This window comes from Arthrobacter sp. AFG20, assembly GCF_002892795.1.
Taxonomy (GTDB): domain Bacteria; phylum Actinomycetota; class Actinomycetes; order Actinomycetales; family Micrococcaceae; genus Arthrobacter.
On sequence record NZ_PJMC01000002.1, the window covers coordinates 1 to 57,671 of the forward strand.

At 63.7% G+C, this 57,671-nt stretch carries 49 protein-coding genes (1 of these 49 running past the window's edge); 22 read left to right on the forward strand and 27 right to left on the reverse strand.

What is annotated here, in order from left to right; all coding sequences use genetic code 11:
* The 3 genes from CXZ05_RS02000 to CXZ05_RS02010 all read right to left on the reverse strand — a co-directional run.
* Window positions 1-335, reverse strand: a 335-nt coding sequence (locus tag CXZ05_RS02000; protein WP_180987227.1) for a glucose-6-phosphate dehydrogenase assembly protein OpcA, incomplete at its 3' end; no start/stop codon positions are given.
* Complete coding sequence (zwf, locus tag CXZ05_RS02005) at window positions 332-1,891, reverse strand: glucose-6-phosphate dehydrogenase (protein ID WP_102970961.1); 1,560 nt, start codon at window positions 1,889-1,891, stop codon at window positions 332-334. The genes zwf and CXZ05_RS02000, both read right to left, overlap by 4 nt.
* Window positions 1,892-2,107: 216 nt before the next feature.
* Window positions 2,108-2,788 carry a GntR family transcriptional regulator gene (locus CXZ05_RS02010; RefSeq protein WP_102970962.1) on the reverse strand — a complete coding sequence of 227 codons (681 nt, stop codon included), beginning with the start codon at window positions 2,786-2,788 and terminating at the stop codon, window positions 2,108-2,110.
* A gap of 116 nt (window positions 2,789-2,904) precedes the next feature.
* On the opposite strand from CXZ05_RS02010, the gene purU (CXZ05_RS02015) reads away from it, so the two are divergent.
* From purU (CXZ05_RS02015) to CXZ05_RS02050, 8 genes are all read left to right on the forward strand, one after another.
* Window positions 2,905-3,819 (forward strand): formyltetrahydrofolate deformylase, encoded by a 915-nt coding sequence (purU, locus tag CXZ05_RS02015; RefSeq protein ID WP_102970963.1) that lies wholly within the window; start codon window positions 2,905-2,907, stop codon window positions 3,817-3,819.
* Window positions 3,820-3,873: 54 nt separating this feature from the next.
* Window positions 3,874-6,366, forward strand: a complete 2,493-nt coding sequence (locus CXZ05_RS02020) for an FAD-dependent oxidoreductase (RefSeq protein WP_102970964.1) — start codon at window positions 3,874-3,876, stop codon at window positions 6,364-6,366.
* 72 nt (window positions 6,367-6,438) lie between these two features.
* Window positions 6,439-7,065 (forward strand): cyclodeaminase/cyclohydrolase family protein, encoded by a 627-nt coding sequence (locus CXZ05_RS02025; RefSeq protein ID WP_102970965.1) that lies wholly within the window; start codon window positions 6,439-6,441, stop codon window positions 7,063-7,065.
* Window positions 7,062-7,940 carry a bifunctional 5,10-methylenetetrahydrofolate dehydrogenase/5,10-methenyltetrahydrofolate cyclohydrolase gene (locus CXZ05_RS02030; RefSeq protein WP_102970966.1) on the forward strand — a complete coding sequence of 293 codons (879 nt, stop codon included), beginning with the start codon at window positions 7,062-7,064 and terminating at the stop codon, window positions 7,938-7,940. The genes CXZ05_RS02025 and CXZ05_RS02030 overlap by 4 nt, the downstream gene beginning before the upstream one ends.
* Entirely contained in the window at window positions 7,937-8,185 is a 249-nt protein-coding gene (locus tag CXZ05_RS02035) for a hypothetical protein (protein ID WP_102970967.1), read from the forward strand. Before CXZ05_RS02030 ends, CXZ05_RS02035 begins: the two co-directional genes overlap by 4 nt.
* A gap of 45 nt (window positions 8,186-8,230) precedes the next feature.
* On the forward strand, window positions 8,231-10,597 hold the full coding sequence (locus tag CXZ05_RS02040; protein ID WP_102970968.1) for an FdhF/YdeP family oxidoreductase: 2,367 nt from the start codon (window positions 8,231-8,233) through the stop codon (window positions 10,595-10,597).
* 239 nt (window positions 10,598-10,836) lie between these two features.
* Window positions 10,837-12,117 (forward strand): molybdopterin molybdotransferase MoeA, encoded by a 1,281-nt coding sequence (locus CXZ05_RS02045; protein ID WP_102970969.1) that lies wholly within the window; start codon window positions 10,837-10,839, stop codon window positions 12,115-12,117.
* A 121-nt stretch (window positions 12,118-12,238) separates the two neighbouring features.
* Window positions 12,239-13,048 (forward strand): IclR family transcriptional regulator, encoded by an 810-nt coding sequence (locus CXZ05_RS02050; RefSeq protein ID WP_102970970.1) that lies wholly within the window; start codon window positions 12,239-12,241, stop codon window positions 13,046-13,048.
* Window positions 13,049-13,085: 37 nt separating this feature from the next.
* Here the strand turns inward: CXZ05_RS02050 and CXZ05_RS02055 are convergent, their stop codons facing one another.
* Together CXZ05_RS02055 and CXZ05_RS02060 are read right to left on the reverse strand one after the other, a co-directional pair.
* Window positions 13,086-14,315: an aromatic ring-hydroxylating dioxygenase subunit alpha gene (locus CXZ05_RS02055; protein WP_102970971.1), complete on the reverse strand. Its 1,230-nt coding sequence runs from the start codon at window positions 14,313-14,315 to the stop codon at window positions 13,086-13,088.
* A 54-nt stretch (window positions 14,316-14,369) separates the two neighbouring features.
* Entirely contained in the window at window positions 14,370-15,608 is a 1,239-nt protein-coding gene (locus tag CXZ05_RS02060) for an NAD(P)/FAD-dependent oxidoreductase (protein WP_102970972.1), read from the reverse strand.
* A 245-nt stretch (window positions 15,609-15,853) separates the two neighbouring features.
* On the opposite strand from CXZ05_RS02060, the gene CXZ05_RS02065 reads away from it, so the two are divergent.
* The 7 genes from CXZ05_RS02065 (at window position 15,854) to CXZ05_RS02100 (ending at window position 23,848) form a co-directional block, all read left to right on the forward strand.
* Window positions 15,854-16,204 (forward strand): bifunctional 3-phenylpropionate/cinnamic acid dioxygenase ferredoxin subunit, encoded by a 351-nt coding sequence (locus CXZ05_RS02065; RefSeq protein ID WP_102970973.1) that lies wholly within the window; start codon window positions 15,854-15,856, stop codon window positions 16,202-16,204.
* A gap of 37 nt (window positions 16,205-16,241) precedes the next feature.
* Window positions 16,242-17,204, forward strand: a complete 963-nt coding sequence (gene purU, locus CXZ05_RS02070) for a formyltetrahydrofolate deformylase (RefSeq protein WP_102970974.1) — start codon at window positions 16,242-16,244, stop codon at window positions 17,202-17,204.
* Between the two features lie 35 nt (window positions 17,205-17,239).
* Window positions 17,240-19,747, forward strand: coding sequence for an FAD-dependent oxidoreductase (locus CXZ05_RS02075; protein WP_102970975.1), 2,508 nt, complete (start codon window positions 17,240-17,242; stop codon window positions 19,745-19,747).
* Between the two features lie 598 nt (window positions 19,748-20,345).
* Window positions 20,346-21,089 (forward strand): MBL fold metallo-hydrolase, encoded by a 744-nt coding sequence (locus CXZ05_RS02080; protein ID WP_102970976.1) that lies wholly within the window; start codon window positions 20,346-20,348, stop codon window positions 21,087-21,089.
* Between the two features lie 675 nt (window positions 21,090-21,764).
* Window positions 21,765-22,193, forward strand: coding sequence for a hypothetical protein (locus CXZ05_RS02090; RefSeq protein ID WP_146033029.1), 429 nt, complete (start codon window positions 21,765-21,767; stop codon window positions 22,191-22,193).
* Window positions 22,194-22,404: 211 nt separating this feature from the next.
* Window positions 22,405-23,148: a DUF2071 domain-containing protein gene (locus tag CXZ05_RS02095; RefSeq protein ID WP_102970979.1), complete on the forward strand. Its 744-nt coding sequence runs from the start codon at window positions 22,405-22,407 to the stop codon at window positions 23,146-23,148.
* Between the two features lie 370 nt (window positions 23,149-23,518).
* The gene (locus CXZ05_RS02100; RefSeq protein ID WP_102970980.1) at window positions 23,519-23,848 is read left to right on the forward strand and encodes a hypothetical protein; all 330 of its coding nucleotides are present in this window, start codon (window positions 23,519-23,521) and stop codon (window positions 23,846-23,848) included.
* A 192-nt stretch (window positions 23,849-24,040) separates the two neighbouring features.
* Here the strand turns inward: CXZ05_RS02100 and CXZ05_RS22945 are convergent, their stop codons facing one another.
* From CXZ05_RS22945 to CXZ05_RS02120, 5 genes are all read right to left on the reverse strand, one after another.
* Window positions 24,041-24,181 carry a hypothetical protein gene (locus CXZ05_RS22945; protein ID WP_219726519.1) on the reverse strand — a complete coding sequence of 47 codons (141 nt, stop codon included), beginning with the start codon at window positions 24,179-24,181 and terminating at the stop codon, window positions 24,041-24,043.
* A 197-nt stretch (window positions 24,182-24,378) separates the two neighbouring features.
* Window positions 24,379-24,600 carry a hypothetical protein gene (locus CXZ05_RS23250; protein ID WP_146033030.1) on the reverse strand — a complete coding sequence of 74 codons (222 nt, stop codon included), beginning with the start codon at window positions 24,598-24,600 and terminating at the stop codon, window positions 24,379-24,381.
* Window positions 24,601-25,473: 873 nt separating this feature from the next.
* Window positions 25,474-26,526 (reverse strand): helix-turn-helix domain-containing protein, encoded by a 1,053-nt coding sequence (locus tag CXZ05_RS02110; protein WP_102970981.1) that lies wholly within the window; start codon window positions 26,524-26,526, stop codon window positions 25,474-25,476.
* Window positions 26,527-27,002: 476 nt separating this feature from the next.
* The gene (locus CXZ05_RS02115; RefSeq protein WP_374754620.1) at window positions 27,003-28,241 is read right to left on the reverse strand and encodes an IS256 family transposase; all 1,239 of its coding nucleotides are present in this window, start codon (window positions 28,239-28,241) and stop codon (window positions 27,003-27,005) included.
* 113 nt (window positions 28,242-28,354) lie between these two features.
* Window positions 28,355-29,134 (reverse strand): TerC family protein, encoded by a 780-nt coding sequence (locus tag CXZ05_RS02120; RefSeq protein ID WP_258006408.1) that lies wholly within the window; start codon window positions 29,132-29,134, stop codon window positions 28,355-28,357.
* Window positions 29,135-29,187: 53 nt separating this feature from the next.
* Here CXZ05_RS02120 and istA point away from each other — a divergent pair, with 53 nt between their 5' ends.
* From istA to CXZ05_RS02155, 7 genes are all read left to right on the forward strand, one after another.
* Complete coding sequence (istA, locus tag CXZ05_RS02125; RefSeq protein WP_102970983.1) at window positions 29,188-30,744, forward strand: IS21 family transposase; 1,557 nt, start codon at window positions 29,188-29,190, stop codon at window positions 30,742-30,744.
* Window positions 30,741-31,490, forward strand: a complete 750-nt coding sequence (locus CXZ05_RS02130) for an ATP-binding protein (protein ID WP_102970984.1) — start codon at window positions 30,741-30,743, stop codon at window positions 31,488-31,490. Before istA ends, CXZ05_RS02130 begins: the two co-directional genes overlap by 4 nt.
* Before the next feature lie 776 nt (window positions 31,491-32,266).
* Window positions 32,267-33,058 carry a response regulator transcription factor gene (locus CXZ05_RS02135; RefSeq protein WP_102970985.1) on the forward strand — a complete coding sequence of 264 codons (792 nt, stop codon included), beginning with the start codon at window positions 32,267-32,269 and terminating at the stop codon, window positions 33,056-33,058.
* A gap of 247 nt (window positions 33,059-33,305) precedes the next feature.
* Complete coding sequence (locus tag CXZ05_RS02140; protein ID WP_180987230.1) at window positions 33,306-34,304, forward strand: hypothetical protein; 999 nt, start codon at window positions 33,306-33,308, stop codon at window positions 34,302-34,304.
* 412 nt (window positions 34,305-34,716) lie between these two features.
* On the forward strand, window positions 34,717-35,865 hold the full coding sequence (locus tag CXZ05_RS02145; RefSeq protein ID WP_102970986.1) for a glutathione-independent formaldehyde dehydrogenase: 1,149 nt from the start codon (window positions 34,717-34,719) through the stop codon (window positions 35,863-35,865).
* Between the two features lie 59 nt (window positions 35,866-35,924).
* Window positions 35,925-37,073, forward strand: a complete 1,149-nt coding sequence (locus tag CXZ05_RS02150) for a zinc-dependent alcohol dehydrogenase (RefSeq protein WP_102970987.1) — start codon at window positions 35,925-35,927, stop codon at window positions 37,071-37,073.
* A gap of 15 nt (window positions 37,074-37,088) precedes the next feature.
* On the forward strand, window positions 37,089-37,682 hold the full coding sequence (locus tag CXZ05_RS02155) for a hypothetical protein (protein ID WP_102970988.1): 594 nt from the start codon (window positions 37,089-37,091) through the stop codon (window positions 37,680-37,682).
* A 197-nt stretch (window positions 37,683-37,879) separates the two neighbouring features.
* Here the strand turns inward: CXZ05_RS02155 and CXZ05_RS02165 are convergent, their stop codons facing one another.
* The 17 genes from CXZ05_RS02165 to CXZ05_RS02250 form a co-directional block, all read right to left on the reverse strand.
* A complete protein-coding gene (locus CXZ05_RS02165; protein ID WP_102970989.1) occupies window positions 37,880-39,361 on the reverse strand; it encodes an NAD-dependent succinate-semialdehyde dehydrogenase in 1,482 nt (493 codons plus the stop codon).
* A 341-nt stretch (window positions 39,362-39,702) separates the two neighbouring features.
* Entirely contained in the window at window positions 39,703-40,302 is a 600-nt protein-coding gene (locus CXZ05_RS02170; RefSeq protein ID WP_102970990.1) for a cupin domain-containing protein, read from the reverse strand.
* Between the two features lie 112 nt (window positions 40,303-40,414).
* Entirely contained in the window at window positions 40,415-41,410 is a 996-nt protein-coding gene (locus CXZ05_RS02175; protein WP_102970991.1) for an ABC transporter permease, read from the reverse strand.
* Between the two features lie 35 nt (window positions 41,411-41,445).
* The gene (locus tag CXZ05_RS02180; protein WP_102970992.1) at window positions 41,446-42,942 is read right to left on the reverse strand and encodes a sugar ABC transporter ATP-binding protein; all 1,497 of its coding nucleotides are present in this window, start codon (window positions 42,940-42,942) and stop codon (window positions 41,446-41,448) included.
* The gene (locus CXZ05_RS02185; protein WP_102970993.1) at window positions 42,939-44,594 is read right to left on the reverse strand and encodes an amidohydrolase; all 1,656 of its coding nucleotides are present in this window, start codon (window positions 44,592-44,594) and stop codon (window positions 42,939-42,941) included. Before CXZ05_RS02185 ends, CXZ05_RS02180 begins: the two co-directional genes overlap by 4 nt.
* Window positions 44,594-45,742: a TMAO reductase system periplasmic protein TorT gene (gene torT / locus CXZ05_RS02190; RefSeq protein WP_102970994.1), complete on the reverse strand. Its 1,149-nt coding sequence runs from the start codon at window positions 45,740-45,742 to the stop codon at window positions 44,594-44,596. Before torT ends, CXZ05_RS02185 begins: the two co-directional genes overlap by 1 nt.
* Complete coding sequence (locus tag CXZ05_RS02195) at window positions 45,739-46,911, reverse strand: NAD(P)/FAD-dependent oxidoreductase (protein WP_102970995.1); 1,173 nt, start codon at window positions 46,909-46,911, stop codon at window positions 45,739-45,741. The genes torT and CXZ05_RS02195 overlap by 4 nt, the downstream gene beginning before the upstream one ends.
* A gap of 1,460 nt (window positions 46,912-48,371) precedes the next feature.
* Entirely contained in the window at window positions 48,372-49,208 is an 837-nt protein-coding gene (locus CXZ05_RS02205; RefSeq protein ID WP_102970997.1) for an aldo/keto reductase, read from the reverse strand.
* A 33-nt stretch (window positions 49,209-49,241) separates the two neighbouring features.
* On the reverse strand, window positions 49,242-49,676 hold the full coding sequence (locus tag CXZ05_RS02210; protein WP_102970998.1) for a heme-binding protein: 435 nt from the start codon (window positions 49,674-49,676) through the stop codon (window positions 49,242-49,244).
* A 30-nt stretch (window positions 49,677-49,706) separates the two neighbouring features.
* Complete coding sequence (locus tag CXZ05_RS02215) at window positions 49,707-50,537, reverse strand: sugar phosphate isomerase/epimerase (protein ID WP_102970999.1); 831 nt, start codon at window positions 50,535-50,537, stop codon at window positions 49,707-49,709.
* A complete protein-coding gene (locus CXZ05_RS02220) occupies window positions 50,534-52,138 on the reverse strand; it encodes a GMC family oxidoreductase (RefSeq protein ID WP_102971000.1) in 1,605 nt (534 codons plus the stop codon). Before CXZ05_RS02220 ends, CXZ05_RS02215 begins: the two co-directional genes overlap by 4 nt.
* A 32-nt stretch (window positions 52,139-52,170) precedes the next feature.
* A complete protein-coding gene (locus CXZ05_RS02225) occupies window positions 52,171-53,178 on the reverse strand; it encodes a sugar phosphate isomerase/epimerase (RefSeq protein WP_180987231.1) in 1,008 nt (335 codons plus the stop codon).
* Entirely contained in the window at window positions 53,175-54,038 is an 864-nt protein-coding gene (locus CXZ05_RS02230; protein WP_102971001.1) for a sugar phosphate isomerase/epimerase, read from the reverse strand. Before CXZ05_RS02230 ends, CXZ05_RS02225 begins: the two co-directional genes overlap by 4 nt.
* Window positions 54,038-54,877 carry a sugar phosphate isomerase/epimerase family protein gene (locus tag CXZ05_RS02235; protein WP_102971002.1) on the reverse strand — a complete coding sequence of 280 codons (840 nt, stop codon included), beginning with the start codon at window positions 54,875-54,877 and terminating at the stop codon, window positions 54,038-54,040. Before CXZ05_RS02235 ends, CXZ05_RS02230 begins: the two co-directional genes overlap by 1 nt.
* 74 nt (window positions 54,878-54,951) lie before the next feature.
* Window positions 54,952-55,875, reverse strand: a complete 924-nt coding sequence (locus tag CXZ05_RS02240) for a substrate-binding domain-containing protein (protein ID WP_180987232.1) — start codon at window positions 55,873-55,875, stop codon at window positions 54,952-54,954.
* Window positions 55,876-56,148: 273 nt separating this feature from the next.
* The gene (locus tag CXZ05_RS02245; RefSeq protein WP_102971004.1) at window positions 56,149-57,168 is read right to left on the reverse strand and encodes an ABC transporter permease; all 1,020 of its coding nucleotides are present in this window, start codon (window positions 57,166-57,168) and stop codon (window positions 56,149-56,151) included.
* A protein-coding gene (locus CXZ05_RS02250; protein ID WP_102971005.1) for an ABC transporter permease crosses the window boundary here: on the reverse strand, window positions 57,165-57,671 show its end. 507 nt of this gene lie beyond the right edge of the window; 507 of the gene's 1,014 nt are visible here — the last part of the coding sequence; its start codon lies beyond the right edge, outside the window; its stop codon occupies window positions 57,165-57,167. The genes CXZ05_RS02245 and CXZ05_RS02250 overlap by 4 nt, the downstream gene beginning before the upstream one ends.

Genomic DNA, 57,671 nt, shown 5'->3' on the forward strand with positions numbered 1-57,671 from the left:
AGCAGCGCGGCCACGAGGGACTCGGATTCCTCGGCGAGTTCCCCGAAGCCGCGCAGCACGATGACCTCCGAGGCGCCGGCGTCCCCGCCGACCCGGATCTGCGCGTCGAGCCGGTTCGGCGCGGACGAGCCGGCGTCGGCGAGCACGATGATCCGGCAGGGGTGTTCGCGGCTGGCCTCGTTCGCGGCCTCGATCGCTTCTTCTTCGAGCCCGGATTTGGTGACCACCACGAGGGTGAGGACCCGGCCGAGCGCGATCACCCCGCCCTGCTCGCGCAGGGACTGGATCTTCTTGGAAACCTTCGAGGTGGTGGTGTTGGGCAGGTCTACGATCATGGCCTTCTCCAGGTGCGTCCGTCGCGGGCTAGCAGCTCATCGGCCGAGGCCGGGCCCCAGCTGCCGGGCGCGTAGGGCTCGGGCTGTTCACCCAGCCCGGCCCAGTACTCTTCGAAGGGGTCCAGGATCTTCCAGGACAGCTCCACTTCCTCGTGCCGCGGGAACAGCGGCGGCTCGCCCAGGAGTACGTCCAGGATCAGCCGCTCGTAGGCTTCGGGGCTGGACTCGGTGAACGAGTGCCCGTAGCCGAAGTCCATGGTCACATCCCTCACTTCCATCTGGGTGCCGGGAACCTTGGACCCGAACCGGATCGTGGCGCCCTCATCGGGCTGGACCCGGATCACCACCGCGTTCTGGCCGAAATCATCGTCGCCATGGTCACGGAACAGCAGGTTCGGTGCGCGCTTGAACACCACCGCGATCTCCGTGACCCGGCGTCCGAGCCGCTTCCCGGCGCGCAGGTAGAACGGCACCCCGTTCCAGCGCCGCGTGTTGATGTCCACCCGGATCGCGGCATACGTTTCGGTCGTCGAGTCGGCCGGGATGCCCTCCTCCTCCAGATACCCCTGGACCTGCTCGCCGCCCTGCCACCCGCCGGCGAACTGGCCGCGGGCCGAATGGGTGGACAGGTCCTCCGGCAAACGCACCGCGGCGAGGACCTTTTCCTTCTCCGCCCGCAGGTCATCGGCGTTGAAGGAGATCGGCTCCTCCATCGCCGTCAACGCCAGCAGCTGCAGCAGGTGGTTCTGGATCACGTCGCGGGCCGCGCCCACGCCGTCGTAATACCCGGCCCGGCCGCCGGTGCCGATGTCCTCGGCCATGGTGATCTGGACGTGGTCCACGTAGTTCGCGTTCCACAACGGCTCGAACAGCTGGTTCGCGAACCGCAACGCCAGAATGTTCTGGACCGTCTCCTTGCCCAGGTAATGATCGATCCGGAACACCGCGTCGGCCGGGAACACCGATTCCACAATGTCGTTAAGCTGCCGGGCCGATTCGAGGTCGTGCCCGAACGGCTTCTCAATCACCACCCGCCGCCACTTCTCACCCCCGGCCTGCGCGAGGCCGTGCTTGGACAGCTGCCGGCAGACCTGTTCGAAGGCCTTCGGCGGGATGGAGAGGTAGAACGCGTGGTTGCCGCGGGTGCCACGGTTCTCGTCGAGTTCCTTGATCGTCTCGCCGAGCCGCTCAAACGCCGAATCGTCGTCGAACGCGCCCTGCACGAACCGGATGCCCTCCGAGAGCTGGTTCCAGACCGCCTCATCAAACGGGGTCCGTGCGTAGGACTTCACGGCGTCCTTGACCTCCGCGGCAAAGTCCTCGTTGTCCCAGTCCCGCCGGCCGAAACCGACCAGCGCGAAGCTGGGCGGCAACAGGCCCCGGTTGGCGAGGTCATACACGGCGGGCATGAGCTTCTTACGGGCAAGGTCCCCGGTGACTCCGAAGAGCACAAGCGAGGACGGTCCGGCAATCCGGTTCAGCCGCCGGTCCCGCGGATCCCGCAAAGGGTTCCCGGACCGGCCCGCTGACCTTCTGCCGTTCAAGGTATCTGGCATGGTTAATTCAGGGCCTTAGCTCTCAGTGGCGGACCCGCGCTCACTTCCGGATGCGGCAAGGCGCCGTCGGCCACAGGGTATTTGCTCTAAGGCTGTCACCTGCCCGGGTAGCGTTGAACCACCAAACCGGGCGGCGCCACCCACCCTTTAGGATGGGTGCGCTTCACGACGGCGAGGCGACGTCCCGCCGTCGTCGTTGCCGGACAACAACAAGGGCTAGGCTGCGAACAGCGCCGTCCGCACGGCCTTCTCAAAGCCGTCGACGTGAACGCGGGCGAGTTCCGCGGCCTGGGCCTCGTCCCCTTTGATCACCGCTTCAAGCAGGTCGACGTGCTCGTGCACATGCCGGGAAAGGTTTGGCAGGCGGTCCAGCACTAAGCACCAAATGCGCGTCGCGAGATTGTCGTAGCGGATTAGAACGTCTTCCAGGTGCGGGTTCGCTGCTGCGGCATAAATTCCCTGGTGTACCCTGGCGTCCAGCCGCAACGTCTCCACCACTGATGCGCTGTCCACGTCGAAGGACTCGACCTCCTCCACGATGAGGCGGAGACGCTCCCGCGCTGCTGCGGTGGCCACCCGGGCGGCACGGGCGGCAGCAAGGGGCTCCAGTTGGGCCCTGATTTCTGAGATAAATGCGAGGTCCGTGACCTCCACCCGTGTTGCGAAGGTACCGCGCCTTGGATAAGTCACAACGAGCCGGTCCACTTCCAGCCGTTTAAGCGCTTCCCTGACCGGAGTGCGCCCGATGCCGAGTTCCTTGGCAATCCCCTCGTCGTACAGCGGATCGCCAGGCCGGATCTCCAGGGTCAGCAGGCTGTCGCGGATCCGTTCATAGGCCACATCGGCCAGGGACCTCGAACCTCCGGCCTCCGACACCGCCAAAGATTCAAACGCCACCGCTCCGCCTCTCCCAGGGGCCAACATCTATTGACCACATCCGCGCACCAGTATACGCTGACAACCAGCCCTGATATATCAATAAGGTGATCAGCCATATATCTAAAGGATGCGACATGACTGTTGTGGACACCGCCACAAAAACCAGGCCGGCTGCGCAGACAGAAGCCTCTGAAGAAACCAAAACCGGCAGGTTCGTACTCACACTGTCGTGTGTCGAACGTGCCGGCATCGTCCAGGCAGTAACCACTTTCCTGTTCGAGCGCGGATTCAACATCGAAGAGCACCAGCAGTTCGACGACGGCCTGCGCCAGACCCTGCACCTGCGCACGGCTTTCTCGGGAGCCACGGATTACGATCTGCAGAAGCTTGAAGAGGAGTTCCGCCCCATCGCGGAACGCTTTGAGATGAAGTTCAACGTCCATGACGAGACCAAGCAGCGGGTTCTGGTCATGGTGTCCAAGTTCGGGCACTGCCTCAACGACCTGATTTTCCGCTGGCGGGGCGGCAGCCTCGGCGGGGACCTGGCCCTGGTGGTTTCCAACCACGAAACGCACCGGGCCATGGCCGAGGCCGCCGGCCTTCCTTTCATTCACATCCCGGTGACTGCGGACACCAAGCAGGATGCCGAGCGGCGCCTGCTCGAGCTCGTGGATGAGTACAACATCGACCTCGTCGTCCTGGCCCGGTACATGCAGGTGCTTTCCGATGACCTGTGCCGGTCCCTCGAGGGCAGGGCCATCAACATCCACCACTCGTTCCTGCCGGGGTTCAAGGGCGCGCGGCCCTACCACCAGGCCTACGACCGCGGCGTCAAGCTGGTGGGGGCAACTGCCCACTACGTCACCGCCGATCTTGATGAGGGCCCGATCATCGAGCAGGAAGTCATTCGCGTCGACCACAGCTACGGGCCCACCACGCTTTCCACCATCGGGCAGGACGCTGAGGCCCTGGCGTTGTCCCGGGCAGTGCGGTGGCACTGCGAGCACCGCGTGCTGGTCGACCAGGCCAGCACCATCGTCTTCCGCTAAAGCAGCCACCTACAGGCAGCGGAAGCCCACTATCTAAATCAGCAGGAGAACCACATGGCATCGACGCCACGTATTGTCATCATCGGAGCCGGCATCGTCGGCACGAACCTGGCCGACGAACTGGTCGCCCGGGGCTGGAACAACATCACTGTCCTGGACCAGGGGCCGCTGAACATGCCCGGCGGCTCCACGTCCCACGCTCCGGGCCTGGTCTTCCAGACCAACCCGTCCAAGACCATGGCGTCGTTCGCCAAGTACACGGTGGAAAAGCTGCTGTCGCTGACCGAGGACGGCGTGGGCTGCTTCAACCAGGTGGGCGGCCTGGAAGTCGCCACCACCGAAACCCGGCTCGCCGACCTCAAGCGCAAGCTGGGCTACGCAGCCTCCTGGGGAATCGAAGGACGGATCCTCTCTTCGGCCGAATGCAAGGAGCTCTACCCGCTCCTCGACGACGGGAACATCCTGGGCGGCCTCTATGTGCCAAGCGATGGCCTGGCAAACGCTGCGCGTGCCGTCCAGCTGCTGATCAAGCGCACCGAGGCCGCCGGGGTTAAGTACCGCGGCTCCACCACCGTGACGGGAATCGGGCAGTCCGGACGGCGGGTCACCGGCGTCGAGACTTCCGAGGGCATCATTCCGGCCGACATCGTCATCTCGTGTGCCGGGTTCTGGGGCGCGAAGATCGGCGCCATGATCGGCATGGCGGTTCCCCTGCTCCCGCTGGCCCACCAGTACGTGAAGACGACGGCGGTCCCCGCGCTGAGCGGCCGCAATGAACTTCCGAACGGAGCCACCCTGCCGATCCTGCGCCACCAGGACCAGGACCTCTACTACCGCGAACACGGCGACCGCTACGGCATCGGCTCCTATGCCCACCGCCCCATGCCCGTCGACGTCGACACTCTGGGAACCTATGCCCCGGAGAACGTCAGCGAACACAACATGCCGTCCCGCCTGGACTTCACCCTGGAGGACTTCCTGCCGGCGTGGGAGGCCTCAAAGCAGCTTCTTCCCGGACTGGCAGAAAGCGACATCGAGGACGGCTTCAACGGCATCTTCTCCTTCACCCCCGACGGCGGACCCCTCCTTGGCGAGTCCAAGGAACTCGACGGCTTCTATGTCGCAGAGGCCGTCTGGGTCACGCACTCCGCCGGTGTTGCCAAGGCGATGGCAGAACTGCTGACCACAGGCAAGTCCGAAACGGACCTGGGCGAGTGCGACATCACCCGCTTCGAGGACGTGCAGCTCACCCCCGAGTACGTCAGCGAGACCTCGCAGCAGAACTTCGTGGAGATTTACGACGTCCTCCACCCGCTCCAGCCCAAGCTCTCCCCGCGCAACCTGCGCGTCAGCCCCTTCCATGCCCGGCACAAGGAACTCGGGGCCTTCTTCCTGGAGTCCGGCGGCTGGGAACGGCCGTACTGGTTCGAATCCAACGCCGCCCTCCTCAAGGAGATGCCGGCCGAATGGCTGCCGCCGGCCCGGGACGCCTGGTCCAACATGTTCAGCTCCCCCATCGCCGCCGCCGAAGCATGGAAAACCCGCACGGCCGTCGCCATGTACGACATGACACCGCTCAAGCGCCTGGAAGTATCCGGTCCCGGAGCCCTGAAACTGCTTCAGGAACTGACGACGGCGGACCTGGACAAGAAGCCCGGGGCCGTCACCTACACGCTCCTGCTGGACCACGCCGGCGGCGTGCGCAGCGACATCACCGTGGCCCGCCTGAGCGAGGACACCTTCCAGCTCGGAGCCAACGGCAACATCGACACCGCCTACTTCACACGGGCAGCCCGGCACCAGACGCAAAGCGGGTCCGCCTCTGACTGGGTCCAGGTCCGCGACACCACCGGCGGCACCTGCTGCATCGGCCTCTGGGGTCCCCTGGCCCGCGACCTGGTCAGCAAGGTCAGCGACGATGACTTCACCAACGACGGCCTGAAGTACTTCCGGGCAAAGAGCGCCGTCATCGGCGGGGTCCCGGTCACGGCCATGCGGCTGTCCTATGTCGGCGAACTCGGCTGGGAGCTATACACCAGCGCCGACAACGGACAACGGCTCTGGGATGCGCTCTGGCAGGCAGGACAGCCCTTCGGAGTCATCGCGGCCGGACGGGCGGCGTTCAGCTCCCTGCGCCTCGAAAAGGGCTACCGCTCCTGGGGATCGGACATGACCACCGAACACGACCCCTTCGAAGCAGGCCTCGGATTCGCCGTCAAGATGGCCAAGGAGAGCTTCATCGGCAAGGCCGCACTCGACGGCCGGACCGAGGAGGGCTCCGCCCGCCGGCTGCGGTGCCTGGCCGTCGACGACGGCCGGTCCATCGTCCTGGGCAAGGAGCCAGTGTTCTACAAGGAGCAGGCAGTCGGCTACGTGACCAGCGCCGCCTACGCGTACACCGTGGCCAAGCCGATCGCCTACGCCTACCTCCCGGCCACCGTTTCGGTGGGCGATTCCGTCGAGATCGAATACTTCGGACGGCGCATCACGGCCACTGTTTCGGAAGAGCCGCTCTACGACCCGAAAATGACCAGGCTCCGCGGCTAAGCACCGCAGGGCCCTTCGGGGCCACGCAGCCCCCTTTTCCGCTCCAGCCTCTATCAGCCCAGGAATGGACAAATGATCGGTTCAGAAACAATTAATGACTACCTCGGCAGGCTTGCTTCGCGGAAGCCCACCCCTGGTGGCGGCGCGGCCGCGGCGCTGCACGCGGCGCAAGGTGCAGCCCTGGTGGCGATGGTGGCACGGTTCAGCACCGGCGGCAAATATGAGCAGCACGCCGAGACGACATCCAGAATCATTGCCACCGCCGACCGGCTCGTCGGCGAGACGCTGGGGCTGGCCGACGCCGACGAAGCTGCCTTCAAGGCTGTGATCGCCTCTTACAAGCTGCCCGCCGCCAGCGACCCTGAGCGTGCGGCGCGTGTAGCCGCCATCGACGACGCACTTGGCCAGGCTGCCCAACCGCCGGCCCGGCTGATCAAGTTGTCAGGTGCCGTGGTGGAACTCGCGTCCGAGCTTCTGGATATTGCGAACCCGAATGTCATCAGCGACATTGCCGCAGCCGCCGATGCGGCCAGGGCAGCGGCGACCACTGCCCGCGTCAACATCGACATCAACGTCGTCGCCATCAAGGATGCCCAGGCGCGCGCCGTAGTGGCGGAACAAACAGATGGCCTTGAAGAAAAAGTCGTTCTGGCGGCTGACTCGCTCTCACGCCAGGTACGGGAAAGGATCCTCCGATGACGGCATCTGTGCTTTCCGGCAAGCCCCTGGCCAAGCTGATCCAGCAGCAGGCAACTGCCCAGGCCGCGGCGCTGGCCGAAGAAGGCTCACGCCCCACCCTCGCCGTCGTGGTTGCGACCGAGGACAGCTCCACTCACTGGTACGTTCGCTCCATAGAGCGCGCCGCGGAAAACGCCGGCATCGGGTGCAGGATCATCGACGTCGGCCACGACGCGACCGAACAGGTGCTCATAGCCGTGCTGAAGGACCTCAGCGCAGAGCCCTCCGTCAATGGCATCATCCTGCAGACTCCCCTGCCCCCCGGCGTCAAAACCCAGGAACTGGTCAAGTGCATCGCCCCGGAAAAGGACATCGACGGTGCCAACCCGGTGAGCCTCGGACTTCTCGCCGTAGGGGAACGTGCGTTCGCGCCGGCCACGGCACGCGCCGTTGTTGAAATGCTGGACCACTTCGAGATCCCGGTGGCCGGGCGCAACGTGGTGGTGGTGGGCCGTTCCACCGTCGTCGGCAAGCCGCTGTCCCTGCTGCTGCTGCAGAAGGATGCCACCACCACCGTCTGCCACTCGAAGTCCGGGGCCCTCGGCAAGTACACCAAGGATGCCGACGTCGTGGTTGTTGCCGCGGGCCGCACCGGGTTGCTCACCGGGACGGATGTTTCGGAGCATTCAGTGATCATCGATGTGGGAACCAACGTGCTTTCCGATGGCTCGCTCGCCGGCGACGTCGACGAAGCCAGTGTCCGGCCGGTCGCTGCAGCGCTGACGCCGGTCCCCGGCGGTGTCGGCTCAGTCACCACCGCACTGCTGCTCCTCCACACCGCCGAAGCGGCGCGCGAACAGTTCCGTGCAGCCCGGACTCCAGTCCTCACGCGATGACCGAGGCAGTCATCGCGCGCAGCACAGCGCTTCAGCCCACCAGCACCAAGGTCGTGGCGGACTGGAACGCGCTCATGCCAGGCGATTTCGTCACCGTGCTGGAGTCGTACACCGTTCCCCACAGCGGCTGGATCGACGACCTGACCGAGGATGGCCGCATCGTCTGGCTGGTTCTGGCCTTCGGGGGCGGCCGTCGCATGTTCTTCCGCGAGGACGGCGACATCATCACGGTCGAAGTTCCCTAGTCAACGCACGCCCTCATTGCCCGGCAAAGATTTAAGGAAGAGCCAATGGCGTCCAAAGCCCCACGCGAGAACATCGACGAGTCAAGGCTGACCGTCAGCAAACCCAAAACCAAGGCCGTGGGCATCCCCGCGGTGGCCAACGCCCTGAAAATCTCGCTGGAGCAGATGGGTCCCCTGCGCAGCGTCCAGACGCTGATGGCCGTCAACCAGATCGACGGGTTTGACTGCATGGGCTGCGCCTGGCCGGAACATGAGAAGCGGAATGCGGCGGAATTCTGCGAGAACGGTGCGAAGGCGGTGGCGGAGGAAGCCACCCGCCGCCGTGTCGGCCCGGAGTTTTTCGCCACGCATTCCGTCGCCGAACTGCAGACACGCGATGACTACTGGCTGGGGCAGCAGGGAAGGCTGACCCACCCGATGGTCCTGGATGAGGGCGCAACCCACTACAGGCCCATCGACTGGGACGACGCCCTGGAACTCGTCGCCCAAGAACTCAGGGAGATGGACCACCCCGACCAGAGCGTTTTCTACACGTCCGGACGGACTTCCAATGAGGCGGCGTTCATGTACCAGCTGCTCGTCCGCGGAGTGGGCACGAACAACCTCCCGGACTGTTCAAACATGTGCCACGAGTCTTCCGGGTCCGCACTGGTGGAAACCATAGGCATCGGCAAGGGCTCGGTCAGCCTCAAGGACCTGGAAACGGCGTCCCTCATCTTCGTGGCGGGCCAGAACCCGGGAACAAACCATCCGCGCATGCTCAGTGCCCTGGAGAAGGCCAAGAAAAACGGCGCCGCCATCGTATCCGTCAATCCGCTCCCCGAGGCCGGGCTCCTGCACTTCGAGAACCCGCAGACCATCGCGGGAACGCTGGTGGGCACGGAGCTGACAGATGACTTCCTGCAGATCAGGGCCGGCGGCGACCAGGCACTGTTCCAGGGCCTCGGGAAGTACCTGCTGGACGCGGAACGCGCTGGCAGGAACACCCCGGGCCTGTCCACGGTTTTTGACCACGACTTCATCAGCAACCATACGGTGGGCCTCGAGTCCTACCTTTCGCAGCTGGAACAGGTGCAGTGGGACGACATCGTCGAGGCGACCGGACTGACCATGGAGCAGATCAACGCCACCGGTGAACGGCTCCTGGCGTCAGGTTCCACCATCGTCTGCTGGGCGATGGGCCTGACGCAGCACAAGCACTCAGTTCCCACCCTTCGCGACGTCGTCAATGTGCTGCTGCTGCAGGGCAACATCGGCAAGCCCGGAGCGGGAGTCTGCCCGGTCCGCGGACATTCCAATGTCCAGGGCGACCGGACCATGGGCATCTTCGAACGGATGCCCGAGGGCTTCCACGACCGGCTGGACCAGGAATTCCAGTTCCGCTCGCCCCGGGCGCACGGCTACGACACGGTAGCCGCAATTCGGGCGATGCGTGACGGCAAGGTCAGGCTGTTCGTGGGCATGGGCGGGAACTTCGTGCGGGCTGCACCGGACTCGGAAGCCACCGAGAAAGCCCTGGCCAATACCCGGCTGACCGTGCAGATCTCGACGAAACTGAACCATTCGCACCTGTCGACGGGGAAGCGCGCCCTGATCCTCCCCACACTGGGCCGCACCGAGCGGGACACCCAGCGGTCCGGTGACCAGAGGGTCACGGTGGAGGACTCAATGAGTGCTGTGCACGCATCCCGCGGCCGGCTCAAACCCGCCAGCGAGCACCTGATGTCCGAGGTGGCCATTGTCTGCAACCTCGCGCACAGGGTGTTCACGGACGCCAGCGGCCAGCCCCTTCCCGACACGCCGGTGGCCGACTGGCTCTCGCTCCGGGACGACTACGCGCTGGTCAGGAAGCACATCGAGGCTGTCATCGATGGCTTCGAGAATTTCGAGGAGAGAATCCAGCACCCCGGGGGCTTCGTTCTGCCCCACCCGCCACGGGACAACAGGGAATTCAAGACCCCGTCCGGCAAGGCGCACTTCACGTCCAATGCCCTGGAGTACCTTCAGGTTCCCCCCGGCCGACTGATCCTGCAGACCCTGCGTTCCCACGACCAGTACAACACCACGATCTACGGAAAGGACGACCGGTACCGCGGAATCCATGGCGGCCGGCGCGTGGTGCTGGTCAGCGAGGTGGACATCTCCGAGCTGGGCTATGCCGACGGCGACATGGTGGACCTGGTCTCAGAGTTCCGGGGCACCGAGCGCCGTGCGGAGAACTTCCGCATCGTCAGCTACTCGACACCGAAGGGCTGCGCAGCCGCCTACTACCCGGAAACCAACGTGCTGGTACCACTGGACTCCGTGGCCGACACCAGCGGAACCCCGACCTCGAAGTCCGTCGTCGTCCGGCTGGAACCGGCCGGAGTTCAGGCACGGGAAAATCAGATGCTTGCAGCCCTTCCTCACTGATATATCTTTACGATATATTTGGAATATCAGTTCACCGGCTGCGACGCCCAAGCCCGCACCGCCAAGGGCATAGAGCTGTTTCGTTTCCCGTAAACGGTGTTTCGGAGGCCTGAAATACCTGGGGAGGTAAGCGCCGGAGCACCGCTTTCGGGAAACGAACAGCAGCGGTGGGCATGTCTGCAAGGACGCCACCGCCAGGCGTGTCGACAGCCCGCAACCATCCAGCGAGGGGACGACCAGTGGTAGCTCTAGCCCTTCAAACCGTCGACCGGCCCGGCGAGGATGGCGGGCCTGCCGCTCACGGGGAGCACTCGTGGGCGGAAGCACGCCGCCTGGCCTTCGACTGCGCCGTGCCCCTCGGACCGGAGCGTGTCCCGCTTGCGGAGGCGAACGGCAGAACCCTGGCGGCCGACGTCGTCGCGCTGCAGGAGATGCCCCACTACGCTTCATCCGCCATGGACGGCTGGACGGTTAGCGGGGACGGCCCCTGGACATTGACGGAACCGGGAAAGGCCCTCCGCAACGGAGAGGCCAGCCCTGTGGTCACCGGTGGCACGATCCCCCCGGGCACGCAAGCGGTGCTCCGAGTGGAGAGCGGACGGCTTGCCACGGACGCCAGCGGCCGGGCTACATTGCTGCTGGGAAACGGGGCCTCCCCCGGCGAACCCCGCCCGGGCCAGCACATCCGCAGGTCGGGCGAGGAAGCGGCAGCCGGCGAGGTGCTGATCCCCGCCGGAACGGCCTTGAACCCTGCGCATATCGCCCTGGCCGCCGTCGCCGGCTTCGACCAGTTGACCGTGCGCGGCAAGCCTCTGGTCAAGATGCTGGTCACCGGCTCAGAGGTGGTCACGGCCAGGATCCCGGAACCGGGACAGGTCAGGGACGCCTTCGGGCCACAGCTCAGCACAGTCATCCAGATGCTCGGGGGTGTCCCGGGGCCGCTGATCCGGATCGGGGACTCCTACGAGGAATGGCTCACGGCTCTCGGTAGCGCCGAAGCGCCGATGGGGCAGTGGCCCGATGTCGTGGTGACCACCGGGGGCACAGGGCGCTCGGGCGCTGACCATTTCCGGAATGCCGTGGTAGCGCTCGGCGGGCGACTCCTCATCGACGGCATCGCCATGCGGCCCGGTCACCCCGCCGCCCTGGGCAAACTGCCAAACGGCCGGTTCGTCGTCGGGCTTCCCGGCAACCCGCTCGCCGCCCTCATGGCGCTCTTCACCGTTGGCGGTCCGCTGTTGGCCGCCCTCGGCCACCAGCCGCTGCCCGGCATCAGCCGGGTGCCGTGCGGCACCGCCATCGACGCCCACCGTGCGTCCACCCGGCTCATGCCGTTCCGCTGGGTCAAGGACCTGGCGACTCCCGCCCACTACACCGGCCCCGGGATGATGCGCGGACTGGCCACTGCCGACGGCGTCATGGTGGTTCCGTCCCGTGGCGTTCAGCTGGGTGAGCCGGTTCCGGCATTTGCGCTCCCGTGGCGCCCCGAGCTTCCGGGGTTCTTTGCGTCCGGAATGTAGACGTTGGGTTCAGGGAAAATGACGGTCGGGGTTCGTCGCAGTCTAGGATCAGAGTTGTGAAGCAGGCGGAGTAGCGCAGAGCCTGAACGCTGGTCACGGCGACAACATGGGAGCACCTCTGATGGCTGCAAGAGACGAACCAGGGAACGACCGGGATGCAGACGCCCAAGGCGGAGGCGGCGTCCAGTCCGTAGACCGCGCCCTCCAGATCCTGGAAATCATCGCCAGGGACGGGCACGCAGGCGTCAGTGACATCGCCGACGAAATGGGGGTTCACAAGTCCACCGTTTCGCGGCTGCTCGGCTCGCTGGTGTCCAGGGAGATCGTGCGGCAGAACAATGACCGCGGCAAGTATCAGCTGGGATTCGGCATCCTTCGCCTGGCGAGCTCCATTCCCGGCCGGCTGAGCCTGGTCCACGAGGCGCGGCCCATCCTGGAGAGCCTCGCGGACCAATACAAGGAAACCGTCAACCTCGCCGTCCTGCGTTCCAGCTACGCGGTGAACGTCGACCAGGCCATGGGCCCGTCGACGCTGGCAACATCCGACTGGGTGGGCAGCCTCACGCCCCTCCACGCCACCTCCAGCGGCAAAGTACTGCTGGCAGCCCTGCCGGTTGAAGAACGGTCCCGGATCCTCCAGGAGGCGGGCCTTCCGGCCCGCACCCCGCGGACAATCACGGACCGGGATACCTTGGAGAACCAGCTCCTCGACGTTTCCCGCGACGGCTACGCCGTTGTTCATGAGGAATTCGAGATCGGCCTAAACGCTGTTGCCGTGCCCGTTTACAACCACTTCGGGACGGTCATCGGGGCCGTCAGCATCTCCGGGCCTGCCTTCCGCTTCGATCCGGAAAATACCCCCGGCCTGATCCAGGGGCTCCAGGAGGCCGGCCTGACCGTAAGCGGAAAGATGGGCTACACCCACCGATGACCCCGGACCGAGGGTCCGGGGTCATCGAAATGAGCGTTTAGGAGGCCGGGGTTGGTGCGGCTTCTTTGCGCTCGAGGGTTTCGGCCCGTTCCTCCAGCGGCGGGGTGTCCGCCGTGAGGCCCAGCAGGGCTTCTCCGGACAGCGGGACGTCGCCAACCTTTTCCTGGACCCAGTCGTGGAAAGCACCAATGTGGTGTTCGCTGGGGACGAGCACGCCGCCCTTCGCGTAGGACTTGGAAGCCATGCCCGGCTGGCACCGCTCGCACGCGTCGAAGTCCTGCATGTTCACGCGATGGAACAGCTCAACGGAGGCGGTGACGTCCTTGCCGGACTCCACCACTGAGGGCAGGTACAGCCAGTCGCATTCGACGATCGTGTGGTCTGCGGACATCGGGAACATGCGATGGATGATCACGTGGTCCGGAACCAGGTTCACGAACACGGTCGGCTTGATCGTGATCGCGTAGTAGCGGCGGTCCTGGTCTTCTGCCACACCGGGAATCAGGTCCAGGCCCTCGGAACCGTCCACGGTGAAGCCCTTGATGTCATCACCGAACTCCGCACCGTGGCCCACGAAGTACTGGGCGGCCAAACCGTCGGCGAACTCGGGCAGGACCTCGGTCAGCTCCGGGTGGATGGTGGCGCAGTGGTAGCACTCCATGAAATTCTCAATGATGAGCTTCCAGTTCGCCTTCACGTCATAGCGGATACGACGCCCCACAGACAGGTTTGCGACGTCGTACCCGTCGATGGCGTGCACGCTGCCCAAGCGCTCCTCGATCGCGCCCATCACTTCCTCTTCGAAGGACGGCGGCTCCTCAGCCAGGCAAACCCACACATAGCCCAGGTATTCACGGATGTGGACCTTGGACAGGCCGTACTCATCACGGTCGATGTCCGGCATCTTGGTCAGGTTCGGGGCCGCGATCAGCTTGCCTTCGAAGTCATAGGTCCAAGCGTGGTACGGGCACTGGAAGTTGCGGGCAGCTTCGCCCTTTTCCTCCATGCACAGCTTCACGCCGCGGTGCCGGCAGACGTTGTAAAACGCCCGGATCTCGCCCTTACGGGTCCGCGAGATCAGCACGCTTTCCCGGCCCACCTGCACCGTCTGCCACGCCCCAGGCTTGTCCAGGTCCGAGGACCGAATCGCGCAGAACCACATCTGCTCGAAAATACGCTCCTGCTCGGCCCGGAAGATCGCCGGGTCCGTGTACAAATGACCGCCCAGCGTCGGAATCAGGCTCGGGGTGGATACCTCAACAGACAATTTGTTCTCCTAACAAAACAACACAAACAGCACGAATTACAAGAAGAGTTGGGGCTAAAGCCCCGCGGCGGCGCCAGCAAGGGCGGGTTCGCCCGCCGGCGTCAAAACTGGGGGCACGACGGCGGCTGCCGGCTTCGGCGCAGACGGCGCGAGGCTCCGGCGCCACTTGGTGAACAGCCGTGGCTGGTTCATGCCTAGAACGGCGACAGGAACGTCTTCCCGGTAGTACACGGCCAGCAGGCTGTGCTCGGCGTCCCCCGCTTCGACGTCCAGACGGTCGTATCCGGCCGAGTGGCCGGCGAACTGGATTTTCACCCCGTGCTGGTCTGACCAGAAGTACGGGGGCTTCAGCGGCTGCGCCGGGGCGTCGTCATCGAGCAGCGCCTGCACAGCCAGGGCCGCCCGCTCCAGCGCTCCTGTCCAGTGCTCCACCCGGCGGTGCCTATCGACAGCGGCGTCAAACCAGGCGGCGCAGTCGCCCACTGCCATAATGCCCGGAACGTTGGTGCGCCCCATCGCATCGCACAGCACGCCGCCGTCGACCTTCACGCCGGAACCGGCGAGCCATTCAACGTTCGGCTCCGCGCCGATGCCCACCACCACAACGTCGGCGGCGACGAACGTTCCGTCGGCCAGCCGAAGACCGGTCACGTTTCCTTCGCCTGCGTAGAAGTCCTCAACAACGGCTGAGGAGATGAGCCGGACACCTTTCCCGGTATGCAGGCCGGCAACTACCGAGCCCATCTCCATGCCCAACTGGGCTGCAAACGGCACCGGTTTGGTGTCAACCAGGGTGACGTCCATCCCGCGGGAGGCGGCGGAAGAGGCAACCTCGGCGCCGACGAAGCCTGCTCCGATGACGGCCATCTTGCTTCCCGGCACCAGTTCCGGCGCCAGGCTTTGCGCATCGGCGAGGGTGCGCAGGGAGAAGACATTGCTCAAACCGGCGAGGGCCGGCAGTTGGCGGGCCCGTGCGCCGGTGGCGATAACGATGCCATCAGCCTGGACAACCCGGCCGTCAGCCAGGCCGATGGTTTTGGAATCAGCGTCCAGGGAGACTGCACGCGCACCCAGCAGCCATTCAGCGTCGAGGTCGTCAGTTTCGGTCTCCAGGGACAGGTCCTCGGCCGTGATGGATCCCAGCAGGAAGTCCTTGGAGAGCGGCGGCCTGTCGTACGGACGGTGCTCCTCATCGCCAATGATGACGAGCCGTCCGGTGAAGCCTTGGGCGCGGGCTGCCCGCGCGGCGGAAAGCCCGGCCAGCGAGGCACCCACGATCGCAAGTGTCTGCATTTCTTCACCCCTTTCTATTGCGTTTGGCGCAACAACAATCGCTATATGCAACAGCGTGATCCATGCCACGATGACTGTCAAGGGGTTGGTGACTCATTAAAGGAGGTCCGCGTCATCGGGCCATTAACCCTTGACAAAACAGTGTGAGCGAAAGCACGCTGTTGCATATTACGACGGTGGTTGATCCATTCGGAACAAGACGCCGGCCATTCCCTATACCTCCCCAAACGAGAGAAGAGGCCCCCATGCACAAGGCATGCCCGCTCAGCGAACTGGCACCAGGGGAAGCCCTGCGCCTGAACACTGCGCCGCCCATCGCTGTCTTCCACACCGAGGAGGGCGAGCTCTTCGCCATTGACGACACCTGCACGCACCAGGACGCCTCACTGACCGACGGCTGGGTGGAAGGCTGCGAGGTCGAGTGCCCGCTGCACGCCTCAAAGTTCAATCTCCGGACCGGACAGGTTGATGCACCGCCGGCCAAACTCCCCGTCCGCACGCACGAAGTGACCGTTGTCGACGGCGACATCATGGTCATCGAGTCCGATGAGGCGCCCAACCTTCCCCCTGGGCTGACAGTTAACGGCCACGTCTAAGCCGCCCCCGCTCTGCCACTACATTTCGGAGAAAATCTTGTCCACAGTCCTTGAAGGCGCGCCCGCGGCCGGTGCCAGCGCCAAAGCCCGCAGCACTGAGTTTGTCCTCACCCTGGCCTGCCCCGAACGGCCGGGCATCGTCCGCGCCGTCACCACGTTCCTGGCCGACCGCGGCTTCGACATCGTGGAGCACCAGCAGTTCGATGACCACGTCAGCGGCAAGCTCTACCTGCGGACCGCGTTCACCCAGAGCGGCGACGACGGCGATCAAAGTCCGTTCGCCCGGCTCAACCAGCGTGACGGTTTCGAGGTGCTCAACCAGCAGACGGCGGAAGACCTCAGCTCCGAGTTCGCGGCCATCGCCGGCGAGTTCGGCATGGACTTCAGTATCCACGACGGCCGCCCGCAGCGGTTGTTGGTCATGGTCTCGAAGTTCGGCCACTGCCTGAACGACCTCATCTTCCGGTGGCGGGCGGGAAGCCTGGGTGCGGAAATCGCCGTCGTGGTTTCTAACCATGAGGACCTGCGGCCCATGGCCGAGGCAGCCGGACTGCCCTTTATCCACGTGCCGGTGACGGCCGGCACCAAGCCCGAGGCCGAGGCCCGCCTGCTGGAGCTGGTGACCGAATACGACGCCGACCTCGTGGTGCTGGCCCGCTACATGCAGGTACTGTCCAACGATCTGTGCGGCAAGCTCCGCGGACGGGCCATCAACATCCACCACTCGTTCCTGCCCGGCTTCAAGGGCGCAAAGCCGTACCACCAGGCCTACGACCGCGGCGTGAAAATGGTCGGCGCGACGGCACACTATGTCACCGCGGATCTTGATGAAGGCCCCATCATCGAACAGGAGGTCCTCCGCGTGGACCACGCCCTCGACCCGGACGCGCTGGTGACGGTAGGCCGGGATGCGGAGACCCAGGCGCTCTCCCGCGCCGTGAAGTGGCACTGCCAGCACCGCGTCCTGCTCAACAAGACCCGCACCGTCGTATTCCGCTAATTTTCCGCTAACGCGAACCAGGAGAACCACACACCATGAGCGCAACACCTCGCGTCGTCATCATCGGCGCCGGCATCGTCGGCACCAACCTCGCGGACGAGCTGGCCAGCCGCGGCTGGGACAACATCACCGTCGTCGAACAGGGCCCGCTGGAACTGGCCGGCGGCTCTACCTCGCACGCCCCCGGCCTGGTGTTCCAGAACAACGCATCCAAGACCATGACGGAGTTCGCCACGTACACGGTCAACAAGCTGCTCTCCTTGAGCAAGGACGGCCAGTCCTGCTTCAACCAGGTGGGCGGCCTGGAGCTGGCAACCACTCCCGAGCGCCTGGCCGACCTCAGGCGCAAGATGGGTGTGATGACCTCTTGGGGCGTCGAAAGCCGGATTATCGACGCCGATGAATGCGAAAAGATCTACCCGCTGCTGAACACCGGCAAGCTCACCGGCGGCCGCGAGGTCCTGGGCGGCCTGCTCATACCCACCGACGGGCTGGCCCTGGCTGCCCGTGCCGTGCAGTTGCTCATCGAGCGCTCCCGCGAGCGCGGCGTGACCTTCCTCGGCTCCACCACAGTCACCGGCATCAGCCAGTGGGGCGGCAAGGTCACCGGCGTCGAGACGTCCTCCGGCGTGATTCCTGCGGACATCGTGGTGTCCTGCGCCGGTTTCTGGGGCCGTGAACTCGGCAAGCTGGTGGGCCTGGAGGTGCCGCTGCTGCCGCTGGCCCACCAGTACGTCAAGACCACGCCGCTGCCTGAACTCAAGGGCGTGAACGACCTGCCCAATGGCGCCCAGAAGCCTATCCTGCGCTACCAGGACCGCGACCTGTACTTCCGCGAGCACGGCGACCGGATCGGCATCGGCAGCTACGCCCACCGGCCCATGCCGGTGGACATGGAACAGCTGCCCCGCGTCGGCGCGGAGGAAATGTCCGACCACCGGATGCCGTCGCGACTTGATTTCACTCTCGAGGACTTCGCGCCCGCGTGGGAGGACTGCCAGGACCTGCTGCCCGCCCTGCACGCCACCCAGATCGAGGACGGCTTCAACGGTATCTTCTCGTTCACCCCTGACGGCGGCCCGCTGATCGGCGAAGCCCCGGAACTCTTAGGCTTCTTCGTTGCCGAGGCCGTGTGGGTGACGCACTCCGCCGGTGTGGCCAAGGCCGTGGCCGAGCTGCTCACCGAGGGCCGTTCCCGCACCGACCTGCACGGGACCGAGCTCACCCGCTTCGAGAAGGTCCAGACCAGCGACGAGTACGTCAGCGAGACCTCACAGCAGAATTTCGTGGAGATCTACGACGTCCTGCACCCGCTGCAGCCCAAGGAATCCCCGCGGGACGTGCGCGTCAGCCCGTTCAACGTCCGGCAGAAGGAACTCGGCGCGTTCTTCCTCGAGGCTTCCGCCTGGGAGCGTCCGCACTGGTTTGAGGCCAACCGCGCCTTGCTGGACCAGCTGCCGGCCGAGTGGCAGGCTCCGGAACGCGAGCCGTGGGCGGCGATGTTCTCCTCCCCCATCTCCGCGGCCGAAGCGTGGAAGACGCGTACCGCCGTCGCGCTGTACGACATGACGCCGCTGAAGCGGCTGGCCGTCAACGGCCCGGGTGCCCAGGCGCTGCTGCACCGGCTGAGCACTGGCAACATCGCCAAGAAGCCCGGCGCGGTCACCTACTGCCTGCTGCTGGAGCACGACGGCGGCATCCGCAGTGACGTGACCGTCGCCCGGCTCGGCGAGGAGGACTTCCAGCTCGGCGTGAACAGCAACGTCGACTTCGACTACCTGCGCGTGGAGGCCCGGAAGCAGTCGGCCCCCGATCCGGCGCAGTGGGTGCACGTCACCGACATCACGGGCAGCACCTGCTGCATCGGCTTGTGGGGCCCACTGGCGCGCGAAGTGATCGGCAAGGTCAGCAGCGACGACCTCACCAATGACGGCCTGAAGTACTTCCGCACCAAGGAAATTTCGGTGGGCGGCATCCCCGTCACGGCCATGCGCCTGTCCTACGTGGGCGAACTCGGCTGGGAGCTGTACACCACCGCCGAATACGGCCTCAAGCTCTGGGACCTGCTGTTCGAAGCCGGACAGGAACACGGCATCATCGCCGCGGGCCGCGGTGCCTTCAACAGCCTGCGCCTGGAGAAGGGCTACCGCCTCTGGGGCACGGACATGACCACCGAGCACCACCCTTACCAGTCCGGCCTTGGCTTCTCGGTGGCGAAGGACAAGGTGGGCTTTGTCGGGGCCGAGGCTTTGGCGGCCCTCAAGGAACAGCCGGCGGAGAAGGTGTTGCGCTGCCTGACGGTCGACGACGGCACGTCCATCGTGCTGGGCAAGGAACCCGTGTACGTGGGCGGGGTAGCGTCCGGGTACGTCACCAGCGCTGCGTACGGCTACTCGATCCGCAAGCCGATCGCCTACGCCTGGTTGCCCGCCGCGGTTTCCGAGGGTGACGCCGTGGAGATCGAGTACTTCGGCCGCCGGGTCCCCGCCACGGTCAGCGCCGAGCCCCTGTTCGACCCCGGCATGGAGCGCCTCCGCGGCTGAGGCCGCTGGTTTCGCTTGTCGAAACCTGGCGGGTAAGCCCGCCGGCGGTGGTTGAGCTTGTCGAAACCCGGCGGGCTCAACCACCGTTTTGCGTTCCGCCTCCGGTCGAGCGCGAACGGACACTTTGCCCCGCGCGAATGAGGCGGTGCGGGCTGATGAAACGTCTATTATCGCCAGCATGACTGGGAAAGCTCATAACGGCCTCAGCGGTTTTTCCAAGCCAGTAGCCCGGACGTCGGATCAGGACTAGCTGGTCCGAAGCAAATGTCGGGTCAGCCAGGGATGCGCCTAGCCGATAACGTGGCCGCGTGGAGCAGTCCGAGCCGGCCAGGATGACCGGCCTCCAGGCTGCGGCTACGCGGTTCCCGGCTTCCGAGGTCGCCGTTCGGCCTGGCAAGCCCGCACCGGGAGCCGGACTACCAATGCCGGCCGTGGATAAAAACAAGATGGGCTCCGTTCTGCTGCGCTCTTGGCGCGCCCTCTTGACATGGGTGGTGGCCCCTATGCAGGCTGGGCGGACCGTCCCACTAATGCTCTAGACGAAGCAAGACCAATCACGGACGCGGGAACACAACGTACTGAGGTTCGAGGGAGGCACATGATCTGTCCGGATGTCGGCGAAGGCGTACACCTGATCACCCATGCCCACGTCAACTGCTACGTCATCGAAGACGACGAGGGGGTGACGCTTGTCGACGCGGGTCTACCGAGCATGTGGCCCATGCTGCTTTGGCTCCTCGAGGACCGCGGCAGGCGCCCGGGGGATGTCAAGGCGCTGGTGCTCACGCACGGCCACTTCGACCATGTGGGATTCGCCCTGCGGGCCCACCGGGAGTGGGGCCTGCCTGTGCTGGTCCACGAACAGGACGCTTACCTGGCCGCGCACCCGTACCGGTACAAGCCGGAGCGTAACCGTTTCCTGTACCCCTTCACCCACCCCCGGTCTCTGCCCCTGCTCGGCGGCATGGCCGCCGCCGGGGCACTCAAGGTCAAGGGCATATCCGAGACGCAGGTGCTGGAAGCCGGTGCCGCCGTGCCGGTGCCCGGGCGGCCGACCGTCGTACACACTCCAGGTCACACTGACGGTCACTGCATACTTCAGCTGCCGGATCGGGGGATCGTCCTCAGCGGTGATGCTCTGGTGACCCTTGACCCGTACACCGGAAAGTCCGGCCCTCAAATCGTTGCTTCCGCAGCAACAAACAACACCCGGCAGTCACTGGCTTCGTTGCAGGCCATAGCAGCTACCGGCGCTGCCGTGGTCCTGCCCGGTCACGGAGTTCCGTGGAAGCACGGCGCCGCCGAAGCAGTACGCCAAGCCATGGAAACCGGAGCGCACTGAAACATGCTCTCCCTACTCAACTATTGCTGAAACCTGCCTCCGGGGCGGCAGTTTGACGGAATTGTCATTCTCGGCGTGGCAACAGTCTTGGCCACGGCCAAGGGCGCCGAGAGAAAATCCGGCTAGTCCGGCCGGATCGGCGCCGGAAATCGGTCGCTTTTGACCAAATCGGTTGCATTTGCAAGTAGTTCTCACTGCTACAAGGCCGCGCTCGTTTCCCGCACGGCGATGGCTGCCGCCACCTCCCATTTTCCTATATACAAGCTGTGGGAGCGCGGGATACTGTTCAGTACAGGAATTTGCGCGTGAGAAGTCTAGCGCGCTTAGGTCCCCTCCCGGCGTTGTGCAGCGTCCGGAGGTAACGCCGCTGTAGCCTCATGGCGGCCCCGCCTGCATTCCGCGGAAAGAGCCTGCCATGGCCACCTCCCATTTCCAGCAGTTCCTTCGCAACGCCACTCCCCCATCCCCCGGCTCGGATGGACCGCTGGGGCGGGGCTGCTTTTACGGGCGGTCCACGACCTGGCGCTTATTCCAGGGGCTGAAGCCTGCGCCTGGCTCGGCCTTGCGCGCAGGGATGGGCCTGTTGTGCCAGGTCAATGACAGCGGCCCGCTGAGGACGAAGAGACGCGCCGCAGCAGATTACGCCCGCGCCAGCTACCCCTACTTTGGCTGATCATGGCACTGGGATTCCCCGGCTTCCGGTCCGGTGCAGGAGGACCTGGGCGCATTTCGCCCGTCATGTGCGAGCACTGCGGCACCGACCGCCATCTCGACATCAAAGCGGTGACGGATCTTCCCGACCATCCTGCCGACGTCGTCGTGGCCTCCTATACCTGCGGCCGGTGCGGGCTCTTCAGTGAGCACCCTGCCCGGGTGGCTGACCTTTCAATGGTCCTGGGCCGCCGGGAACAAACAGGGGACCTGCTGATTTTCGGCTGGCACTACCTGCACTGCGGAGAGTTGATGAAAAAGACCGGTTCTGAACTGCGCCGCCTGTCCGCGTCCGTAAGCAGCGACAGTGCACCCGGGGACACGCGCGACGTCTACCTCTCCACCCGGGTCTTGAAATGCCGGTGCGGCTTTCGGCTGGAGGTGCCCGAATGAGCGCCACGTCTGCGAACTCGTTCGGGCCAAGCCTCGCCACTGGGCTGCAGCCGGGAGTACGTCACCGATTTGGGCCGCTGAATAGCCGCCGAACATCCGGTTCGGTAACAACCGGGCAAAGGCTGCCCGGAGGGATAGAGCGGTCGGTTCAAGTGCAGTTCCGCGGACTCGGCGCAGGCGACATGGGCCAGTTCCAGAGTTTGGGAGTGAGATGGGTGCGGACAGTGAGGCCTGGGCAGAACCGCTGAGCGAAGACGCCCGATATTTCCCGTTGCGGGTGCAGCAGTCATGGGCTGATGTGGTGTTCCTTCATTGGAGGATTCCCGTGCCAGTAGCGCAGCCTTACATGCCCCCGGGTGTCGAGCCTGACGTATATGCCGGTATGACGTGGGTCGGCCTGATCGGCTTCCGGGTTACGGGCACCTGCCTGGGGCCGCGCCTATGTCTTCCCTATGCCGGAACGTTCACGGAGGTCAATGTCCGCCTGTATTCCCGTGACGCTGCGGGGCGGCACGGCGTGGTGTTCCTGTCCTTGGACGCCGACAGGCTCGCGTTCGTGCTGGCCGCCCGTGCCGCCGGAGTGCCGTACGTGTGGTCCCGCTGCCGCCCCACGACGATGCGCGGCACCTCCCCGGGATACGGATACGAAGTGGAGCGGTTCCGCGGGCAGGGGAAGTCCTCATTCGGCGCCTATCCTGACATGGACCACCCGGCTCTGGACGGATTGTCACTCTGGCTTACAGCCCGCTTCGGACTGCATACCCGTGTCGGGCGGCGGGTCTTTTACCTCCCCATCGCCCACCGGCCCTGGCCGCTGTATTGCGCTCCGGCCGCCACAGTGGAAGACACGCTGGTCCGCGCCGCCGGCATCAGGGTCCACGGCCCGCCTGACTCCGTGCTGTACTCCCCCGGTGTCCGGACGCAGTTCGGACAGCCCCGGCAGGTTCTCGGCTGAGCGTAGGACAGCATAACCGGGACAGGCGCCGGAAGAGCGGGCCGGCAGCACGCGCAGCTGCGGGGACGGAAGAGATACTCCCTCGGGCCCGGCCGCTCCTTTCGGTGATCACGGCCGCCTGGCCGCTAGGGTACACCGGTCAGCGGGGAGGTGGCAGACGATCAGTCCTATCGCTGGAACGAATAGGACCATCACTGGGGCTTCCGGCTCTGCACCCCTTTCTGGGAAGATCGCCTCACTGCAGCGTTGCGGAGTTGAGGCCCTGGAGTTCGCGCCTCCAAACTCCGGTGTCAGGCTCGCGGCCGGTCCCTGGCCTGCTGCTTGCCTTGCTGCCATGTTGGTACACGCAGGTGATGAGAAAGGCGCGAGAATGACCGAAGACCAGTTTCCTGTCGAAGAACCTGATGCTGTCCGGCATGACGGCATCCTTGCCGACCAAGGGCAAGGCGCTGCCGGCAGGGGACGGGAAGAGCCTCTTCTGCAGGACGATACGGTATCGGGAGAGGAAGAGGACTTCCTCAGTGAGCAGACTCCGCACGTCGAAAAGCAGCAAGGGACAGATGCGCCGACGCTGGAGGAGGCCGCTGCAGCGACCGACCCCGGCAAAGCGCCCACCGGCGAGGAACCGGGTCCCGGTGACGACCAGTCAGACCTGGGTTCTCCGCTGAGCCTGTTCGACCCGGACGACCTGGAGCGCTGACTCCCGAACAGCACTTTCGCGGTGCCCCCAATACGCGGTAGAAGTAGGGCTCCCCGGCTTCAGTGATTGATGCACGAAGGCCGGAAAGTACGAGTCGTTGAACGGCTCGAACCAGTCCTTGAGCTCCATCGGGGCGAGATCGAGCTGCCTGTTGCGTTCAACATCGCCTTCGAACCCGTCCATCGCGTTCTACTACAGCATTTCACTGTCCGTGTCTTCGAGCATGCGTTCCTCCAGCCGGCCGCGCCAGCCGTCGGCCAGGTCAAGGCCGTACAGGCCTTGGATGACTTCCACCTGGTCCAGCAGGCACCGGACCGCCAGCTCCTGGGCCATACCCCCGACCGCGCCAAGAAAGTGGCCCACTGCGGGCATGAGTGGCCGCTGCCCATTCAGGGAACAAGCGCCCTGCTCCCTCGAATCCCTGATTTTGCTCGGCGCAGGGCAAGAGGGGCCGGGCCAAGGCTTTCGGAAAACGGGACGTCTGATCCGGACGGGGCCAGGCGAAAAGCTTTGTCCGCACCCCTCCGTCGTCACGCATCCGCGGACCAGCTGTCGCGATTTGGGGCAGAGGCGACGATTTTTACGACGTCACTCTCGTGTACAAGGCGCCTGCCCGCTCCATTATCGAGCCAGATCCAGAACGATGAACCATCTGGCATCCACTCATCAATGACGCCACCCCCAATGTGGTGGCCGTGGCTGAACAGATCCACATGGCTTCCCTCCGGAATGAACTCAAATGCAACTTTCATCGATTCAGGATCTTGGGCTCCAGTCACGGGTGAGGGATCCCCATCTCACACGATTCCCGCGTCACTCCGTAGGGCACATCGGCGCTCACGGCCACGCTGAAAGACCCAGCAGAATGCCGCGTTACCAGGATGCCATGCCTGCCGTCCGTCATGGCTCGCCGTTGGACTAACTCGACGGCCCTGCCCAAGTCCTCGTCGATCAACCGCGGCTTGTCCCCCGTGACGCGATAGACATGCCCGGTCTCCGTGCCCGTGATCATTCTGCGGTTCCGCTCTCTCTCGTGCTGGGGACTCGTCGCCATGATGTCCGCCTCAATGCGATCTCTTTTCGAACCGCGGGTCACCAGTCGCTGGGCGCATGCCCACATTCAGCCCAACCACGGATTGACCCGCGATGAGACGGACAACGCTGTGGTTCCCGTTCCGGCTTCCACCATCGGCGGCTCTCTAAAATCCTACGGCCGGTGACGCGGAGAGCAGCGGGTGGCAGCTTTCAGTTCGTGCAATCTTTGAACCTCAAAGAGGCCTCTCGTGCAAAGCATTGGCATAGCCACTGCCAGAAACCAGCAGGCACCAACCGCGGCCTGTCTCTCCCACTGCGCCTGGAGTGGTGGCGGGTCATCTGTGCCGGCCCCTGGGCCTGATCGTTTCTCAAGTGTCGAATGGGTGCGGCGACGGCTGGATGGGCCAAGATATTGCCCGGGCTGGGGCCACGGCTGCAGAACGGATCCTGGAAACAACCGGACGACCTCTGAGGCGGATTTCAGGCGCAGGACAGTGGCTGGCGGCTACTTACTGGGGCCCGGTTTCGTGGAGGGGACTTCGCGCAGCAGTCGCGGGCAGCGCCGCCGCGCAAGATGCCTGGCATCCGCTCTAAGTCCCGATCAGTTTCCTGAGTTCATGCGCGCGGCTTCGCAGCGCTTCGGGGTTCTCCTGCACGTCCTTAAGAGAGAAGTCACTTGATTCTTTGACGGCGCGGCGCATGGCTTGCAGGCTCTTGAATCCGCTGGCCTCTGCTATGCCTGCCAGGGAACGCCTCCTGGAGTTGGGGTCAGTGAGGAGATCGAGTGCCTCCAGTGTCCTGAGCGCGCGGATGTACGTGTTCACGGGCAGATGTTCATCTTCGAAGAGGTAGTAGAGTGCGCGGCGGGAAAGAAACGAGTAAGCCACCACCGCGTCAACATCAAGGTCTTGGTTTCTGTAGTTCCTGTGTATGAACTTCTTGACCGCCGCGAGGCGTGCCGGTTTGAGGTCGTCCGCGGCGGGGGCCTCCAGCAGGGAACTGGTCAGGGCCGCCATCATGGATCGGACGACCGGCTCGAGCCGGTGCACCTCCCGCTCGATACCAGTGCGCTGCCAGTCCGACAACCAGGGAAGAAGCAGTCCCCGGACCAGCGGGTTCTCCCGGATATCGGTCATTCTCTGCAGTCGATTCACCGACTTTTCGTCCAGGCCAAGCAGGCTACAGTCGATGTTGAGCTGCACCGTGCCCAACCCGGCGTGTGCGTTGAAGCCGCCGCCGGAAGACAGATCCAGAAACCTCACCGTGCCAGGAGAAATCACTTCTGAGCGGCCTGAGAAGTGAAATTCGGCCGATGAGGTTTTGAAATGTACAATCCTGATTTCTCCGGAACATGAATCCCGGTTCCAGTAGCCGGCCACTGGCTCGTTGACGAGCTCGACAATGCTGAAACCGGGACCATCCAGGCTTGAAGCGGTTGGATTGAAATTGCGATGCACTGAGTTTTCGACTTTTTCCAGCCGCATGGGAGTGTCAACCGCACTGCCATACCAAGTGCGCCAGTGTTCAAATCGTTCCTCCGGATTCAGCACGGCCGGAACGCCATAACGCCGAATCCGCGCACCCTGAGGTTCCCCCGCACCCAGCCCACCGGCGTCGTCGCCGGAGGCGGAGATGTATCCCATGGAACCTTCCCGCTGTTAAGAACGAAAACCATCTTCAATCTGCAGGGGCAGCCTGTCCCCTATTACTGCACCGGGAGTCCTCCGACCTGATGGTTCCTCCCGCCAGGGACTTGGGGGGCATACCTGCCGGGAGGAACCAGAGAAAAGCTATCAAACCACTTGCGGCCAAACAATTCGTGCACTAATCACAGAGGGGGTCTCTTCCAGCACATGCGCCGACAACGGCTGCGAGACGGGAAGGCACAAGCGGATACCAGACGACCCAGTGCCTCTCCCGGCAGGTGTGTTCGACGAGCAACCCCGGCTTCCATCCTGCTCTCTACCTGTCACTTCCCCCGCGTCACCGCTGCCTGCTGGCCAATTCTCAATACCTTGTTCTGACCCGCCGCCGCTCCGCGGTTCTGCTGACCCTCTCCTTCACACCCCCTTGTGCGAACGGGGGACTGTCCGATTTTCGGTGGATCCACGGTTGGCATTTAGTTGATTCTTCCGTCGAAGCTGATGGCGAAGGCGTTCAGGGCCGGCTTCCATCGTGTGGCCCATCGTGCCCTGCCTTTGCCTGTCGGGTCCAGTGCCCGGGTGGCGAGGTAGAGGCATTTCAGGGCCGCCTGCTCGGTGGGGAAATGGCCCCGGGCCCTGACGGCGCGCCGGTAGCGGGCGTTGACGGATTCGATGGCGTTGGTGCTGCAGATGACCCGCCGGATTTCGACGTCGTAGTCCAGGAACGGCACGAACTCGCTCCAGGCGTTCTCCCACAGCCGGGTGACCGCCGGGTACTGCCGGCCCCATTTGGTCGAGAACTCCACGAAGCGTTCCTTCGCTGCGGCCTCGGAAGGTGCCGTGTAGACCGGGCGCAGGTCCCGGGACATCTCGTCCCAGTACTGCCGGGCGGCGTAGCGGAAGGTGTTGCGAATCAGATGCACGATACAGGTCTGGACCACAGACCGCTCCCAGACCGTGGTGATGGCCTCGGGCAGGCCCTTGAGCCCGTCGCAGACCGTGATGCAGACGTCCTCGACGCCGCGGTTCTTGATTTCGGTCAGCACCGAGAGCCAGAACTTTGCCCCTTCGCCGCCGTCCCCGGCCCATAGCCCGAGGATGTCGCGTTCGCCGTTGACGCTGACGCCGATCGCGACGTAGACCGGCCGGTTGGTGACCTGCCCGTCGCGGACCTTGACGTGGATCGCGTCGATGAACACCACCGGGTAGACCCGGTCCAGGGGCCGATTCTGCCACTCGGTCATCTCGCCGATGACCTTCTCCGTGATCCGCGAGATGGTGTCCTTGGAGACCCTGGCACCGAACACCTCGGCGAAGTGGGCCGCGATCTCCCCGGTGGTGAGGCCCTTCGCGCTCAGTGACAACACGATCTCATCCACGCCGGTCAGCCGCCGCTGGCGCTTCTTCACGATCTGCGGAGCGAAGGTCGAGCCGGTATCCCGCGGCACGTCGATCTCCACCGGCCCGATCTCGGTCAGCACGGTCTTCGTGCGGGTGCCGTTGCGGGAGTTCCCGCTCCCGCGCCCGGACACGTCGTGCTTTTCGTATCCGAGGTGTTCGTCCATTTCCGCTTCCAACGCGGTCTCCAGGACGTTTTTCGTGAGCCGGTTCAACAACCCGTCAGGGCCGACAAGGTCGATGCCCTGCTCCCTGGCCTGGGCCAGGAGCTGCTGTGCTAACTCTTGCTGATCCACATCAGTCGCCATGGGATCCATGGTGTCGCTCATGATCGGTCCTCCCCGCCAGGCAACGCCCGGCGTGTCAGGCCAACCACGGATCCACCGTTATTCAGACAGTCCCGCGAACGGTCGTTCAGACATAGGTCGGCTTATCCGAGGCCGGCGGGTTCCTGGTGGCCGTCGCCGTCGACGGTCCGGCCGGTGACGGGTTTGCGGGAGAGGCAGACTGCCCCGGCTTCGGGTCCGGTTGACGTGGCGGCGGCGATGGCGTCGTGGTCATCGGCTTTGGAGTATGCGTGGCGGAGATGGACCGGTTCGATGGGTTCGCCTGCGAGTTTTTCCTGACGTCGCTTGTGGGTCAGGTTCAGGGCTTCGACGATGATGGCGAAGGCCATGGGCCCGTAGATCAGGGCTTTGTCGATCTTGACCTCGAAGCCGTCGGCGATGAGGAAGGATCCGATCAGCACCAGGAAGGCCAGGGCCAGCATTTTCACGGTGGGGTGCCGGTTGACGAAGGCGAAGATGAACTTCGAGGAGAAGAGCATGACGCTGAAGGACAGCAGGACCGCGGTGACTATGACCAGGAGGTTGTCCACCATGCCGACGGCGGTGATCACCGAATCGAAGGAAAACACCATGTCGAGCAGGATGATCTGGGTCAGCACGGCACCGAACGTTACGCTGGCGACCCGGCCCGGGCCGTGTGACTCACGCCCTTCGAGTTTTTCGTGGATCTCGGTGACTGCTTTGTAGACCAGGAACAGGCCGCCGAAAATCAGGACCAGGTCCCTGCCGGAAAAGCCCTGCCCGAAGAGCTCGAACAGTGAATATTGGCTCTTGAAGGGTCCATGTGTGGGGCGGGTTAGCGCCGGGGTCCGGGCCCACGATTTGCGCTGTTCAGCGCCGGTGTTGGTGTGGTTGAGCGCCACCTGTAAGGCTCCTTCCACCGCGTGACGGCCACGTGGTGGAAGGAGTACCGGTAATGGTACGGAAGATCAGGGCGAAGCTCGTCTTACAGTTGCGCAACCAGGGCCTGTCCGGCAGAGCGATCTCGCTTGCTCAGGGCATGTCCAGGCACAGCGTTCAGGCGGTGATCGATGCTGCGGATCAGCTCGGGCTCGGTTGGGACGACGTTGCGGAGAAATCTGAGGGCGAGGTGTATCTGGCGCTGTTTCCCGGCCGCGGGGTGCGGGAGAGCGTGTTCGCCCAGCCGGACTGGGTCCAGGTGCACCGTGAGCTGGCAAGGGTCGGGGTGACGTTGAAGCTGCTGCACCAGGAGTATCTTGACGGGTGCAGTCGGGCCGGGCAGGCGGCGATGAGTTATGACCGGTTCTGCAGGCTTTACGGCGATTACGCCAACGTCACTGGCGCGTCGTCTCGGGTCGGGCATAAGGCCGGCCGCAGCGTCGAGGTCGACTGGTCCGGGCCTACGATGCAGGTCATTGACCCGGCAACGGGAGAGATCTCGAAGGTGTATCTGTTCGTCGCGTGCCTGCCGTTCAGCAGGTATGCGTTCGTGGAGGCGACGTTGGATATGCGGCAGGAGTCATGGCTGCGCGCGCATGCGGCGATGTTCGCATTCTTCGGCGGCACGGTCCCGCGGCTCGTCCCGGACAACCTCAAGACCGGGGTGATCTCTCACCCGCGCGAGGGCGAAGTCGTCCTCAACGACGCCTACCGGGAGATGGCGGCGCATTATTCGGCGGCGGTACTACCGGGCCGGGTGCGGCACCCGAAAGACAAAGCGAGCGTCGAAAACACTGTTTCGCACATCGCCACTTGGGTGATTGCGGGTCTGAGGCAGGAGCAGTTCACCAGCCTGGCGCAGCTGCGGGCCCGGATTCGGGAGCAGATCGATGCCTACAACCGACAGCCGTTCCAGAAGCGGGAGGGCTCCCGGCTGAGCGTGTTCACGGCCGAGGAGAAGCCGCTGCTGCAACCGTTGCCGGCGGTGGCTTTCGAGATCAGCACCTGGACCTATGGGCGCAAAGTGGGCCGGAACGGACACGTGGTCTGGGCAAAAAACTTCTACTCCGTCCCGTTCACCCACATCGGCGCGCGCGTTGATCTTCGCGTCACGGACACCATGCTCGAGATTTATCGGGGTGATGAGCGCCTGACCAGCCACCTGCTGGTGCCCGTGACGACGACGAACCAGTATCGGACGAACGAAGCCGACCTGCCCGAGGGACACGGCTGGCAAGCTTGGGACCGAGCCCGGATCGACGCCTGGGCGTTACGGCTGGGACCGGCGACCGGGACCGTGATCGAGAAGATCTTCGAGTCTGCCCGCATCGAGGAAGCTGGCTACGACCCAGCCCTGGCGGTCCTGCGCCTGTCTCGCAGGTTCTCACCAGCCCGGGTGGAAGCCGCATGCCAGCTCGCGCTGCGCGGGCCGATACGATCGCCCCGTTACGCCCACCTGCGGCCGATCCTGGACACCGGGCAGGACAAAACCGGGCACGTCGAGGAGCCTGATGCCGACGATGGCGGCGGATACGTGCGCGGCAGCTCCTACTACGCAGGAGGGACCCGATGAGCCGCCTGGACACGGAAACCAAACGCAAGCTGCGGGAGATGAATGCGGGCGAGCTGCTGGAGGCCATCGATACCCAAGACGAGACGCTGAGCATTAGCCTGCCGTTCGAAGATCGTCTCCGGCTGGTCGTCGATGACGCCTACGCATCGTTCACCCATGCCAAAGTCACCGGCCTGATCCGGCGGGCGGGGCTGCGTTACCCGAACGCTGACCTGCGCCGCATCGACCTCCTTGACGAGCGCGGGCTTGACCGGCCGCTGTTGAGCCAGCTCGGCACCTGCTCGTTCGTGGCCAGGCACCAGAACGTTGTCTTCCAAGGGTTCACCGGGTCGGGGAAGTCCTACCTGGGATGCGCGATTGCTAAGCGCGCCTGCGAACACCGCATCCGCGCCCATTACGTCCGCATGCCCGACCTCGAGGAAGCCTGGGTCGCCGCCCAAGACACCCCTGGTGGATCCGGCAAGTTCCTGCGCAAATATGCGGCATTTACCCTGCTCGTCATTGATGAGTGGCTGCTGGATCGACCTACGGAATCGCTGCGCACCATGCTGCTGGAATTGATGGAACGCCGCTACGGGGAGACGTCAACAGTATTCTGCACCCAGTACTCGCAGAAGGACTGGCACCAGCGGCTCGGCTCCGGCGTTCACGCCGACGCGATCATGGACCGGATCATCCACAACACGATCTGGGTCGAGACAGGCAGCTACAACATGCGCGAGCACACGGCACTCGTAACCGCCTAGCAACCGTCACGGAGGGCGTCAGCGGCGCCAGGCCATACGACCGCTGGCGCTCTCTCGCACGAACCCCGGCGCTGAACCGCACGAACAGGTGGCGCTCAAAGCTTCAAATACTCAGAACAGGGCTCGCACGTCTTGACAAGGGCGTGCACGTCGGCCGCCCGGAGGGCATTTCAGCCTAGTGCAAAGAAATCAGGGTGATGATTTTCCCTCGTTCACCGACGCCAGCCATCCCATGCTCTGGCCCGAAGGATGCCCCACCCCTCAGCCACGCTCCCCGCTTGACGGCGTAAGAGAGAACAGAGCGTCCACGCGCCTGCATGGAATGATGCTTTGACGGCAAAGGTCTGCACCCATCGAAACCAATAACGCTTCTTCTCGTCCTGAAGAGCCCTAGACTTTTCAACGTTCCCCGTTCCACCCCGCCGGCTCCCCCATACCGGCGGGGTGGGATCTTCACCGACCAGGCGCGCTGCCTCGGCAACCCAGGCCGGGTGGGCGGTTTACTGTCCTCAGTGGAGGGCTAAGGACAAAACGCCCTTGGAGTAATTCAAGAAGCCGCTCGCTTTCAAGAGGATCCGGACATCAGATCCGTCATCGAGCCCGGGGGTGCTGGCCGGCTGTCTGGAGAACGCCCGGGCAACACAAGCTTGCTGAAGTCTCTACCGAGGCCGTTCCGGAGGTAACCCAGCATTGAACTGCACGAACACGCCTAATTGCCCGGGCCGCGAATACCTCATTCGCGCTACTCGAGGGCAGCTTCAGACCTGGGGACCTCTATGAGCGACCTTGGCCTGGCGGTGATAATCGAGGACGACGCCGACATGCGCAATCTCTTGGAGGCGGTCCTCCTGCAGTCAGGATTTGAAGTCTGTTCAGCGGCGCATGGAAGGGCGGGCGTTGAACTCGTCCGACGTCAAAATCCCAACGTCGTCACGGTAGATGTTGGCCTCCCGGACATTGACGGCTTCGAAGTCCTGAGGCGAATTCGCGATTTCAGCGACGCCTACGTTGTCATGCTGACGGGCAGGCATGAAGAGGGCGATGTTTTAACGGCATTTCACGGTGGGGCAGATGATTACATCACCAAACCGTTCCGTCCGCGTGAGTTGCGGGCACGGCTTATGGCCGTGATGCGTAGACCTCGTTACGCATCCTCCAGTATGGCCCTGCCCGTGCCTGATCCCATGCCTTCGTCACCCGGGGAAGTATACGATGAGCTGGTCATCCGGCACAACGGGTTGGAACTTAATCACAAGACCCGGACAGTCATGGTTCGAGGGTCCGCCATAAGTCTGACACGAAGCGAGTTCACTCTCCTTCACGAGCTGTTACGTGTGGCAGGAAGGGTCTGCTCCAGGACGCGTCTCGTTCGAGTACTCCACACTGAGTACAGCCGGTACGGCATGTACATCAGTCAAGTCGATGAACGGGCAGTAGAGGCCCATATCGGTAATCTTCGCCGCAAGCTAAGCGATAACCAGCAGTACCCGCGCTGGGTAGAGACGGTGCGCGGTGTGGGATATCGGCTCGCACCCGTCAAAGCACACCCGCAGAACGGGGCAACGTGAAGGTGGCGACGAGGTCGGTTCGGCGCTTGTTCAATCCAGGTTATCGGCGCTCGAAGCCGGGCGTAGCCCGTATGGCCTGTTCATGGCTATGGCCTGGGCCTGTTCACCTGGAGAATTTCTTGGCTCAACTTGTTAGGGGTCATCGCGCTCAGATTCCTGCTCGTGGAGTCCAGTCCGTTCGCGGTTGGCGCGTCAATGGTGCTCCCGGCAGGTCGTCGCTCCTGTCGTTTTATGGTAGCTTGCCGTGATGAAGCGGATCCAGGTGGGCCTCGTGGCCGACCCTGCCTCGCCCACGGAGATCGCACGCCTACTGAGTGACCTCGAGCCGCCGGGCGGCGAGGATCGCGGCACCTGGGATATCGAGATCGTGAGCGAGCCATTCACCATGGGTTCCGAGGATGTCGACACTGCGTTGGTGCGGCTTCGGGACCAGGCCCGTCAGCACGAATGGGACGTCGTGATCGGGCTGACCGAGCTTCCGTTTCGCGACGAGGATGACGGCCGGTACCTGCTGGCTGAGACCGACCCACAACGCCGCACGGCTGTGCTGTCGCTGCCGGCGCTCGGCGGGCTCCGTATGCAGCAACGTGCCCGGCATGCAGTGCACGCTCTCGCCAGCGGCATGGCCGAGAACACGCGGGACGAGCACAGCGGGCCGCTCCCCCGCTTCACTAGCCGCTGGCGCTTGCTCGTGGGCATGGTGCTCGCCAACCGTCCGTGGCTCCTCGTGCCCGGGCTCAAGTCCGCGCTCGTGGCAGCATTGGCAACGGGAGCGGTTGCCACGATCAACTCCACGGTTTGGCTGCTGGCCGGCTCCCTGTCGTGGTGGCGCCTCGTGGTCGCGATGATCGCCTCCATCGCGCTCGTTGTTGCCTGGCTCGTGATCGACGGGGAACTATGGGACCGCCCCGACGACAACTCTGCGGAGGCCAGGGAAAGGTCCCGTCTCTACAACACCTCGACGTTGGTGACCCTGACCATCGGGGTGCTCATCTGCTATCTGGCGCTCTACGTGGTGAACCTGGCCTGGGCGCTGTTTGTCCTCGATCCTGCTGTAATGGGCGGCTACCTCCACGTATCGCTCGGCTATGGCGACCTGTTCGTGCTGACCTGGTTTGTCGCGTCGGCGGCGACCGTCGGCGGCGCCCTTGGCACCGGCCTGGAGTCGGATGAAGCAATCCGCGCGGCCGCGTACTCAAAACGCGAGGAGGAGCGCCGCAGCCGGCTCGCACGCGACCGGACCTAGACGGCTGAACCTAGCCTGGTCTGCTCTTCACCCGGCAGGACCGCGACCGCCTTAACCGGCGGCAGGTCTTCAACGCAGCATCGAACATACATTTTTCGGGCTACCTCTCGACACCCTAAGTAAGTGTGCTTAGCATTGAGGCTCATCAGTTTCTCTTTTGCGTACAGACCGGCAAGGCGGGTTTTTCCCGGACACCCTGCCGACTGAATACCCTTGGCCTCCCGAGCCCTTGGTGGTTCAGGGGCCTCAATCCTCGTTCCCCCATCTCCTCGCCAGCTCCAATAAGCGTATCCGGGTGACACTGCGCCCCCTTTCCGGGCCGCCCTTGTGCAGTCCCTTGGCTTTGCAGCGCGCCCGGAAGTTACGACTACTGGGCAACGGCCGGGATGGGATAAAAGAAAAGAGCGGAAAAGTGAAGGCAGTAGTTTACAAAGGACCGAACGACGTCAGCGTCGAGGACGTACCGGATGCCAAAATCGAGCACCCGGCCGATGTGCTGGTGCGGATTACCGCGACAAATATCTGCGGCTCAGACCTCCACATGTATGAGGGCCGGACCAGTTTCGAACCCGGACGCACCTTTGGACACGAGAACCTTGGCGAGGTGGTCGAGACCGGCCCGGCGGTGAGAAAAGTGCAGGTGGGCGAACGTGTGGTGCTGCCGTTTAACATCGCCTGCGGATTCTGTAAGAACTGCGACCGCGGATTCACCAATTACTGCCTGACCATGCAGCCCGAGCCCCAGCTCGCCGGCGCAGCCTACGGGTTCGCGGACATGGGCCCGTACCAGGGCGGGCAGGCCGAATACCTGCGGGTGCCGTACGGGGACTTCAATTGCCTGCGCCTGGGCGAGGACTCAGTGGAGAAAGAGCTCGACTATGTCATGGTCGCCGACATCTTCCCCACCGGCTGGCATGCCACCGAGCTGGCCGGGGTGTACCCGGGAGACTCCGTGGTCATTTACGGTGCAGGACCGGTCGGCCTCATGGCAGCCTACTCGGCGATCATCAAAGGCGCCGGCAAAGTCATGGTCGTGGACCGCCAAAGCGACCGCCTGAAGCTGGCCGAACAGATCGGTGCCATCCCTGTGGATGATTCCGCAGTGGACCCTGTCGAGTTCGTCAAGGACCAGACCATGGGATTCGGGGCCGACCGGGGCTGCGAATGCGTTGGATACCAGGCCCATGACCCGGGCGGAAACGAACAGCCTAACCTGACCCTGAACCGGCTCGTAGACTCGGTCCGGTTCGTCGGTGGCCTGGGTGTAGTAGGTGTGTTCCTGCCCCAGGACCCTGGGGCCCCCGACAAGCTTGCCCAGCAGGGGCAGGTGGCCTTCGACTACGGAAACTACTGGTTCAAGGGACAGACGATGGGCTCGGGTCAGTGCCCGGTCAAGAAATACAACCGGGCCCTGCGCGACCTCATCGCCGGCGGAAAGGCCAGCCCCTCTTTCATCGTCAGCCACGAGCTGCCGCTGGACCAGGCCCCCGAGGGCTACAGGAACTTCGACAGCCGCGAAGACGGCTGGACCAAAGTCGTCCTCCACCCAGCCAACGCCTGAGAGAGCCCGGACAGGAGAATTTCGATGCCGGAACGAACTATTCCCCGGAGGCGGTACTGATGCGGTCAATGGTGTATCGCGGGCCCTACAAGGTGCGCGTGGAAGAAAAGGACATACCGCCGATCGAGCACCCTAATGACGCGATCGTGCGCGTGACGCTGGCCGCGATCTGCGGATCCGACCTGCACCTTTATCACGGCATGATGCCGGACACCCGGGTGGGGATGACGTTCGGGCATGAGTTTGTGGGCACGGTGCATGAGGTGGGTTCCTCCGTGCAGAACGTGGCGGTCGGCGACCGGGTGATGGTGCCGTTCAACGTCTACTGTGGCTCCTGCTACTTCTGCTCCCGTGGCCTGTACTCCAACTGCCACAACGTGAACCCGAACGCGACGGCGGTGGGCGGCATCTACGGCTACTCCCACACCTGCGGAGGGTACGACGGCGGCCAGGCAGAATTCGTCCGTGTCCCCTTCGCGGACGTGGGGCCTTCGAAGATTCCTGACTGGATGGACGAAGAGGACGCCGTGCTGCTCACCGACGCCTGCCCCACCGGCTACTTCGGCGCCCAACTGGGCGACATCGTTGAGGGCGACACCGTGGTGGTGTTCGGGGCCGGGCCCGTCGGCCTGTTCGCGGCCAAGTCCTCCTGGCTGATGGGTGCAGGGCGCGTGATCGTCATCGACCACCTGGAGTACCGGCTGGAAAAGGCGCGGACCTTCGCGCACGCCGAGACATACAACTTCGCCGAGTACGACGACATCGTGGTGCACCTGAAGAAGGAGACCGACTACTTGGGCGCCGACGTCGTCATTGACGCCGTGGGGGCCGAAGCGGACGGCAACTTCCTCCAGCACGTGACCGCCGCGAAACTGAAGCTGCAGGGCGGCTCCCCCATTGCCCTGAACTGGGCTATCGATTCGGTCCGGAAAGGCGGGACGGTATCCGTGGTGGGGGCCTACGGACCGCTCTTCAGCGCCGTGAAATTCGGCGACGCCATGAACAAGGGCCTGACTCTGCGGATGAACCAGTGCCCGGTCAAACGCCAATGGCCGCGGCTCTTCGAGCACATCCGCAACGGCTACCTGAAACCCAGCGACATCGTCACCCACCGCATCCCCTTGGAACACATCGCAGAGGGATACCACATCTTCTCCGCCAAACTGGACAACATCATCAAGCCGCTCGTAGTCGCCGGCCAGTCCTGAAAGGAGACCTGCACCATGACCGAGACAGCCACACCATACATCGCCAACAAACGCATCCCACCCAGGTCCGCCGAAGACCTCCGGGCCCAAATCCCAGGATGGGGCGCAGACCTCGACCCCGCCGACCGCCCCTCCTACCCCCGCGAACAACCCGGAATCGAGACAGGCGCGCGTTGGGACTTCCCCGAACGCCAACCCGAAAAATGGCCCCGGGAACGCTCCGTCGAACACGCATTCCTACCCCCGGTCTTCGGGACCTCCACGCCTCCCGCCGGGGTCTCCGGCGCCATCCGGAAATATGCCTACAAATACAGCGAAGGCCGGTCCGCGCACTGGCTGCTGCTCATCGCCGCTGACCGCGTGGACGCCACGGAGCACCACCTGAAGTCTCTGGCGACCCTGCACCCGGACAACCCCATCACCGAAACCGGAGTGCTCAGCGAGTTCTCCCACCACCCCGTCCAGTCCCGATACGGACAAAAACGCGCCGACACCAACCACCAATGGATCGACCCAATCATCGTCGCCGGACCCTGGGTGCTGGCGGCTGTAGGGCTCGCAGCGGCCTATAAGACCTTGCGAAAGGAGCGCACACAGCCTGACGAGTGATCTGCCAGGACGCCGAAGGGTGTCACCGGCGACGCATTTGCTGGTGACACCCGCACGTCATCCTTGGCCAAGGTTCGTGACCAAATTGATGGAGACCGAGGTCAGGACTGTGCCGAAGAAATACGACAGCAGAGCGGGAAGAAGAGTTTTGCGCACGCAGCGGGCTGTCGGGTCCATCGGCTCGCGGGGGCCGCGGGTCAGCCGGCGTAGGGGTCGGGGATGCCGATGTACTGGGTGTAGAGGTATTCCTCGATGCCTTCGAGGCCGCCTTCACGGCCCAGGCCGGACTGCTTGACGCCGCCAAACGGTGCTGCGGCATTGGAAATGACGCCGGCGTTCAGGCCCAGCATGCCGGTCTCGAGCCGCTCCCCCATTCGGATGCCGCGGTTCAGGTCCTTCGTGAAGACGTACGCCACCAGCCCGTATTCGGTGTTGTTGGCCAGGCGCACGGCCTCGTCCTCGGAGGAGAACGTGATGATCGGGGCGACCGGGCCGAAGATCTCCTCGGACAGGATCCGGGTTCCCTCGGTCACGCCCTTGAGGATGGTGGGCTGGTAGAAGTAGCCCGGCCCTTCGACCGGGGCGCCGCCCACCACGGCGGTGGCGCCGGCGGAGACGGCGTCGGTGACCAGTTCGTGGACCTTGTCCCGGCTCTTCGCGTCGATCAGCGGACCGACCTTGGATTCGGGCTCGGTGCCGCGGGCGGTGGTCATGTCCTTCATCTTCGCGGCGAACTTCTCCGCGAACTCGTCGGCAACGGACTCGTGCACGATGAAACGGTTCGCGGCGGTACAGGCCTCGCCCATGTTCCGCAGCTTGGCCAGCATGGCGCCGGCGACGGCGGCATCGACGTCGGCGTCCTCGAACACCACGAACGGGGCGTTGCCGCCCAGCTCCATCGAAGTCCGCAGGACCGTCTCGGAGGCGTCGGACAGCAGGCGCCGGCCCACCTCGGTGGATCCGGTGAAGGAGAGCTTCCGGAGGCGGGAGTCCTTGATCAGCGGGCCGGTGGTGGCGCCGGCCGTGGACGTGGGGATGACGTTCAGGACGCCGGCGGGCAGTCCGGCTTCCTGCATTACGGCAGCGAAGAGTTGTGAAGTCAGCGGGGTCAGGTTGGCGGACTTCAGCACCATCGTGCAGCCGGCCGCGACGGCGGGGGCGATCTTGCGGGTGGCCATGGCCAGCGGGAAGTTCCACGGCGTGATCAGCAGGCACGGGCCCACGGGCTTCTTGGTCACCAACAGACGGGATTTGCCGTCCGGGGAGACAGAGTAGCGGCCGAAGGCTCGGACGGCTTCCTCGGAGAACCAGCGCAGGAACTCGGCTCCGTAGGTGACCTCGCCGCGCGCCTCGGCCAGCGGCTTGCCCATCTCCAGGGTCATCAGCAGCGCGAAGTCCTCGGCCCGCTCGGTGACCAACTCAAACGCGCGACGCAGGATCTCGCCGCGCTCCCGCGCCGGCACCTTCGCCCACGACTCCTGGGCAGCGGCAGCCGCGTCAAGAGCCGCCATGCCGTCCTCCACCCCAGCATCGGCGATGCTCAGCAGGATCTTGCCACTGGCAGGGTCCTCAACCTCGAAGGTCTCGCCCGAGGCCGCCGGACGCCATTCGCCGTTGATCAGCAGGCCGGTCGGGACAGCCGACAATATTTCATTTTCACGCTCTAAGGCCGTAGACATGTTTCTCCTAGATTCCTTGGTGGCGCCGGGTTGGCGCAGTATTTCGTAGTGAGACCCAGCGCTGGGATGGGGGCAGGCCGCACCCGGGAGTTCCTGCTGGATCCGGTGGCGATCCTGCCCGGCGGGAGGGCCATTAGCCGCTGCTTCAGTAGCATCCAAGCGTCACCTGTTTGCCGAGCACTCCACGCGGGTCGCCAGCACTATCCCCAGCTTTGGTCCACCCGGAAAGCCGCCCCAGTCAGCGACGACGAGATCCGCTCCCGGCGAGAACCAGTGCAACCCGCAGCGTTCCCACCCGTCAGGCACAAGGCTTGTGGTGGGAACGCGAAAGGCGCGGGAGTCTAGTGCCGGTGAGCGGCCTGGGTTGCCGAGATCCAGAGCCAGCGTGCCGGCACCGACCCCGGGTTCCGGTAAGAGTGCGGCGTTCCGGGGTCGATCAGGACAGATTCGCCTGCCTGCAGGTTGTAGACGGTTTCCCCTGATTGGAGCTCGAGTTGCCCGTCCAGCATTACGAGGCATTCTTCCTCGTCCGGGTGCGCGTACGGTGCCACCCGTGAACCCTCGCCGGGCTCCAGCACCGCTTCGATGACCTGGATCGTTTTTGCGTTCGCAGGGGTGACGAGCCGGTCCCGGTAAACGCCGGATGGGTGCTTCACGAGGGCCCGGGGAGCGGGACTGGCCGCCAAATTTGTTTCATCAGCTTCGGCGAGCAGCAGCGACATGGGAACATTTAGTGCCCCTGCTATCCGCAACAATGACGAGAAGGATGGGTTGGCCTTTTGCCGTTCGACCTGGGAAATAAACCCTTCGGAAAGCCCTGTCTGACGCGCCAGCTCGAGAAGGGTCACGTCCTTGGACCTGCGGATTCTGCGGATACTGGGGCCAGGGGATGTGGCAGCGGGGGTGCCTCCGGAGTTGACCGTAGGCTCCGCGTCTTCCATGCCGATTGCTCCTTCGCCGATTGTGCCTGCCGATGACGGCTGGTCAGTACATGACCATATCAGTGGGATTGTGGTGGAACTCAGTGGGATTGTGGTGGAACAGAGAGTGCCCTCATGCCACTCTCTTGAGCCTTTCAGCGGCTACGGCGGCGATCAGGACCATGCCAATGACAAGTTCCTGGATGTAGCTGGAGACGTGGAGCAGGTTCATGCCGTTACTCAGCACACCCAGGAAGAGGACACCGAGTACGACGCGCCACAGGACGCCTTCACCGCCGAAGAGTGAGGTGCCGCCGAGCACGGCAGCGGCGATGGACAGCATCACGAAGCTTGCACCCAGCGATGCTTCTCCCGAGCCCACGCGTGCGGTGAGGAGGATTCCAGCCAGGGAAGCGAGGACGGAGCACAGGACGAACGCCAGTATGACCGTTTTCTTCACGTTGATTCCCGCCACCAGCGCCGCAGCCCGGTTGCCTCCGACGGCGTACATGTTGCGTCCCGGCACGGTGCGGGACATAAAGATCCCCATTCCGATGGCGATAACGACACCGAGGAGCACCGGAACCGGAATCCCCAGAACGGAAGAGGTGGCCAGCACGTCGGAAAAGATCATCGGGAGCCCGATGATGGGGGCGCCCTTGGAAATGATCAGGGCCAGGCCTGTCAGCACCGAGGTGGAACCGAGCGTGGCCATGAAGGACGGAACCTTCCAGAATGCCACGATGCAGCCGTTCACCAGTCCAATCACCACGCCGAGCAGGAGCCCGGCTCCCAGTCCCAGCAGGACGCTTTCCGGTCCGCCGGAGCTGGCCGCGGTCACGGAGGCAACCACCACGCTTGTCAGTGCGACGGTTGCACCGACGGACAGATCCAGCTGCGCATTGATCAGGACGATCATCTGCCCCATGGCGATGAGGAGAAGGAAAACGGACTGGCGGGCAACGTTGAGCAGGTTTGACCCGTCCACAAAGCGGGGTTCCACGATGGCAAAGACAACGCACATCAGGATCAGCAGGGCGGGCAGGAGGCCGGTGGTCAGGATGAACTGCATGCTGCGCCGGGCGGTGGCCGGGGCTGCTGTGCGTTCTGGACTAAGTGTTGCAGTCAAAGGTTTCACTCCTTAGGAGGTGGGAAGAGAGGGGCTCACGCCGGGGCTGCGGCGAAGAATGACCTGGCGATGTTTTCTTCGGAGATGTCGGCGCCGGCCAGGTGGGCGGCGATGCGACCTTCGCGCATGACGTAGACCCTGTCGCTGACGCCGATGATCTCGGTCAGGTCGGAGGAGATCACCACCACGCCGTGGCCGGCATCGGCATAGTTGTCGATCAGACGGTAAACATCGGCCTTCGCTCCGACATCGATTCCCACCGTCGGTTCATCGAACAGGTGGACTTTCGCCGTGCGCAGCCGGCCCCTGGCCAGAACGGCTTTTTGCTGGTTGCCACCCGAGAATTTCCCGGAGGTCCGCTCAAGCTGCATGGGTCGCAGGTCCAACTCCTCGGCGATGCTGTACGCCAGTTCATACTCTTTCTGCGTCCTCAGGAAACCCTTCCTGGTGATCTGCGCGGGCCGGTGGGAACCCATGGTCATGGATTCAAAGAGCGGGCGGCCCAAAACAAGGCCCTCAGTTCGGCGGTCCGAAGGATAGTAAACGAGCCCGCGCTCCAGCATTCCTGCCGGTGACGGCCTGGCGATCTGCTCGCCGTCGAGCTTAATACCGCCGTCCTGAACCGGGTGCAGCCCGAAACAGGCCCGGGCCAGGTCTGATTTCCCGCACCCGAGCAGGCCGGCGACGCCGACGACCTCGCCGGCGCGCACGGTCATTGAAACATCGCGCAGGGTTGCGCTTCCGAGCCCGGAAACCACGAGGAGTTCCCGGCCAGGTTCCCGTCTCGAGTGCTGGTAGAGCGAGCTCGCCGGGCGCCCGATCATCCTCTCGACGATGATGGCTTCGTCCATCGGTGCATTGAGAGTCTCGATGAACTTCCCGTCTCGGAGGACCGAGACGCGGTCGGCGATGGCCTCCACTTCATGCATGCGGTGCGTGACATAGAGAATGGCGACACCTCGCCGGGCCAGCCCGGTCACGATGCTCAGCAGCTGCCGGCTCTCGTTCTCGCCCAGCGAAGCCGTGGGTTCGTCCAGGATCAGGAGCCGCGCTTCACCCATCAGGGCACGGGCGATCTCGATCAGCTGCTGGGAGGAACGGGGCAGGTCACCGGCACGGGCTTCCAGCGGCAGGTCTGCCCCCAACCCGGACAGGGCGTCGGCGGCGCGCTTGAGCATCTTTTTCCGGTCAACGAGGCCGGATTTAAGGGGCAGTGAACCCAGGGAGATGTTCTCGGCCACCGAAAGCTGCGGGACGATGTTCAGTTCCTGGAACACGGTCCGGATCCCGCCCTTCTCGGCGTCCTGGGGGCCGTCGAAAACTGTCTCGGCACCGTCCAGGGCTATTGATCCTGTCGTAGCTTTGTGAACTCCGCAGAGAATCTTGATCAGCGTTGACTTGCCCGCGCCGTTCTCGCCCATGAGCGCATGGATTTCGCCACGCTTGATCTCGAAGGAGACATCGCTGAGTGCCGTGACACCGGCAAATTTCTTGCTCACATTACGGATGGCCACTAACGGGTTGGCGGTCATGCCTTGTCACCTCCTGAATAGGCCAGGACTCCGTTGACATATGTGCGTTCCACCCGGATGTCCTTCAACTCCGCTTCGGGAACGCTATGCGGGTCCCTGTCCAGAACCACCATGTCCGCGGCTTTCCCGGGCTCCAGGGAACCGGCCACATGGTCGAGCCCAATGGCTTTCGCCGCTTCAATGGTGTGCAGCCTGAGAGCTTGCGCCACCGAGATCGATTCTTCCGGTTCGATGTGGTTCCCCCAGTAGCTTCTTCGGGACACCGCCGACCAGATGGTGTGTAACGGATTCGTCGCTCCCGGTTCTCCGCCGAGAGTGATGTCCGAGCTGATGACGGGCGATACGCCTTCGTGCAGCACGGTCCGCAGCGGAAGCCTGCCCGTGCTGCCCGTCGCGGGGAAAAGCATGGGCAGGTAGTCACCGATGAAGTTGTGCAGGAAGCCGGGTTGCATCACGGGGATCACGTTGGCCGCGCGCCATGATGCGATCTCCTCCACCGAGTCCAGCACATTGCCCAGGTGCTCGATGCGCACTGGCGGGTGGTCGTGGGCCTCGCCCACGGCGAGAATGGCCTCGATCGCTTCGCGCTGCGCCCTGGTGCCGTTGGTATGGATGGCGATCTGCACGTCTTTGTGGCGGGCAGTTCTGATGGCTTCCATCAGGGCGCCGCGGGAGAGATTGAGTTTGCCCCTGTATCCGGCGCGGGGGCTGTGGTCCCGGGAGTAGTCGTCGAGGCTGGCCGCATTGCGTGCGGAGTATCCCCCGTCCGCAAACACCTTGACTCCCCGGGCCCAGACCCGCTCGGGCCCGCTGCGTGAGGAAAAGCCGGCCACCCAGTCGCACGCCGCCGCGACCGGGAGCAGCGACGGTGCCATGGCGTACAGCGCGATCCGTCCGTTGAGACTGCCGTCCGCGACCGCGGCGTCCAGCGCCTCCACGTTGCGTGCTGATTCGGCCATTTCACCGAGAGACGTAACGCCATGCGCGAGGAAGTCGCTGTGGAAGGTATCCGCATAGAAGCGCGTCAGTTCCTCCACGCTGCTTTCCGGAATCGGCAGCAGGCCGTCAATCTCCGCAACGACGCCGGTCGGCTGGCCGGCGTCGTCAAGGTGGACCACAGGGCTGCCCCACAGGCCTTCACCTCCGGTGATGAAGCGCTCCACCCCGGCCAAGGCCAGCGCGGGGGTGTTGAGCACGGACACGTGGCCGCCGCAGTGCAGGACAATGGGAGTCGTCCTGCTGACCGAATCCAGCTCCAACCGGGTCGGCAGCCTGCGTTCGGCGATTTTTTGGTCGAAGAACAAGTTGCCGTAACCGATGAGCCAGTCACCCACAGTCCGGCCCGCGTTCAGCCCCGTCCGCAGGGCATCGAGAACGTCCGCGATGGTTTTGCACGACGGCACGCGGCAGTCGACGCCCCGGTGGGTTCCGGCCGCGTACTGGGCGAAGTGCACGTGAGGGTCAATGAATCCGGGAAGGATCGTCCGCCCGCCCAGGTCGTGGATGGTGATTCCGTTCCGCTGCAGTTCTTCGGCGTAGGCGTCGTCACCGACGCCGGCGATCTTGCCGTTTTCAACGTAGACGACGCGCGCATTGGGTGCCGCGGTCATGGTGACGACGTTGCCGGCTAGCGCAAAGGCAGTGGCACCCATCACTTGCCCGCTTCAACATTGAAAGCCGGTGACCATCCCTGCGGCGCGAAGCTTCCGGTGGCGTCGAATTTCGACGTGTTGTCATAACCGTCCTCCTTGGGTCCGCAGATCAGGAGGGGCTCCGGGGCGTAGCGCTGGATGTCCTTGTCCAGCGGCTTCTGCTCCAGTGTCCGCACCGCAAGGTCCACGGAGATCTTGCCGATCTGGCTGGACTGTTCGGACGGAGCACATTTTGCCTGCCCGCGCTTGATGAGTTCAACTGCCTGCGGGGTCACGTACGTACCGTATAGTCCGATGTCCTCGGCCTTACCCTGCTCGGCCAGGAGGGTTGCTGCGACTTCCATGGTGATCGCAGTGCCGACAATTGCATCGATGCCAGGGTTGGCGGACAGGGTGTCCTCCACGAGCTTCAGCTGGACCTCTTTGCCGGTGTCTCCGTACTTGACATCCACAATTTCGACTGCTGAGCCTGCGACAGCTGCCTCGAAGCCCTTCCGGGACCGCTCTGTCCATCCTGCCCCGGCCGGTCCCGGCAGGAGCGCCACTTTCAGCGGCTTCTTCAGTGATGCCAGATGGGTGCCGATCATTTTGCCCATGTCCACGTAGTCCTGCAGCACCCGGGCGTCCACCTCGGCGGAGGAGACTCCGTTCCCGACGTCGACCACCGCCACACCCTTCTTCTTCGCCTTGGCGATGGCAGGGTTCAGCGACTCATTGCTGACCGCGCTCAACAGCACGGCGTTTGCGCCGGAGCTGACACAGTCCTCCACCTGCGTAACCTGCTGGGCGACGTTCTCGTAGCCCCCCGCATCCGTGGTGGTGAGGGAGACGCCCAACTGCCGCGCCTGCGTGGCCTGACCATAGTTCATCCCCACCCAGGTCGGGTCCTTCAGATGGGGCAGCACGGAGCAGATACGCCAAGGCTTGGCGACCTGACTCCGGTTCAGGGACGTATAGGTCCCGGCGGTGTTCGGCCCGGTGCAGCCACGCGGGTCCACTTTGGGGGACTTGCAGTTCGTCAGCAGCGCGGGTGCGGACCAGGATTCGCCGCTGACCGGCTCGGCCTCAGCGCTTGCCGTAGCACATCCGGAGAGCAGGAGGAGTCCGACGGCGGCCAAGGCAACAACTTTCAGTTTCTGGTTTTTCATGCGAGCACGTCCTCCCGGAGGACGCCGGCCGCGGTGTCGATGCGCTGAATCTGCCCGGCGGGAAAACGTTCGGCGGCGAAGTTGATGGACCCCTGCACCCGGCGGGACGCTGTGAGCTTCCTGACCAGGGCGGACCGTGCGTCCAGGAAACCCTTGGGCCACATGGTGCCGACCTTGCCATAGACGCGGGAGTAGCGCTGGACTCCTTCGCTCATCTCGCGCTGGCCTTCCTGCCACGACTTAAGGGCGAAATCGATGCTGCTGCTGTTTGTGACAGAAATGGCTAGGGCCACGGCATTGGTCATCGCGACACAGGCCGCCTGACCCAGGTTCGGCGACATCGCATGGGCGGCGTCCCCCACCAGTGCCGTCCGGCCGCTGTACCACTGGCTGACGTGCACATCGTGGAACGGCGCCCAGCGTCCTTCGGTGTCGAAGGGGATCCGCTCCAGCTGGGAGCGGAACTCCGGGAAGCTTTCGATCCACGTGGCAGCGTTGAACGGATTCTGTTCGCGGCCCTCGACGTCGTTTGCAGGGCAGCAGAGGAAGACATACGTTTCGTCCGGTGAGCACGGGATGATGCCGATGCGGCGTCCACCGTTCCACTGCTCAATGGTCTGGTGGACCGGATCGTCGCCCGTCCGGGGGATAAGGTGCCGCCCGCCGCCGTCGCGCAGATCCACAAGTTTCTGGCGCAGGCCGAGCGAATCCCGGACCTTGGAGAACACGCCGTCGGCCCCAATGGCAAGGTCAGCCGGGTACTCCTGGCCGCCGGCAGTAGTGAGCGTACCGTTCGGGGTGGCCCCGACGACCGGTGAGTCGGTGACGATCTCCACACCCTGGCGGCGGGCCGCGTTGAGAAGACTCTGGTAGAGGTGCCGCCGGCCGACAGTGTAAAGCCGGTGGTTCCGTAACCACTCGTCCTGGAGAGTGCTGCCGTCGTGGTCCCGCAGGAACGGAACCTCTACTTTCTCGGCCCGGGAGACAACTTCCTCGTATGCCCCAACGGCTTCCAGTGCCCGTAGGCCGTTTTCCCACAGGTAGATCCCGGCCCCAATCTCCCGGAGGATGGACCCTTTTTCGTGTACCCGCACCGAACATCCGGCCTTGCCGAAGGCTGCCGCGGCGGTCAGCCCCGCCAGGCCGGCACCTGCGATTTCGATATGCATGAAGATGGCTCCTTTGCCGTCAAGGGGATCTGCATTTCAGATCCCCTTTGAGATGCTAATCACAAAAACTGTGATGGGCAATACTTTTCTTAGATGCCATCAAAGTTTTTTAAATGGTACTACTGGTGACTGCGGAAGCTGCCGTCGCTCTAGGGCAGGCAAGCGGCTCGGCGGTCGGAGCGTCTGACCGGGCTGTTCCTGCCTAGTGGGCAGCAGAAGAACGATTCCTTGCTGATTCGAGCTGGATGACCAGTTAAGGGCTCGGCAGGGGCACAGGCGCTCGGAGCCGAAGGGCAGGATGGCCGCGCCGGCAGGGGCAGGTTTGCGTCGCGGCCGACGGCCCCGCGCGGATGAGACGCTGGCGCGGCATTGCGCCAATGATGCCTGACCACCGACCACGGGACCCCCGGGACGCGATCGGATGGCATCAACTCGCTGGATCGCGACTATCAAAGACCTTAAGCGTGAGGCAGTGGATCCGTAACCACATGGACGCCGTCGCCCTCATGGATAAGACGCCGCCCTGCTCCAGCATCCAACCAGATCCAGAAAGCGGACCCGTCGGGCATCCATTCGTCCAGGACCCCGTCAAGCGCGGGACGGCCACAGCTTTGGAGGCGGACGCGACTTCCGGCTGGAAGAGTTTCCGGTCCTGCAATCCACACATCGCGCCTTTGAAAGTTTTCGCCATCATCGGGGGCGGATTCAGTCTGCCCCGGAGAACTCGCAGGAAGGCCCGGGAATCTTTCTCGTTCTGCCAACGGTCTGTCCTTCCTTCCGCCGATCGGTTGGACCGGAGGCGCCAGCCACTCCACAAGAACTGCTGTTGGCCGACTTGTCAGTTGACGGACGGGGAATTGATGAGGCAATGCAAGCCGTCCCGCGCCGCACGTACGTTCCGCCCGGAATGGATTGGGGGCGCCACTCCGGGCGGAACTGAAACAAGCTATCAAACAGTTGTTGCTCAAACAATTCGTGCACGAATCAAGTAGGAATTTGCAGGACCAGAGTCACGTCTTCCATGCAAGCCTGTTACAGGCCCTCGACTGCATCGCGCCGGGGCAGATCGGCCTTCTCTTGAAGCTGACCGTGCCGCCACAGTCACGCGAAGAGGAGCAATGCCGCCCCAAAACACTATTTGACCTGCAACTTGACTGAAGTCTAAGGAATCCTGATCCTGACCGGAATCGGGTTTTGGCGGAGAGGAAAGCCTGCCTTCTCGCCGACATCCCGGCCCTAGTTTGTTGGACCCTTGTGTGCCTCCTACGTGCGCGAAGTCAACGAAAACGACCGCCAGGCCTGGTGGACCAAATGAAGACACGCCGAGGCCTGATGGGGATGGAGCGCATCTGGCGTGCTGGGAACACGTGCGGCTGGAACCCGCTCTGGGCCTCAGCACCTGGACCTACTTGCTGTATGGCCCCGGAATACCCTCATGCAGTAGAACCCGCTCAGCGGAGTCAACCGTTATAAAGATCTGGATCGTCGCCGGTGCGGACGCCATTTTCCAGTGAGGCGATTTCCGCCATGTCTTCGGCGTCGAGCGCGAAGTCAAAAACGTCGAGGTTTTCGATAAGCCGCCGACGAGTAACAGACTTCGGAATAACCACATTACCCAGCTGGACGTGCCACCGCAGCACCACCTGAGCGATGGTCTTACCGTGCTTGCAGGCGATGCCGTCCAACACCGGATTTCCAAAGACCCGCCCCCGACCGAGTGGCGACCAGGCAACGGTGAGGATTCCGTGGTCGGAGTCGTAGCGGCGCATTGCGTCGTTGGGAAAACCAGGGTGCAGTTCGATCTGGTTTGAGACCGGCACGACCCTCGTTTCCGCGGCTAGGCGTTCGAGGTGTCTGGGCTGAAAGTTCGATACGCCGATGGACTTCGCGCGTCCGTCGGCCAGGATCTTCTCAAAGGCCTTCCACGTTTCCACATACCTGTCGACGCCTGGAAGCGGCCAATGAATCAGATACAGGTCAACGTATTCAAGCCCCAGTTTTCCGAGGCTGGCATCGAACGCTGCCAAGGCAGAATCGTAACCGTGACTGTCATCGGCCAACTTTGTAGTGACGTACAGCTCTTCCCGGGGAAGACCAGAGCGCCTAATCCCTTCGCCGACGCCACCCTCGTTTTGATAGAGGGCCGCAGTATCGATCATGCGGTATCCAACTTCAATGGCGGTCGAGACAGCGTCTGCTGTGCCGGCGTCATCTGGTCCGTAGATGCCGAGCCCGATTTGGGGGATGGTCCGCCCGTCATTTTGGGTAAGGAGGGGAACTTGGTGGTTATCGGGCATTGATTCTCCTAGTGGTTGGAGGAGGCGCATCGGTCAGGCGAGTGCTTTGAGGATGGCGGCGACAGCGGCTTCCGCTATCGCTCGGTCTTCCTCCATGTCGCTCTTGCCGGAGACGCCCACGGAGCCGATGAATTCGTCCTCGAGATAGATCGGCACGCCACCGCCGAGAACGACGAGGCCCGGGACCTGTCCGAGGTTGTGCACTAGCCAGGGCTCGTCTTTGGCCATTTCCCAGAATTCGTGCGTCGCCATCCCGTTACCGGCAACCGAGTAGGCCTTGTCCTGTGCGAGCTTCGACGACTGGAAGGGCGCGCCGTCCATCCGGTCAAACGAAATGAGATGACCCGCGTTATCCAACACGGCGATGCAGGTCAGGCAGTTCATGGTGCGTGATTCTTCGATCGCGCGATCAATACCCACACGCGCAAGCTGGTGGGTAAGGGTGCGTTTGACGAGAAGCTCTGGCATGGTTGGAATCTTTCTTTTCTGGACCGGTGGCTAGCTGGTATGCGCGGCCAACAGTTTGTCGAGGTAGCGTTTGCTGATTTCGGCAGCCGCCTTTGGATCACCGTCGTAGTAATCGAGTTCGACCATGAGCCACTCGTCGTACCCCGTCTCGCGAACGGCCCGCAGGATGTCGTCAAAGTCGAGTTCGCCCTCGCCGAGCGGCAAAAAGCGTTGGGAACGCGAGTCCCAGTCCTTGAGGTGGACGTGCGCCAGTCGGTCCCCGTACCGCCGGATGAGCTCGGCCGGATTCCCGCCGCCACCCGCGAGATGCGCGGTATCAGGACAAAAATGGATGCCAGACAACTCCATGACCTTTTCAAGTGCTGCGGGCGTCTCCACTAGCGTGCCCAGGTGCGGGTGATACGTCGCCGTCAAACCGGCTGCCTTAGCTATGCGGTCGCACCTGTCCAGGCCCGCGGCCAACCTCTGAAAATCCCCGTCTGCAGGCCCATGCACTCGCTGCGCACCGCCTCCGATCACCAGGCGCTGTGCACCGAAAGTGGCCGCCATAGCCGCGGCCTTCTCGATTTTCGTCATCTCTTCGCTGACTATCTCATCGAAGATAAAGTTCGCGCCCGTGTACACGCCCACTAGGGTGAGACCGGTTTCCTCGAGGAGGTCTGTGAAGCGTTGTGGCTCATCAATGTATTCCAGTAGGTTTCCATCGAAGACCTCGGTACCTGTGTAACCCGCGGCAGCGATGTCGCGACAGGCATCAGCCGTTGAGCCCGCCGTGAGGTAGAAGGAGTCCTTGACGCTGGTGACTCCGCCGGGCATTCCCACTACCCCGCCCCACGTGATGGTCGGGTAGCCAAGTCTCATCGGGCCCCCGTGCTCACACTGGACTCACGGGAAGCCGCCATTTCATCGAGAATCATCGTTGAAATTCGCTCAGCAACCATGTAAGTCGTCAGCATTGAATTCGCTGCGGGAGTGGTTGGGATCACCGAAGCATCGATAACACGGAGGCCGTCAATTCCATGGACGCGGCCTTCCTGGTCCACTACTCCTCCTCGCTCCGTCGGAGCCATGAGGCAGGTACCGGTGAAGTGGTAGCCCGAGGCTGCTTTTTCCTCAATGGCAGCATCGAGGGCTGCGTCGTCGTTGATGGTTTCCGCGTCCATTCCGAGCGGAGCTTCCAGCATGTCAGCCAGCGGCTGTGCGGTAAAGACGTCCCAACCGACGCGCACGAGTTCCCGAATTGCTTCGCGGTCCACTTGCGCATCAAGGTAGTTTGGATCGACATCGGGGAGGACAGTGGGGTCCAGCGTGGTAATTCGAACGTTTCCAAGTGACCTGGGCTTGTTAAGAACGCAGCCGATCCCGGCGACGTTCTCGATGTCGCCGGTGCCCTCACCGGCGATGCCGCGGCTGCCCTCCCCCGTTGTGCGTGTGTTGAGGTAGGTGAACATGGTGAGCTGGCCGTCCAAGGAGTTGGGCTGCGCCTGCGTGGACATGCGGTAGGCGGCCTGGAGGCTGAACTGGCTTTCGTCCCATACACCGGGTTTCGGAACCGCCATCAGGGGAATGCTGAAATGGTCACCGAGATTCTCGCCCACGGGCAGGTCCATAACGAGCTCCGCGCCGAGCGAACTTACCAATTCGGCCGGACCGACACCAGAGCGCTGCAGAATCGCCGGCGTAAGGATGGCTCCGGCGGAGACGATCACTGCCTCGGCATCGATGACAGTGCCGTCGATTAGCTCTACGCCGACCGCGCGGGCCCCGTCGAACAGCACCCGGCTCACCAAGGAATTGCCGCGCACTGTCAGGTTGGGGCGGTTACGTGCCGGATCCAGGTAACTCTCGGCCGTGGAAACCCGGCGCGCTCCGATACGGGTTTGGGGAACGGGTCCGACGCCATGGGCGTCCGGAGCGTTGAGATCCCAGACATACCGGGCACCTGTTGCCTTAGCCGACTCGATAAATGCTGCCTGCAACGGGGCGAGTTCCTCATCGGTGGCTCGGTTGATGGGAACGGGACCGTCGTGCCCATGTATGTCATCGCCGGGGGCGACATCATTTTCAATTTTCTTGAAGAACGGCAGGACCTGATCCCAGCTCCATCGCGGGTTGCCGAAGGCTACCCATTCTTCGTAGTCGGCGCGGGCACCGCGAAGCGCGATCCCGCCGTTGATCGCTCCACCGCCGCCGATCAGCTTGGCCTGCGGGACAGAAATGCCCGCCCCGCCGCGGCTGTGGGCGATCAATCCCCAGTCGTGTTCCGCGTTGAAGGTGGGCGCGTGCCCGCGCATGGGCACGTATTTGGCGTCTAGCACTCCTTCGGGAGTTGTGCCCGGGGCGTAGTCGGCTCCGGCTTCGAGCACCAGAACCGACTTCTCCGGGATCTCAGAGAGGCGGGCAGCCACGATGCATCCCGCAGCGCCTCCGCCTACAACGACGTAGTCAAACTTCTCAGTCATGAGTGTTTCTCCTGTTACTTCTGTTGCTTAGATCAGTTCTGGTTGCTGAAGGCGGCATCGAAAGATGCCGTTGGGAGGTCCCAGAGCAGCGAACGGACAAATCCCACTGCTTCTTTGGCACCGTGCAGGCGGTCCATGCCGGCGTCTTCCCATTCGACGGAGATGGGGCCCGAGTAGCCGACCGCCCGGAGCGCGCGAAAGGCGTCTTCCCATGGCACGTCGCCATGGCCGGTGGAGACGAAGTCCCAGCCGCGGCGTGGGTCGCCCCAGGGCAGATGGGATCCGAGGACGCCCGTCCTGCCGGACTTGGGACGGAGGCGCGTGTCTTTGCAATCGACGTGATAGATGCGTTCGGCGAAGTCGACGATGAAGCCCACGGGGTCTGTACCCTGCCACATCATGTGGCTGGGATCCCAATTGAATCCGAAAGCGGTTCGGTGGCCGACGGCTTCGAGGGCTCGCATGCAGGTCCAGTAGTCATACGCGATCTCGCCGGGGTGAACCTCGTGGGCGTACCGCACACCCTCCCCGTCAAAGACGTCGAGGATGGGGCCCCAGCGGGTTGCGAAATCCTCGTAGCCGGCGTCAATAACGTCGGCGCCGACGGGCGGGAACATCGCAACATACGGCCAGATCTTCGAGCCGGTGAAGCCGGTGATGGTGTCCACTCCGAGCCTGTTCGCGGCCTTGGCCGTGAGCTTCAGCTCTTCTGCCGCGCGTTGCCGCACGCCCTCGGCTTCGCCGTCTGCCCATACCTTTGAGCGCAGGATGGCTTTGTGCCGAAAATCGATGGGGTCATCGCAGACAGCCTGGCCCGTCAGATGATTCGACAGGGCCCATACCCTTAGTCCGTACCGGTCGAGAATGTCCACCCTGCCTTGCAGGTAGTCGTCGTCTTCGGCGGCACGCCACACGTCCAGATGTTCGCCGGAGGAGGCGATCTCGAGGCCGTCGTAGCCCCACTCACTCGCGTATTTGGCGACTTCTTCGAGAGTCAGGTCCGCCCACTGTCCGGTGAAAAGCGTCACTGGCAAGGTCATTTGGCACCTCCGGCTAGGGACTTTTTGAGGAAGGCGAGCCCATCTTTAGCGAGGTCGTCCATGGATGGTGCTACAGGCCGCCAGAGCGAAACGGCCCGGGCGATCTCCTTTACCGAGGGGAGGAAGGATTCGACGACGATTTGTCCGTCGTAGTTAATGTCGGTTAGCGCCGTGAAGAACACCGCCCACGGCACGTGCCCTGATCCGGGGGTTCCGCGGTCGTTCTCGGATACCTGAACGTGGAAAACCTTTGAGCCCGCAAGCCTCACTGCGTCGCCGAGGCTTTTCTCCTCGATGTTCATGTGGAACGTGTCGATCAGCAGGCCGACATTGTCGGCACCGATGAGATCGACGAGTTGGAGGGCTTGTTCGGTGGTGTTGATCAGGTCGGTTTCAAAACGGTTCAATGGTTCGATGGCCAACCGTATCCCGCATCCGGCGGCGTATTCTGCGGTTTCGCGGAGGCTGTCCGCTGCGCGCTTTAACTGCGCGGCCCTGTCGGCCGCATCAAGCAATCGTGTTTGCCCGGTAGGGGCGTACATGGGGCCAGCTACGTGAGGGGAACCGACCGCGGCCGCCAGGTCGATGCAGGTCTTGAGGTAGTCGATGCCGGCCTGCCGGCGCCCGGCTTCCTCCGCCGACACGTCACGGTCAGGGCCGAACGCCCCACAAATGCCGACAGCGAGCCCGGTGCGGGCCGCGTGGGCGTTGAGGGCCTGCGCCGTCAAAAGCTCGGGATCTTCGACGCATACCTCGATCAGCTCATATCCCATCTGAGCTGCCAGGTCGAAGGCACTCCCCTCGTTGTCGGAGAACGGGGAAGCTAATACGAACGTGCTGAGGCCCAGCTGATTTACCATTAGCGAAGCCCCAGCTTGGTTTCGATGGCCTTAGTGTGCCTGATCGATGCTTCGGAATAGGTATCAAGAAATTCCGGGGCTCCCCCGCCGGACAGAACACTCCAGACATCACCGGCCGGCGGCAGCAGTTCGTACGAAATCCAGCCGTTATAGTCGACGTCGGAGATCGCCTGGATGATCGGCGTGAAGTCAAGATGTCCGTAGCCCGGCGCCGCTCGATTCGAATCAGCCAAGTGCACGTGGGCCAGGCGGTGTCCAATCGTGCGGATGGCTTCAGCGATATCTGGTTCTTCAATGCTCATGTGGAAGGTGTCGGCCATCACGCCGATGTTGGGCGCGCCGACTTCATCGACGAAATCGGCCGCTTTACCGGCCCTGTTAATGAGGTACGTCTCGTAACGGTTCCAAGGTTCGACGGCGATGCTGATCCCGCGATCTGCGGCGTAGCCGGCGACTGACCGGGCCGCTTCGACGGCCCAAGCCCATTCCTGAGCGAGTTCCGTCTCAGGGGAAATCTTCATGCAGGCGGTGGGTGTGAAGGTGACGACGTCGGCGCCGAGGGCAGCGGCGTAGTCAACGTTTCCTTTGACGTAAGCAATAGCATTCCGGCGTGTGCCTTCGTCAGAGCTGACGATGTCGCGCTCGGGCGTGAAGATGCTGATGATCGAGGACGCCACCACATCGTTCTTCTTTAGTTGTTCGGTGATCTCCCGGGCGTCGTGCTCCGAGGGCTCACCAACAAATTCGACGCCGTCATAGCCGAACTTTGCAAGCCTGGCGATACCGATCTCCAGCGGCTCGTGGCCATAGACGAGAGTGTTGTAGGTGTAGCGGAACATGGTCTACTCCGATTCAAAGATGGTGCCGGCTGAAGAGTTGCCTTGCTTCAGCCGGCACCGGAAGGCTGCTTCGATTACTTGGTTTTGAAGTGGTCCATCAGGCTGTCGACGTTTTCTGCAGTGAAGACGAGCGGTTCGCCAGTGTCTACTTCGCCATTGGCTCCGATGGTGCGCTTACCGAGCCGGCCCGCCTCGAACGTGTCCCCTTCTTTTCCGGTGATCTTGCCGCTGAGGAGAGCGTCCATGGCGTAGTACGAGAGGTAGCCCATGTCCCGTGGGCTCCACAGGACGAAGGACTTAACGGCCCCGCTCTTCAGAAGAGCGCCGTCAGAGGGCGGCCAGCCGAGACCGGTGATGACCAGGTTCGGGTTGAATTTCTGGTCGGCCTTCGCCTTCACTGCAGCCTGCAGTGAAACCGGGGTAGGTGCGAGGATTCCGTCGAGTTCAGGGTAAGCCTGGAAGAGGGAAACGGCGGCGTCGTAGGACGTCTGCGGGACGTCGTTGCCGTAGACCGTCTTGACGAGCTTCATGCCGGCGTACTCCGGCTTTTTGGCTTCTTCGGCGGCTGCGGCGATCCAGGCGTTTTGGCCTGCCGCCGTGCTCTGCGCGGAGATGATTGCGTAGTTGCCCTTGTTGCCCATCTGCTTGGCGAGAAGCTTGAACTGGGCGACGCCGAGGGATGCGTCCGTCGCCGGGGCAACCCAGAACGCGCGGGCGTCCTTTTTAACGTCGGCGTCGTAGCTGATTACCTTCGTTCCGCGGGACGCAGCGGCCGTCAAGGCAGGTGCAAGCGCGTCCGGGTCGAGGCCGGACACGGCGATTCCGCAGCTTCCTTGCTGGGAAGCGCTTTGGATCCGCTGGATCTGCCCCGGCACATCGGGCTGAGCTGTACCGGTGTAGTTGATCTTCTTGCCGCCCATGTCGGTTGCGGCTTCGTCCGCACCGTATGCGCCCGCCGCGAAGAACGGGTTGTCGGTGTTCTTCGGGATCATGGTCATAGTGCAGTCTTTGAGGGACTTCGTGTTGCCTCCCCCTGCTGCGGGGGCGGCGCCGTTCGTAGGGGCGCAGGCGGCAAGTCCGGCTGCAAGAGTAACCGCAGCCACTGTGGCGGTAATTTTTTTGTGCATCAGGGATTCTTTCTTGAGCGTGGTGAGTCCGGATGTGTCTTGGTCGCGATGTGCTGCTTCGTCACAGAGTCTTCTCTGGCAGACGTTTTTAGGGGTCTTGGTTCATCGGGGTCCAATCGCCGTTGATTGAGGAGGACAAGAGATTCACGCACGGAGCGGCCTGCTGTCGCTGATTTTTTTGGCAACCACAGGAACCACGACCGCGGCGATCATGAGAACGCCGATAACGGTGTTCTGCACGTTGGTGGGGAGGAACCCGAGGTTCATCCAGCTGGTCAGCACGGTGACGAGCACCAGGGAGAGCGTGACGCCGGCGAAGGAACCCTTGCCGCCGAACATGCTCACACCTCCGATGAGCACTATGGCGATCACGCTCAGCTCCAGGCCAGTGCCGTTGTTGGCGCGGGCGCTGCTGACGTAACCGGCGTACAGCATCCCTGCAAGGGCGGCCACTGTGCCGGAGAGGCAGAAAAGTGTGATCTTAATTCGCCGTACGGGGATACCGGAGTATCGGGATACCACAGCGCTGGAACCGACGGCGAAGGTCTTGCGGCCGAATGCCCCGCGGTGCAGGACGACGGCTGCGAAGACAGCCATCAATACAAACAGCACAAAGGTGTAAGGGATGTACGTGCCGTAAATGTTGGCCTGGGAGAAGGTCGTGAATTCGACGGGCAGCGCGCTGATAGAGCGGCTTTCGAGCAGAATGTACGCGATGCCACGATAAAGTCCGAGGGTCCCGACCGTCACGACCAATGACGGGAGCCCGAAGGCCACGGTTAACCATCCGTTGATGAAGCCGGCCACGGCTCCCAGGACCAGGCCAATGACGATCGAAACGGGGAGGGGAATCCCGCCTTCGATGCAGAGGCCGAACACGACACCGGTGAGGCCGAAGACGGAAGCGATGGACAAATCGATCTCCCCCGCGATCATCAGCAGGGTCATGGGAATCACCATCAGCGCCAGTCCGATCACGCCGCCCGCGGTGATAGCGAAGTTTGATCCGGTCGCGAAATAGGGTGTGCTGATGGAGGCCATGACTGTTACGAGAACAACCAGGACCAACAGAGATATCTCCCACGCCCCGAACCAGGTAGGCAGCCCGCGGCGACGTACTTTGGCGCCCTGAGTAGGTGGGGAGGTTAGGGTTTGGGTGCTCATGCTTTCACTCCTCGAGCTTCGACGCGGGTTCGGATGATCGAATCGGAAACGATGGCCGCAATGATCACGGCGCCCTGAATGGCCTGGAGCCAGAATTGAGAGACGTTGACCAAGGCAAGTCCGGTCGAGATCACGCTGAGGATGGCCGCCCCGATGATGACACCGCCGATCGTTCCGCTGCCTCCATTGACACTGATGCCACCAACAACTACTGCGGCGAGGACGACGATTTCGTAGCCGGAGGCGACGGAGGAATCGACAGTGCCGTAGCGGGCTCCCCACAGCACTCCGGCCAAGCCGCAGAGCAGCCCGGAGATGGCGAATGCGACAAAAATGCGGCGCTTCGCAGGGATGCCCATCTTGTCGGCGGCGAGGGGGTTGCTTCCGATGGCGAGAAAGGAGCGCCCGGTGAAGGTGTGTCGGATGAAGATGTGGGCGGCAAACGCGATGACGAAGGCGTATAGCACCAAGCCGGGAATCCCGAACAGACTCCAGGATGCGAG

Coding starts and splice junctions, on each gene's coding strand:
- zwf (WP_102970961.1), bottom strand. CDS start 1,891: ATGCCAGATACCTTGAACGGCAGAAGGTCAGCGGGCCGGTCCGGGAAC.
- purU (WP_102970963.1), top strand. CDS start 2,905: ATGACTGTTGTGGACACCGCCACAAAAACCAGGCCGGCTGCGCAGACA.
- CXZ05_RS02020 (WP_102970964.1), top strand. CDS start 3,874: ATGGCATCGACGCCACGTATTGTCATCATCGGAGCCGGCATCGTCGGC.
- CXZ05_RS02025 (WP_102970965.1), top strand. CDS start 6,439: ATGATCGGTTCAGAAACAATTAATGACTACCTCGGCAGGCTTGCTTCG.
- CXZ05_RS02030 (WP_102970966.1), top strand. CDS start 7,062: ATGACGGCATCTGTGCTTTCCGGCAAGCCCCTGGCCAAGCTGATCCAG.
- CXZ05_RS02035 (WP_102970967.1), top strand. CDS start 7,937: ATGACCGAGGCAGTCATCGCGCGCAGCACAGCGCTTCAGCCCACCAGC.
- CXZ05_RS02040 (WP_102970968.1), top strand. CDS start 8,231: ATGGCGTCCAAAGCCCCACGCGAGAACATCGACGAGTCAAGGCTGACC.
- CXZ05_RS02050 (WP_102970970.1), top strand. CDS start 12,239: ATGGCTGCAAGAGACGAACCAGGGAACGACCGGGATGCAGACGCCCAA.
- CXZ05_RS02060 (WP_102970972.1), bottom strand. CDS start 15,608: ATGCAGACACTTGCGATCGTGGGTGCCTCGCTGGCCGGGCTTTCCGCC.
- CXZ05_RS02065 (WP_102970973.1), top strand. CDS start 15,854: ATGCACAAGGCATGCCCGCTCAGCGAACTGGCACCAGGGGAAGCCCTG.
- CXZ05_RS02075 (WP_102970975.1), top strand. CDS start 17,240: ATGAGCGCAACACCTCGCGTCGTCATCATCGGCGCCGGCATCGTCGGC.
- CXZ05_RS02080 (WP_102970976.1), top strand. CDS start 20,346: ATGATCTGTCCGGATGTCGGCGAAGGCGTACACCTGATCACCCATGCC.
- CXZ05_RS02090 (WP_146033029.1), top strand. CDS start 21,765: ATGGCACTGGGATTCCCCGGCTTCCGGTCCGGTGCAGGAGGACCTGGG.
- CXZ05_RS02095 (WP_102970979.1), top strand. CDS start 22,405: ATGGGTGCGGACAGTGAGGCCTGGGCAGAACCGCTGAGCGAAGACGCC.
- CXZ05_RS02100 (WP_102970980.1), top strand. CDS start 23,519: ATGACCGAAGACCAGTTTCCTGTCGAAGAACCTGATGCTGTCCGGCAT.
- CXZ05_RS22945 (WP_219726519.1), bottom strand. CDS start 24,181: ATGGCCCAGGAGCTGGCGGTCCGGTGCCTGCTGGACCAGGTGGAAGTC.
- CXZ05_RS23250 (WP_146033030.1), bottom strand. CDS start 24,600: ATGAAAGTTGCATTTGAGTTCATTCCGGAGGGAAGCCATGTGGATCTG.
- CXZ05_RS02110 (WP_102970981.1), bottom strand. CDS start 26,526: ATGGGATACATCTCCGCCTCCGGCGACGACGCCGGTGGGCTGGGTGCG.
- CXZ05_RS02115 (WP_374754620.1), bottom strand. CDS start 28,241: ATGGATCCCATGGCGACTGATGTGGATCAGCAAGAGTTAGCACAGCAG.
- istA (WP_102970983.1), top strand. CDS start 29,188: ATGGTACGGAAGATCAGGGCGAAGCTCGTCTTACAGTTGCGCAACCAG.
- CXZ05_RS02130 (WP_102970984.1), top strand. CDS start 30,741: ATGAGCCGCCTGGACACGGAAACCAAACGCAAGCTGCGGGAGATGAAT.
- CXZ05_RS02135 (WP_102970985.1), top strand. CDS start 32,267: ATGAGCGACCTTGGCCTGGCGGTGATAATCGAGGACGACGCCGACATG.
- CXZ05_RS02140 (WP_180987230.1), top strand. CDS start 33,306: ATGAAGCGGATCCAGGTGGGCCTCGTGGCCGACCCTGCCTCGCCCACG.
- CXZ05_RS02150 (WP_102970987.1), top strand. CDS start 35,925: ATGCGGTCAATGGTGTATCGCGGGCCCTACAAGGTGCGCGTGGAAGAA.
- CXZ05_RS02155 (WP_102970988.1), top strand. CDS start 37,089: ATGACCGAGACAGCCACACCATACATCGCCAACAAACGCATCCCACCC.
- CXZ05_RS02165 (WP_102970989.1), bottom strand. CDS start 39,361: ATGTCTACGGCCTTAGAGCGTGAAAATGAAATATTGTCGGCTGTCCCG.
- CXZ05_RS02170 (WP_102970990.1), bottom strand. CDS start 40,302: ATGGAAGACGCGGAGCCTACGGTCAACTCCGGAGGCACCCCCGCTGCC.
- CXZ05_RS02180 (WP_102970992.1), bottom strand. CDS start 42,942: ATGACCGCCAACCCGTTAGTGGCCATCCGTAATGTGAGCAAGAAATTT.
- CXZ05_RS02185 (WP_102970993.1), bottom strand. CDS start 44,594: ATGGGTGCCACTGCCTTTGCGCTAGCCGGCAACGTCGTCACCATGACC.
- torT (WP_102970994.1), bottom strand. CDS start 45,742: ATGAAAAACCAGAAACTGAAAGTTGTTGCCTTGGCCGCCGTCGGACTC.
- CXZ05_RS02195 (WP_102970995.1), bottom strand. CDS start 46,911: ATGCATATCGAAATCGCAGGTGCCGGCCTGGCGGGGCTGACCGCCGCG.
- CXZ05_RS02205 (WP_102970997.1), bottom strand. CDS start 49,208: ATGCCCGATAACCACCAAGTTCCCCTCCTTACCCAAAATGACGGGCGG.
- CXZ05_RS02210 (WP_102970998.1), bottom strand. CDS start 49,676: ATGCCAGAGCTTCTCGTCAAACGCACCCTTACCCACCAGCTTGCGCGT.
- CXZ05_RS02215 (WP_102970999.1), bottom strand. CDS start 50,537: ATGAGACTTGGCTACCCGACCATCACGTGGGGCGGGGTAGTGGGAATG.
- CXZ05_RS02220 (WP_102971000.1), bottom strand. CDS start 52,138: ATGACTGAGAAGTTTGACTACGTCGTTGTAGGCGGAGGCGCTGCGGGA.
- CXZ05_RS02225 (WP_180987231.1), bottom strand. CDS start 53,178: ATGACCTTGCCAGTGACGCTTTTCACCGGACAGTGGGCGGACCTGACT.
- CXZ05_RS02230 (WP_102971001.1), bottom strand. CDS start 54,038: ATGGTAAATCAGCTGGGCCTCAGCACGTTCGTATTAGCTTCCCCGTTC.
- CXZ05_RS02235 (WP_102971002.1), bottom strand. CDS start 54,877: ATGTTCCGCTACACCTACAACACTCTCGTCTATGGCCACGAGCCGCTG.
- CXZ05_RS02240 (WP_180987232.1), bottom strand. CDS start 55,875: ATGACCATGATCCCGAAGAACACCGACAACCCGTTCTTCGCGGCGGGC.
- CXZ05_RS02245 (WP_102971004.1), bottom strand. CDS start 57,168: ATGAGCACCCAAACCCTAACCTCCCCACCTACTCAGGGCGCCAAAGTA.